This is a genomic window from Streptomyces parvulus (assembly GCF_014648855.1).
GTDB lineage: Bacteria > Actinomycetota > Actinomycetes > Streptomycetales > Streptomycetaceae > Streptomyces > Streptomyces parvulus.
This window is the reverse complement of sequence record NZ_BMRX01000011.1, coordinates 288,120-345,790: the sequence shown is the minus strand read 5'-3', so window position 1 is coordinate 345,790 and position 57,671 is coordinate 288,120. Positions and strand designations below refer to the sequence as shown.

Sequence of the window (57,671 nt, the reverse complement as noted above, 5' to 3'; positions counted from 1 at the left end):
CGGGGACGCGGGCGAAGCGCTGGCGCGCGGAGGGCAGGCCGGTGGAGGCGCGGACCTCCAGTTCCGTCTCGTCGTCGGTGGCCAGGAGCAGGAAGGCGGCGTCGGCGTCGAGCATGTCGCGGGCGCGTTCGACCGTGCGCTGGAGGAGTCCGTCGAGGTCGTCCGGGGCGGGGGAGCCGATGAAGACCTCGAACGGGTCGGTGCTCTGGCCCTCGGAGGACGAGGTGTCGGCGGCCGGTACCCGCATCGGGGTCTGGAGGACCGCGCGCTCGTGGTCCCGGACGAGGAGGCAGACCGTGGACGGTTCGCCCTCGGCGTCGCGGACGCGGAGGTGGGAGGCGTAGACCGGCGTGACGCGGCCGTTGGCGCCGCGCATGCCGTAGCTGCCCTCCCAGCGGGAGAGCTGGAGGGCCTCGGCGATGCCGGTGCTGGTGCCCGGCGTGTGCGGCCAGGCGGCGAGGTCGGTGAGCGGCTTGCCGACGACCTGCTCGGCGGCGTAGCCGAAGAGGTCCTCGGCGTCCTCGTTCCAGGACGTGACGGAGCCCGTGCGGTCGATCTGGACGACGGCGACGCGGACCCGGCCGTCGGCGAGCGGCAGCAGGTCGGCGGGGAGCGAGGGGCCGGCCGTGCGGGTGCCGACCGGGCGCTCGGGCAGGTGGAGGTGGAACCAGACGTTCTTGTGCGTGGGCGTGTACTCCACGCCCCAGCGGTCGGCGAGGGCCGCGCAGAGCTGGAGGCCGCGGCCGCCCTCCCGGTCGGGGCTGCCCATGCCGGCGGGGGAGCCCTGAAGCGGGACCTCGCGTTCCGGATAGTGGTCGGCGACCTCGATCCGTACGCCGTCGTCGCTGCGCATGCACTCGACGTCGGCGGTGGTGCCGGCGTGCACGACGGCGTTGGTCACGAGTTCGCTGGTCAGCACCACGGCGTCGTCGACGATGTCGGCATGGCCCCAGCCCTGGAGCGTGTCGCGGACGAAGGACCGGGCACTCGCCACGGACCGCCCGACGGGCTCGAAGCTGGCGGCCGCGCGCGCGGTGATCACAGAACTCCTCGACCCTCTCTCCCCTTGCACGGCCTCCTGGCCGACCGGGTCGTGCCGCTGCTGCGGCAGTCCGCCCGTCGGCCCGGGATCCGGGGGCTGCTCCCCCGGGATCAGTCCGGTGGTCATTCCGGCCGCCCCTCCGATGCCCGCTTCGTCTCCGTGCCACCGTCCAGACCGGACGCACCGGTGTGGCTGGACAGCCGCATGCAAGGTTACTTACCTTCGCCGTCCATGCGGATGCCGGTCTGCAGTGTTTCCGCCCAGAGGGTGTGCGGACGATGTGCGAAGCTGCCGAACTGTTATGGCCTGGTTCGGCCGGGGTGAAACACTGGGCAGGCTTCTTGTGAGGTCCGGGCAGGTGAATGCACGCCGAGTGGATTGGGCAGCAGCCCCTGGAGCGGTCCGGTGAGCCGGGCCGGCCCCCTCGGCATCACAGGCAGTACGCGGCAGTAACCGGTCCGCCGAGCGGTGGCAGCCGGGCACAGCAGTATCGGTCGACCCCTGCGGGAGGGACACAGTGGAGTCTGGCGCAGCGACGCGGGCCACGAAGACGCGCGCGAAAGGCGGACCGTCCCTGAGTAAGAAGGGCACATCGCGGGGCGGCAGTACGCCGGTGGACACGGCCGCGCTGAATCGCCTGCTCGCGGCGCTGGTCTCGATGCGGGAGGGCAACTTCCGCAAGCGGCTGACGGTGTCCGGCGACGGCGTGATGTCGGAGATCGCGGCCGTCTTCAACGAGGTGGCCGACCGCAATCTGCACCTCACGGGCGAGCTGGCGCGGGTGCGGCGCGTGGTCGGGCGTGAGGGGAAGCTCACCGAGCGGCTGGAGACGGGGGCCTGCGACGGCGCCTGGGCGACCGCGATCGACAACTCGAACGCGCTGGTCGACGACCTCGTACGGCCCGTCTCCGAGGTCAGCCGGGTGCTGTCGGCGGTGGCGGACGGTGATCTGTCGCCGCGCATGGAGCTGCGGACGCAGGTGGAGGAAGGGGCCGGGCAGCCGCTGCGCGGTGAGTTCCTGAAGGTCGGGCGGACCGTGAACAACCTGGTCGACCAGCTGTCGACCTTCACCGACGAGGTCACGCGGGTGGCCAGCGAGGTCGGGACCGAGGGCAAGCTGGGCGGCCAGGCCCGGGTGCGCGGGATGTCCGGTTCGTGGAAGGACCTGACGGACTCCGTCAACACCATGGCGTACCGGCTCACCGCGCAGGTGCGGGACATCGCGCTGGTGACGACGGCGGTGGCCAAGGGCGACCTGTCGCGCAAGGTGACGGTGCACGTGGCCGGCGAGATGCTGGAGCTGAAGAACACCGTCAACACGATGGTGGACCAGCTCTCGGCGTTCTCCTCCGAGGTGACGCGGGTGGCCCGCGAGGTGGGCACCGAGGGCGCCCTGGGCGGGCAGGCGCAGGTGCCGGGCGTGGCCGGGGTGTGGAAGGAGCTGACCGACTCCGTCAACACCATGGCCGGGAACCTGACGGCCCAGGTGCGCGAGATCTCCCACGTGACGACGGCGGTGGCCAACGGCGACCTGTCGAAGAAGGTGACGGTGCCGGCTAGGGGCGAGGTCGCGCAGCTCGCCGAGACGATCAACCAGATGACCGAGACGCTGCGGATCTTCGCGGACGAGGTCACGCGCGTGGCCAACGAGACCGGCGGCGAGGGCCAGCTGGGCGGTCAGGCGAACGTGCCGGGCGCGGCCGGGATCTGGAAGGACCTGACGGACTCCGTCAACACGGTCTTCCGGAACCTGACCACGCAGGTGCGGGACATCGCCGCGGTGACGACCGCCGTGGCCAGTGGTGACCTGTCGCAGAAGGTCACGGTGGACGTGGCCGGCGAGATGCTGGAGCTGAAGAACACCGTCAACACGATGGTGGACCAGCTCTCCAGCTTCGGTGCCGAGGTGACGCGGGTGGCCCGTGAGGTCGGGGTCGAGGGCGAGCTGGGCGGCCAGGCGCAGGTGCCGGGTGCGGCGGGGACGTGGAAGGACCTCACGGACTCGGTCAACACCGCGTTCCGCAACCTCACCGGCCAGGTGCGGAACATCGCCCAGGTGACGACGGCGGTGGCCAACGGCGACCTGTCGCAGAAGGTCACGGTGGACGTCTCCGGCGAGATGCTCCAGCTGAAGAACACCGTCAACACCATGGTCGACCAGCTCTCCAGCTTCGCCGACCAGGTGACCCGGATGGCCCGGGACGTGGGCACGGAGGGCCGCCTCGGCGGTCAGGCCCGGGTGGACGGCGTGTCGGGGACCTGGAAGGAGCTGACGGACTCCGTCAACTCGATGGCGGGGAACCTGACCTCCCAGGTGCGCAACATCGCGCAGGTGACGACGGCCGTGGCGCGCGGTGACCTGTCGCAGAAGATCACAGTGGACGCGCGCGGGGAGATCCTTGAGCTGAAGAACACCATCAACACGATGGTGGACCAGCTGTCGTCCTTCGCGGAGCAGGTCACGCGGGTGGCCCGCGAGGTGGGCACCGAGGGGCGTCTCGGCGGCCAGGCGCAGGTCCCCGGCGTGGCCGGTGTGTGGCGCGACCTCACCGACTCGGTGAACGGCATGGCTGGCAACCTCACCGCCCAGGTGCGCAACATCGCCCAGGTCGCGACGGCCGTGGCGCGCGGTGACCTGTCGCAGAAGATCACCGTGGACGCGCGCGGGGAGATCCTTGAGCTGAAGAACACGCTGAACACGATGGTGGACCAGCTGTCGTCGTTCGCCCAGGAGGTCACGCGCGTCGCGCGCGAGGTGGGCACCGAGGGCATCCTCGGCGGCCAGGCGGAGGTCCAGGGGGTCTCCGGCACCTGGAAGGACCTCACCCAGTCCGTGAACGGCATGGCCAACAACCTGACCATGCAGGTGCGCAACATCGCCGAGGTCACCACGGCCGTGGCCAAGGGCGACCTGTCGAAGAAGATCACCGTCGACGCGAAGGGCGAGATCCTCGAACTGGTCACCACCGTGAACACGATGGTCGACCAGCTGTCGTCGTTCGCGGAGCAGGTCACGCGGGTGGCCCGCGAGGTGGGCACGGAGGGCATCCTCGGCGGCCAGGCGCACGTGCCGGGTGTCGTGGGCATCTGGAAGGACCTGAGCGACAACGTCAACCTGATGGCGAAGAACCTCACCGTGCAGGTGCGGAACATCTCGCAGGTGGCGGCGGCGGTGGCCAACGGCGACCTCACCCGGACGGTGACGATCGAGGCGCGCGGTGAGGTCGCCCAGCTCGCCGAGACGTTCAACACCATGGTGAAGACGCTGAGTTCGTTCGCGGAGCAGGTGACCAAGGTGGCCCGCGAGGTGGGCACGGACGGCATCCTCGGTGGTCAGGCGCACGTGCCGGGCGTGTCGGGTACGTGGAAGGACCTCACCGAGTCGGTGAACCAGATGGCGTCCAACCTGACCGGTCAGGTGCGCAACATCGCCATGGTCACCACCGCCATCGCCAAGGGCGACCTCACCAAGAAGATCGACATCGACGCGCGCGGGGAGATCCTGGAGCTGAAGACGACCATCAACACGATGGTCGACCAGCTGTCGTCCTTCGCGGAGGAGGTCACCCGCGTGGCCCGCGAGGTGGGCACCGAGGGGCAGCTGGGCGGCCAGGCGCGGGTGCGGGACGTGGACGGCACCTGGCGGGACCTGACCGAGTCGGTGAACGAGATGGCCGGGAACCTCACCCGGCAGGTGCGTGCCATCGCGCGCGTGGCGACCGCGGTGACGCGCGGCGACCTGAACCTGAAGATCGACGTGGACGCCTCCGGCGAGATCTCCGAGCTTCAGGACTACATCAACAAGATGATCGCCAACCTCCGCGACACCACGATCGCCAACAAGGAGCAGGACTGGCTCAAGGGCAACCTGGCCCGGATCTCGGGCCTGATGCAGGGCCGCCGGGACCTCCAGGACGTGGCCTCGCTGATCATGAGCGAGCTGACCCCGGTGGTCTCCGCCCAGCACGGGGCGTTCTTCCTGGCGATGCCCCTGGTCGACGGCCAGGACCAGGCGGGCGCCCAGGAGGACCAGTACGAGCTGCGCATGCTGGGGTCGTACGGCTACTCGATGGGCTCGATGCCCACCTCGTTCCGGCCGGGGGAGGCGCTCGTCGGGACGGCCGCCGAGGAGAAGCGCACGATCCTCGTGGAGAACGCGCCGAGCGGCTATCTCAAGATCTCCTCCGGGCTGGGGGAGGCCCCGCCGGCCCAGGTGATCGTCCTGCCGGTGCTCTTCGAGGGGCAGGTGCTCGGCGTGATCGAGCTGGCCTCCTTCACGCCGTTCACGCAGATCCAGAAGGACTTCCTGAACCAGATCGCCGAGATGATCGCGACCAGCGTGAACACGATCTCCGTCAACACCAAGACGGAGGTCCTGCTGAGCCAGTCGCAGGAGCTGACCGAGCAACTGCGGGAGCGGTCCGAGGAGCTGGAGCAGCGGCAGAAGGCGCTCCAGTCGTCCAACGCCGAACTGGAGGAGAAGGCCGAGCTGCTGGCGCAGCAGAACCGCGACATCGAGGTGAAGAACACCGAGATCGAGGAGGCGCGGCAGGTCCTGGAGGAGCGTGCCGAGCAGCTCGCGGTGTCGATGCGCTACAAGAGCGAGTTCCTGGCCAACATGTCGCACGAGCTGCGTACGCCGCTCAACTCGCTGCTGATCCTCGCCAAGCTGCTCGCTGACAACGCGGACGCCAACCTGTCGCCCAAGCAGGTCGAGTTCGCCGAGACGATCCACGGCGCCGGGTCCGACCTGCTCCAGCTCATCAACGACATCCTGGACCTGTCGAAGGTCGAGGCGGGCAAGATGGACGTCTCCCCGACGCGCATCGCGCTCGTCCAGCTCGTCGACTACGTGGAGGCCACCTTCCGGCCGCTGACCGCGGAGAAGGGCCTGGACCTGTCGGTGCGGGTGTCGCCCGAGCTGCCCGCCACACTGCACACGGACGAGCAGCGGCTGTTGCAGGTGCTGCGCAACCTGCTGTCGAACGCGGTGAAGTTCACCGACTCGGGCGCGGTCGAGCTGGTCATCAGGCCGGCCCGGGACGACGTCCCGCAGGGCATCCGGGAGCAGTTGCTGGAGGCGGGTTCGATGACCGATCCGGATGCCGAGCTGATCGCGTTCTCCGTGAGCGACACCGGGATCGGCATCGCGGCCAGCAAGATGCGGGTGATCTTCGAGGCGTTCAAGCAGGCGGACGGCACCACCAGCCGCAAGTACGGCGGCACGGGGCTCGGGCTGTCCATCTCGCGGGAGATCGCCCAGCTGCTGGGCGGGGAGATCCACGCGCAGAGCGAGCCGGGGCGCGGTTCGACGTTCACGCTCTACCTCCCGCTGCGCCCGAGCGAGCTGCCCTCGCACGGCTACCCGCAGCCCCTGCCGCCCGCCGGCGGACGCGAGCTGCCGGCCGCCCCCGCGCCCGCGGACGAGCAGCCGGAGTCGGAGGTGGAGACGCCGGCCGAGGTGCGGTCGTACCAGGACTCGCAGAACGGCGCCGCGGCGCTGTTCCGGCGCCGCCGCCGTACGGCCGAGACGGACGAGCTGCCGGCGGTGCGGGAGCGGCAGCCGGACGCGGAGCGGGAGGCGACGGCGCAGGCCGCCCGGGGGATCCGGTTCGGCGGGCAGAAGGTGCTGATCGTCGACGACGACATCCGCAACGTCTTCGCGCTCACCAGCGTCCTGGAACAGCACGGGCTGTCCGTGCTGTACGCGGAGAACGGACGCGAGGGCATCGAGGTCCTGGAGCAGCACGAGGACGTGGCGGTGGTCCTGATGGACATCATGATGCCCGAGATGGACGGGTACGCGACGACCACGGCGATCCGGCGGATGCCGCAGTTCGCCGGGCTGCCGATCATCGCGCTGACCGCCAAGGCGATGAAGGGCGACCGGGAGAAGGCCATCGAGTCGGGCGCCTCCGACTACGTCACCAAGCCCGTCGACCCCGATCACCTGCTGACCGTGATGCAGCAGTGGATGCGCGAGGAGTGATCATCGCCAGGGTCTCGTGGCGTGCGTACGGCCCCCTTCGTGCGGGTCGTCCGGGCAGTGTGCGAACGTGGGGTGTGCGTGAACGGCATCAACCCCGGGGACGCGCACGCGGTCGCTGACTCAGCGTGCCCGGGGCCGTGTAGAAGTGCGGGATTCGGGGAACCTTCTGGTCCGCCACCGCGTTTCTGCTACGTGCACAGTGACATCACGGTGACAGGGTGTGGCGACAGGCGGGGTGCGGCTACGATGACCGGCACGAGGACGGGCGGCGCAAGGGAGTCGTCCCCCGGGGTGGCACCCGCCGGTGCCGCGCCAAGTCCTGCGGACAGGGGAGGCCCCACGCCGGGGCGAGGAGGGCGGGCCATGGTGCAGAAGGCCAAGATCCTCCTGGTCGATGACCGGCCGGAGAATCTGCTGGCGCTGGAGGCGATCCTCTCGGCGCTCGATCAGACGCTGGTGCGGGCATCGTCCGGGGAGGAAGCGCTCAAAGCACTGCTGACGGACGACTTCGCGGTCATTCTGCTGGACGTCCAGATGCCGGGCATGGACGGTTTCGAAACCGCCGCGCACATCAAGCGGCGGGAGCGGACCCGGGACATCCCGATCATCTTCCTCACCGCGATCAATCACGGCCCGCACCACACCTTCCGGGGGTACGCGGCGGGTGCGGTGGACTACATCTCCAAGCCGTTCGATCCGTGGGTGCTGCGCGCGAAGGTCTCGGTCTTCGTCGAGCTCTACATGAAGAACTGCCAGCTGCGCGAGCAGGCGGCGCTGCTGCGCCTCCAGTTGGAGGGCGGCGACAAGGCCGCGGCCGGCGAGGCGAAGGAGCCGGCGGGGCTGCTCGCCGAGCTGTCCGCCCGCCTGGCGGCCGTGGAGGAGCAGGCCGAGGCGCTGTCCAAGCAGTTGGGCGACGAGTCCACGGACGCGGCCGCGGTGGCCACCGCGGCGCATCTGGAGCGCAAGCTCACCGGCCTGCGCAGGGCGCTGGACGCCCTGGAGCCGGGTACGTCCGGCGGCCAGCCCGCCGTCAACTGACGTTCGACCGACGCCCGCCGCGGGCCCGCTGAGGGTCCGCAGCCGGCCGTCCCGGGGATCGCGGGGTCCGGTCTGTGAGGACTTGTCAGGACCAGTACCGGAGGCGTCAGTTCCGCTGCCTCGTCCGGACGACACGAACGGGTGAAGCGGTAGGCACACGTGTCGACCGCCGCCTCCCCCGGTAACCTCACACCCATGGCCTCACGTCCCTCCGCAGCCAAGAAGCAGCCCGCGAAGAAGGCGGCCGCTCCCGCGAAGGGTCCGGTCAAGAAGGCCGCTGCCAAAAAGGCACCCCCGAGGAAGGCCCCCGCCAAGAAGGTGGTGGCGAAGAAGCCCGCGCCCAAACCGGCGCCTAGCCCCACCGGCGGCGTCTACCGCCTGGTGCGCGCGTTCTGGCTGGGGCTGGCCCACGCGGTGGGTGCCGTCTTCCGCGGCATAGGGCAGGGCGCCAAGAACCTCGACCCGGCCCACCGCAAGGACGGCTCCGCGCTGCTGCTGCTCGCCGTCGCCCTGATCGTCGCCGCGGGCACCTGGGCCGACCTCAAGGGCCCCGTCGGCGACCTCGTCGAGATCCTCGTGACCGGCGCCTTCGGCCGGCTGGACCTGCTCGTGCCGATCCTGCTCGGCGCCATCGCCGTGCGCCTCATCCGCCACCCCGAGAAGCCCGAGGCCAACGGGCGGATCGTGATCGGCCTGTCCGCGCTCGTCGTCGGCGTGCTCGGCCAGGTGCACATCGCCTGCGGCTCACCGGCCCGCGGCGACGGCATGCAGGCCATAAGGGACGCCGGCGGCCTCATCGGCTGGGGCTCGGCGACCCCGCTGTCGTACACCATGACGGACGTCCTGGCCGTGCCGCTGCTCGCGCTGCTCACGGTCTTCGGGCTGCTCGTCGTCACCGCCACCCCGGTCAACGCCATCCCGCAGCGGCTGCGGCAGCTCGGGGTGCGGCTCGGCGTGATCGACGACCCCGGGGCGGACGCGTTCACCGACGACGACGAGCGGTACGACGAGCAGTGGCGCGAGGCCCTGCCCGAGCGCCCCCGCAGGCGCGGGGGCGTGCCCGCCGAGCCGTACGACCCGGACGGCGCCGAGGAGGAGGCGCTGACCCGGCGCCGCGGCCGGCCCCGGCGGTCCGCCGTGCCGCAGCCCGAGATGAACCGGCCCATGGACGCCGTGGACGTCGCGGCCGCGGCGGCCGCCGCGCTCGACGGCGCGGTCCTGCACGGCATGCCGCCCTCGCCGCTCGTCGCCGACCTCACCCAGGGCGTGAGCACCGGGGACCGGGAACCGACGACGCCGACCCCCACCCCCGTACCGGCCGCGCGCCCCCAGCCGGGCAAGCTCAGGAAGGACCCCGAGCCGGAGAAGCCGGGCGCCGTCCCCGACCTGACCAAGACGCCGGTGCCGCAGGAGCGCGACCTGCCGCCGCGCGCCGAGCAGCTCCAGCTCTCCGGCGACATCACGTACTCCCTGCCGTCCCTGGACTCCCTCACGCGCGGGGGCCCCGGCAAGGCCCGCAGCGCCGCCAACGACGCCATAGTGGACTCGCTGACCACCGTCTTCACCGAGTTCAAGGTCGACGCACGGGTCACCGGCTTCACCCGCGGCCCGACGGTGACCCGCTACGAGGTCGAGCTGGGACCCGCCGTCAAGGTGGAGCGGATCACCGCGCTGACCAAGAACATCGCGTACGCCGTCGCCAGCCCCGACGTGCGGATCATCAGCCCGATCCCCGGCAAGTCCGCGGTCGGCATCGAGATCCCCAACACCGACCGGGAGATGGTCAACCTCGGCGACGTCCTGCGCCTCGCCGAGTCCGCCGAGGACGACGACCCGATGCTGGTCGCCTTCGGCAAGGACGTCGAGGGCGGCTACGTCATGCACTCGCTGGCGAAGATGCCGCACATGCTCGTCGCGGGCGCCACCGGCTCCGGCAAGTCGTCCTGCATCAACTGCCTGATCACCTCGATCATGATGCGGGCGACCCCCGAGGACGTCCGCATGATCCTGGTCGACCCCAAGCGCGTCGAGCTGACCGCGTACGAGGGCATCCCGCACCTGATCACGCCGATCATCACCAACCCCAAGCGGGCCGCGGAGGCCCTCCAGTGGGTCGTGCGCGAGATGGACCTGCGCTACGACGACCTCGCCGCCTACGGCTACCGGCACATCGACGACTTCAACCGCGCGGTGCGCGAGGGCAGGGCCAAGCCGCCCGAGGGCAGCGAGCGCGAACTCCAGCCCTATCCGTACCTCCTGGTGATCGTGGACGAGCTGGCCGACCTGATGATGGTGGCGCCGCGGGACGTCGAGGACGCGATCGTCCGGATCACGCAGCTCGCCCGGGCCGCCGGCATCCACCTGGTGCTCGCCACCCAGCGGCCCTCCGTGGACGTCGTCACCGGCCTCATCAAGGCCAACGTGCCCTCGAGGCTCGCCTTCGCCACCTCCTCGCTCGCCGACTCGCGCGTCATCCTCGACCAGCCCGGCGCCGAGAAGCTGATCGGCAAGGGCGACGGCCTCTTCCTGCCGATGGGGGCGAACAAGCCGACCCGTATGCAGGGCGCCTTCGTGACCGAGGAGGAGGTCGCGGCCGTCGTCCAGCACTGCAAGGACCAGATGGCGCCCGTCTTCCGGGACGACGTCACCGTGGGGACCAAGCAGAAGAAGGAGATCGACGAGGACATCGGCGACGACCTCGACCTGCTGTGCCAGGCGGCCGAGCTGGTCGTCTCCACGCAGTTCGGGTCGACGTCCATGCTCCAGCGCAAGCTGCGCGTCGGCTTCGCCAAGGCCGGGCGGCTGATGGACCTGATGGAGTCGCGGAGCATCGTCGGACCGAGCGAAGGCTCAAAGGCTCGTGACGTTCTTGTGAAGCCTGACGAGCTGGACGGAGTGCTCGCCGTGATCCGGGGGGAGTCTGAAGGGTAGGGAATCGAGGGCCGAGGATTCCGCCGACGGAGGGCCGCGACGGCCGGGTGGCCGATCGTGACTCACCCGTTAGGGATCATTGAGCAACCGTTTCCCCATGGCGTACGTCAAGTTGAGGGAAGTGACAAGACGTAGTCCACCATCGGGATGCCGGGCCATCCGGATGGCGTAAAAGGTCGTACCGCCCGGTTGCCCGACCCGTTCGAACCCCCCCTAGACTGAACGTCCAGCACAGGCGGCTAAACGCTCGAAAGGCGCCCCCGTGTCCAACGGCAACTCCCCTGAAGACGAGCGTCCGATCGAAGACGTTTCCCAGGACGTGACCGAACACGCCCCCGAGGAAACCCGCCCCTCCGTCGGCCGTGCCCTCCAGCAGGCGCGGATCGCCGCCGGGTTGACCGTCGACGACATCACCACCGCCACCCGCGTCCGGATCGCCATCGTGCACGCCATCGAGGCGGACGACTTCGCGCCCTGCGGCGGCGACGTCTACGCGCGCGGCCACATCCGCACCCTGGCCAAGGCCGTCGGGCTCGACCCGGCCGAACTGCTCGCGCAGTTCGACGCCGCGCACGGCGGCCGCCCGGAGCCGACCCCCGCCGCCCCACTGTTCGAGGCGGAACGCATCCGTCCAGAGCGCCGCGGACCCAACTGGACCGCCGCCATGGTCGCCGCGATCGTCGCGGTGATCGGCTTCGTCGGGTTCACCTTCGTCAAGGGCGGCGACGACGGCGGCAACGAGGCGAGCGTCGCCGAGGGGGCCCAGCCCTCCACCGGCTCGTCCGCCTCGCAGAGCTCCAAGCCCAAGAAGCCGGCCGATCCCAAGCCGGAACCCTCCGACAGCGCCATCGCCGCCGCGCCCCGCGACAAGGTGACCGTCAAGGTCAGCGCCCCCGGGGGACGCAGCTGGATCTCCGCGAAGGATCACAACGGCAGGCTCCTCTTCGACGGACTCCTCGAAGAGGGCGACTCCAAGACCTTCCAGGACAACGAGAAGGTCAACCTCGTCCTCGGCGACGCCGGCGTCATCGAGCTGTACGTCAACGGCAAGAAGATCGAGGACGACTTCCGCCCCGGCTCGGTGGAGCGCCTGACCTACACCAAGGGCGACCCGCAGGTCGGCTAGGGCACCCGCAGGGCACGCGACGACGGGGTTGGCCGGCATCGGCCAACCCCGTCGACATGGGCTGTCGGCGGGACGAAGTAGTCTTGAGCCCATGCCTGAAAGCCGTACCGTCGCACTCGTCACCCTTGGCTGCGCCCGTAACGAGGTGGACTCGGAGGAGCTCGCAGGCCGTCTGGAGGCGGACGGCTGGAAGCTCGTCGACGACGCCGAGGAAGCGGACGTCGCCGTCGTGAACACCTGCGGCTTCGTGGAGGCCGCGAAGAAGGACTCCGTGGACGCCCTCCTGGAGGCCAACGACCTCAAGGGGCACGGAAGAACGCAGGCCGTCGTGGCGGTGGGCTGCATGGCCGAGCGGTACGGCAAGGACCTCGCCGAGGCCCTCCCCGAGGCCGACGGCGTGCTCGGCTTCGACGACTACGCCGACATCTCCGACCGGCTCCAGACCATCCTCAGCGGCGGCATCCACGCCGCGCACACCCCCCGCGACCGGCGCAAGCTGCTGCCCATCAGCCCCGCCGAGCGCCAGGAGGCCGGTGCCGCCGTCGCCCTGCCGGGACACGGGCCGACCGACCTCCCCGAGGGTGTCGCCCCGGCCTCCGGTCCTCGCGCGCCCCTGCGCCGGCGCCTGGACGGCTCCCCGGTCGCCTCGGTGAAGCTCGCCTCCGGCTGCGACCGCCGCTGCTCCTTCTGCGCCATCCCCTCCTTCCGCGGCTCCTTCATCTCGCGCCGCCCGAGCGACGTGCTCAACGAGACGCGGTGGCTGGCCGAGCAGGGCGTCAAGGAGATCATGCTGGTCTCCGAGAACAACACCTCCTACGGCAAGGACCTCGGCGACATCCGCCTCCTGGAGTCGCTGCTGCCCAACCTCGCCGACGTCGACGGCATCGAGCGCGTGCGGGTCAGCTACCTCCAGCCCGCCGAGATGCGCCCGGGCCTCATCGACGTCCTCACCTCCACCGAGAAGGTCGTGCCCTACTTCGACCTCTCCTTCCAGCACTCCGCGCCGAACGTGCTGCGCGCGATGCGCCGCTTCGGCGACACCGACCGCTTCCTGGAGCTGCTGGACACCATCCGGAGCAAGGCCCCCGAGGCGGGCGTGCGCTCCAACTTCATCGTGGGGTTCCCCGGCGAGACCGCCGACGACCTCGCCGAGCTGGAGCGGTTCCTGAACCACGCCCGGCTCGACGCCATCGGCGTCTTCGGCTACTCCGACGAGGAGGGCACCGAGGCGGCGACCTACGAGGACAAGCTGGACGAGGACGTCGTCGCCGAGCGGCTGGCGCGTGTCTCCCGCCTCGCCGAGGAACTCGTCTCCCAGCGTGCAGAGGAGCGCGTCGGCGCGACCGTGCGGGTACTCGTCGAGTCGGTGGAGCCGGGAGCGGACGGTGACGGGGTCCGCGGCCGGGCCGAGCACCAGGCGCCCGAGACGGACGGCCAGGTGCTGCTCACGAGCGGCGAAGGTCTCGCTGTCGGTCGTATGGTCGACGCGAAGGTGGTCGGCACGGAGGGCGTCGACCTGGTGGCCGAACCGCTGCCGGGCTCGCCCGAATGTAGTGAGGAGGCCGGCAGATGACCGGAGTCCCGGCGTCCGCGGCGGGCGGCTCCTCCGGCGCGCGCAGGACCGGCCCGCGCCCCCCGGCGGGAACCACGGAGGAACCGGCCGGGCGCACGGCCCCGGCAGGGACTCCGGAGCGGGGCGCGACCGAGGGCGGCGCCGCGCTGAGGGGCGGCAAGATCGCCGCCGCCGCCGTCAACCAGGCGAGCGTCTGGAACGTCGCCAATCTCCTGACGATGCTCCGGCTGCTCCTCGTCCCGGCCTTCGTCGCCCTGATGCTCGGCAACGGCGGGTACGACCCGGCCTGGCGCTCCTTCGCCTGGGCGGCCTTCGCCATCGCCATGATCACCGACCTGTTCGACGGCCATCTGGCCCGGACGTACAACCTCGTCACCGACTTCGGGAAGATCGCCGACCCCATCGCCGACAAGGCGATCATGGGAGCGGCGCTCATCTGCCTGTCGGCGCTCGGTGATCTGCCCTGGTGGGTCACGGCCGTGATCCTCGGCCGGGAGCTCGGGATCACCGTGCTGCGCTTCGTCGTCATCCGGTACGGCGTCATCCCCGCCAGCCGCGGCGGCAAGCTCAAGACGCTCACCCAGGGCATCGCCGTGGGGATGTACGTCCTGGCACTGACGGGGCCCCTGGCCACCCTGAGGTTCTGGGTGATGGCCGCGGCGGTCGTCCTGACCGTCGTGACCGGTCTGGACTATGTGAAGCAGGCCATTGTGCTGCGCCGCCGGGGAATCGCCGAGCGCCGGGCGGCGTTGAAGGGGTCGGAAGCTTGAGTTCCACAGCCGCCGACGTGGTGCGACTACTGACCGTGAGGGGCGAGACCCTCGCGGTCGCCGAGTCCCTGACCGGCGGAATGGTGGCGTCCGCGATCACGGCGGTGCCCGGCGCGTCCAAGGCGTTCCGGGGGTCCGTCACCGCGTACGCGACGGAGCTGAAGCGGGAGATCCTCGGCGTCGACGGAAGCCTGCTCGCGGCCCGTGGAGCGGTGGATCCGCAGGTGGCGGCCCAGATGGCGGCAGGAGCCCGGAAAATTCTGGGCGCCGACTGGGGCATCGCGACGACCGGCGTGGCAGGCCCGGACGCCCAGGACGGGCAGCCCGTGGGGACGGTCTTCGTGGCCGTCGACGGGCCCCTCGGGACCCTTGAGGGTTCCGCCTGTGGCGGAAAAGTGGAGGCGCTGCGGTTGAACGGCGACCGTGCGGAAATTCGTATGGAGAGTGTACGGAGCGTACTCGCACTCCTTCTGGGGGAGCTTGCGGGCGAACAGACTGGGAATGAGCGGGCACAGGATACGGAACGGAACGGGGGGTTTTGATGTTTGCAGCCCTGAGTGAACACGACATCGCTCCCCGCACGGCCGCGGCGCGAGGCGGTACGGTGGGGCGTGAAGGATGCGGTTACACGGTCCGAGGAGGGAGCCACCGATGATTCTGCTCCGTCGCCTGCTGGGTGACGTGCTGCGTCGGCAGCGCCAGCGCCAGGGCCGTACTCTGCGCGAAGTCTCCTCGTCCGCCCGAGTCTCACTCGGCTATCTCTCCGAGGTGGAGCGGGGGCAGAAGGAGGCTTCTTCCGAGCTGCTCTCCGCCATCTGCGACGCGCTGGACGTACGGATGTCCGAGCTCATGCGGGAAGTGAGCGACGAGCTCGCCCTCGCCGAGCTGGCCCAGTCCGCTGCGGCGACGCCCAGCGAGACCGTGCCGGCACCGGTGCGCCCGATGCTGGGTTCCGTCTCGGTGACCGGCGTGCCACCGGAGCGGGTGACCATCAAGGCGCCCGCCGAGGCAGTGGACGTCGTCGCCGCCTGACGCTACCCGCAGGCACATGTGCATGTGAGACCCCGGCCGGGGCCTCTCCGGGAGACCGGGGAGGACCGGCCGGGGTCTTCGCTTGTCCGGGACGGGCCGGGGCGGGGCAGCCGTGCCTCGGCCCTCGCGGGCTTGTGACGCGTCCGGTCGTGGGACGCGGTCGGGCGGGTCGCCGCCGGTTGCCGGTGCACGGTGGTGCGGTCATCGTGGAGGGAGATGGCCGGGGGGCGAACCGCCGGAGGTGTGGATGTACGTTGTGAAGAGTCCGTTGACCGACGCGGACCTGAAGACCGTGTCCGAGGCGCTGCAGGGCGCCCTCGTGGACCTCGTCGACCTGGCCCTGGTGGCGAAGCAGATCCACTGGAACGTGGTCGGCCCCCGGTTCCGCTCCGTCCACCTGCAGCTCGACGAACTCGTCGGCACCGCGCGCACGCACTCGGACACCGTGGCCGAGCGGGCCTCCGCGCTCGGGGTCTCGCCCGACGGACGGGCCGCGACGGTCGCCGTGGGCAGCGGCATCGACGTGACGCCGGAGGGCTGGGTCGACGACACCACCGCCGTGCAGACGATCGTGGACGCGCTCGGCGCGGTGATCGGGCGGATGCGCGAGCGGATCACCGCGACCGGCGATCCGGACCCCGTGAGCCAGGACATCTTCATCCAGATCACGGCGGATCTCGAGAAGCAGCACTGGATGTTCCAGGCCGAAAACGGATGACGCGGGATGGCGTCGGCGCGGACGGCTCGCAGGGCGGCCGCGCTGGGGCTCGGCGGGCTCTGGTGGTGGGCCGTGCTGAGGCTGGCGCTGGATCCCGGTGCTGGTGTGCTCGAAGGGGCGGTCGCGGCCGGAGGCTGGGGGCTGAGCGTGCTGCCGGTGCACTGCGCGCCGCGGCGGCTGTCCGCGGGCGCACTGGAGGCGGGACGGTGGCGGCGGGCGCTGCGTGTGGCGGTGCGCGGGCCCGAAAGCCCGGGGGCGGGTGGGGCGCGCGGGGTTGCGGAGCCACCGCACGGTCCCGGCTCCAACTGACGGAAGGACCGATCCGATGAGCGTCACCAGCCTGGACAAGGACACCGACAACCTGACCCTCACCCTGGTGGCCGACCTCGCGGCCCCGGCGCCACGGGTGTGGCAGCTGTGGTCCGACCCGCGGCAGCTGGAGCGCTGGTGGGGCCCGCCGGCCTTCCCGGCCACGGTCGAGGAGCACGATCTGACGCCGGGCGGGGACGTCACCTACTTCATGACCGGCCCGGAGGGCGACACGTACCGGGGCTGGTGGAGGGTGGCCACGGTCGACGCACCCCGTTCGCTGGAGTTCACCGACGGGTTCGCGGACGCCGACGGTGTGCCGAACGCCGCCATGCCGACGACGACCAACCGGGTCACGCTCACCGAGCGCGACGGCGGCACCCGCATGGAGATGCGCGCGGTCTTCGACACCCGTGAGCAGATGGACCAGCTCACGGCCATGGGGATGGAGGAGGGTCTGCGGGAGGCGGCGGGCCAGATGGACGCCCTCCTCGCCGGCTGAAGCCCCGCGGGGCCGGCCCGCTCTGGCAGGCCGGACACCAGTACGTCGGGCGTTCCCGGGAGCCGTCGCCCTGTTCGGCCACCCGTACCGAGGTGCCGCAGCGAAGACAGGGGCGGGGCGCGCGGCCGTACACGAACAGGTCGTGGCCCGGCAGGCCCGTCGTGCGGCGGACCGGGCGGTCGCGGTTGGCCTCCAGGAGCTTCTTGGCCAGCGCGGGCAGGTGGGCAGCACGGTCGGGGGGCACCTCGCCGACGGGGAGCCAGGGCGTGACGCCCAGCAGGAAGCAGATCTCGCTCTTGTAGACATTGCCGACGCCCGCGAGATTGCGCTGGTCGAGCAGGGCCTCGCCGAGCTGTCGGGAGGGGTCGGCGCTCAAATTGGCCCAGGCCCGGTCCGGGTCCCAGTCGGGCCCCAGCAGGTCGGGGCCGAGATGGCCCACGGCACGCTCGTCGTCGGCGGTGCGCAGGATGTCCAGTACCGGCAGGCGGTAGCCCACGGCGGTGCGGTCGGCGTTGCCGAGGACCACGCGGATCTGGTGGGCGGGGCCGCCCTTCCAGCGCTGACCGGCCGCGAAGATCTTCCAGGCGCCGTCCATCCGCAGGTGCGAGTGGACCGTCAGGCCGCCCTCGACGTGGGTGAGCAGGTGCTTGCCGCGGGGGGTGACGTCCAGGACGGTGCGGCCGGTGAGGTCGACCAGCGCGTAGCGGGGGACGCGGAAGTCGCTGAGGGTCAGCACCTTGCCCGCGAGGGCATCGTGCAGCCGCCGCGCCGCCTGCCAGACCGTGTCACCTTCGGGCATGGGACCAGGGTGGCAGGCTCATGCCCTGATCCGCAGACCGCGCGGGGTGGCGATGAACCCCGCCTCCTCCAGAAGGGGGCCGAAGGGGGACGTCAGCGCCGCGGCGCCGTTGATCCGCTCCACCGTGACCGTGCCGAGGGAGCCGGCGCGGGCGGCGCCGGCCAGTGCCTCGGCCGCGGCCCGCAGCCGAGCGTCGTCGGCGGGCGCCTCGTCGGGCTCGGCGGGCCACAGGAGGAGCGTCCTGCCGCCGCGCTCCATGTAGAGGGCCGGTTCGCCCTCGACGAGCACCACCAGGGAGCCCGCCTTGCGGCCTGGCTTGTGCGTGGCGCCGGCCGGCGGCTCGGGCCAGGTGAGGGCGGCGCCGTACGCGTTCGCCGGGTCGGCGGCCGCGAGGACGACCGCCTGCGGTCCGGGGGCGGGGCGGCCGCGGCGACCGGTTTCGTACGGACTGTTGCCGTACGAGCCGTTGCCGAAGGGGGCGCTGTCGAAGGGGCCGTTGCTTCCGTATGCGCCGCGTGGGCCGCCGAAGCCTCCCTGCGGGCCGCCGCCGCGTGGGCCTCCTGCGCCGGGCTCGGCGTAGTCGCGTGGGGAGATGTAGTCGCCCCGGGAGGGTGAGCGGCCCAGCCGGTCGGGGTCCGCGTAGACGTCGTCGTCGGGGCCGAGGGCGCCGTCGGCCAGGGCTGGGCCGGCGGACGCCTCCGTGTCGTCGGAATCGGCGGAGCCTTCGGAGGCCCCGGAGGTCGGTTCGCCGGGGTGGGCGAAGTCCGGGAAGTCGGCGAAGGGCGGGGTGGGGGTCCGGGCGGACGCCGGGTCGCCGGGCGTGCCGGTGCGGCCGGGCGAGCCTCGGTCGGGGACCGGTGAACCGTCGCCGCGCTCGCGGGCGTTCGCGACCGCGCGCAGCCGGTCCACGGCGCCCTCCATGGCGAACTGCGCCGCCCCGAGCCCTTCCACGACGTAACCCCGCCGGGCCTGGCCGCTCTCCTCGAAGGCGGCCAGGATCCGGTACACCGCCGCGAAGCCGCCTTCGACGCCCTCCGCCGCGACGGCGCCGCGGGTCACCACGCCGTGGCGGTCGAGGAGGGTGCGTGCCAGGGCGTGGGCGCGCACCGTGCCGTCGGCCTCGCGGGCCGGCAGCAGTGACCAGCGGCCCGCCACGGTCGGCGGTCCGGTGCGCGAGGCGGTGCGGGCGGCGGCGGTCAGCGAGCCGTACCGGCCGCGGGGCACGGCGCGTTTGGCGCGGTGGGCGGTGGAGCCCGCGGTGCGGCCGGAGCCGAGCAGCGAGCGCAGGGGCGCGAGGGTGTCGTTGGTCAGCCGTCCGGACCACGTCAGGTCCCACAGCGCGTCCGCCAGCTGGGGATCGGTGACCTCCGGGTGGGTGGTCGCGCGCACCTGGTCGCCGATCTGCCGGAAGAACAGGCCGTACCCGCCCGACAGGGCGCTCAGGACCGACTCGTGCAGGGCGGTCGTCTCCAGCGGATGGGGCGGCGGCAGCAAGAGCGGGGCCGCGTCCGCGAGGTACAACGAGACCCACCCGTCCTTGCCGGGGAGCGAACCCGCTCCCGCCCACACCACCTCCCCGGCGGCGGTCAGCTCGTCCAGCATGGCCGGTTGGTAGCCCGCCACCCGGGAGGGCAGGACCAGCTTCTCCAGGGCGGACGCCGGCACGGAGGCGCCCTGCAACTGCTCGATCGCCCGCACCAGCCCGTCGATGCCGCGCAGCGTGTGCCCCTTGCCGATGTGCTGCCACTGGGGCAGGAACTGTCCGAGGGCGGCCGGCGGCACCGGCTCCAGCTCGTGCCGCAGGGCCGCCAGGGAGCGACGGCGCAGTCTGCGCAGCACGGTCGCGTCGCACCACTCCTGGCCGATGCCCGCCGGGTGGAACTCGCCCTGCACGACCCGTCCGCCCGCGGCGAGCCGTTGCAGGGCGCCCTCGGTGACGGCCACGCCCAGTCCGAAGCGGGCCGCCGCCGTGACCGACGTGAAGGGGCCGTGGGTGCGCGCGTACCGGGCGAGGAGGTCGCCGAGGGGGTCCTTGACCGGCTCGGTGAAGGCCTCGGGCACGCCCACGGGCAGCGCCGTGCCCAGCGCGTCGCGCAGCCGGCCGGCGTCCTCGATCGCCGCCCAGTGGTCGGCGCCCGCGATCCGCACGCTGATGGCCCGGCGCGCCCGGGCCAGCTCGGGTGCCCACTGCGGCTCGGCGCCCCGCTCGGCCAGCTCGGCGTCGGTGAGCGGACCGAGCAGCCTGAGCAGGTCGGCGACGCCCTCCGGGTCCTTGATGCGCCGGTCCTCGGTCAGCCACTGCAGCTCGCGCTCCAGCTCGGTGAGGACCTCCGCGTCGAGCAGCTCCCGCAGTTCCGCCTGTCCGAGCAGCTCGGCCAGCAGCCGCGAGTCCAGGGACAGCGCGGCAGCCCTGCGCTCGGCGAGCGGCGAGTCGCCCTCGTAGAGGAACTGGGCGACGTAACCGAAGAGCAGGGAGCGGGCGAACGGTGACGGCTCCGGGGTCGTGACCTCGACCAGGCGTACCTTGCGAGCCTCCAGGTCGCCCATCAGCTCGACGAGGCCGGGCACGTCGAAGACGTCCTGGAGGCACTCGCGGATCGCCTCCAGGACGATGGGGAACGAGCCGTACTCGCTGGCCACCTCGAGCAGCTGTGCCGCGCGCTGGCGCTGCTGCCACAGCGGGGTCCGCCTGCCGGGGCTGCGGCGCGGCAGCAGCAGCGCGCGGGCGGCGCACTCGCGGAAGCGGGAGGCGAACAGGGCCGAGCCGCCCACCTGCTCGGTGACGACCCGGTCGACCTCGCCCTTGTCGAAGACGACGTCCGCCGCGCCGACGGGTGCCTGCTCCGCGTCGTACTCCAGGCCCGGCTTCGAAGGCTCCTGGTCGAGGAGGTCCAGACCCATCAGGTCGGCGTCCGGCAGGCGCAGCACGATGCCGTCGTCGGCGTGCATCACCTGGGCGTCCATGCCGTACCGCTCGGAGAGGCGGGCGCCGAGGGCGAGGGCCCAGGGGGCGTGCACCTGGGCGCCGAAGGGGGAGTGCACCACGACCCGCCAGTCGCCCAGCTCGTCGCGGAAGCGCTCCACGACGATGGTGCGGTCGTCGGGGACGTGGCCGCAGGCCTCGCGCTGTTCGTCGAGGTAGGCGAGGACGTTGTCCGCGGCCCAGGCGTCCAGGCCGGCGGTGACCAGGCGCAGCCGCGCGTCCTCCTTGGAGAGGGAGCCGACCTCGCGCAGGAAGGCGCCCAGGGCGCGTCCCAGCTCCAGCGGGCGGCCCAACTGGTCGCCCTTCCAGAACGGCAGCCTGCCCGGGACGCCGGGGGCGGGTGAGACCAGGACCCGGTCGCGGGTGATGTCCTCGATCCGCCAGGAGCTGGTGCCGAGCGTGAAGACGTCGCCCACGCGCGACTCGTAGACCATCTCCTCGTCCAGCTCGCCGACCCGGCCGCCGCCCTTCTTCGGGTCGGCGCCCGCCAGGAAGACGCCGAAGAGCCCCCGGTCGGGGATCGTGCCCCCGGAGGTGACGGCGAGTCGCTGGGCGCCCGGGCGGCCGGTGACGGTGCCGGTCACCCGGTCCCACACCACGCGCGGGCGCAGCTCGGCGAAGGCGTCGGACGGATAGCGGCCCGCGAGCATGTCCAGGACGGCCGTGAACGCCGACTCCGGGAGCGAGGCGAAGGGGGCGGCGCGCCGGACGGTGGTGAGGAGGTCGTCGACCTGCCAGGTGTCCAGCGCGGTCATCGCCACGATCTGCTGGGCGAGGACGTCCAGCGGGTTGGCCGGGATCCGGAGCGCCTCGATGGCACCGCTGCGCATCCGCTCGGTGACCACGGCGGACTGCACGAGGTCGCCGCGGTACTTGGGGAAGACCACGCCCGTGGAGACCGCGCCGACCTGGTGGCCCGCGCGGCCGACGCGCTGGAGGCCGGAGGCGACGGAGGGCGGCGACTCGACCTGGACGACCAGGTCGACCGCGCCCATGTCGATGCCCAGCTCCAGGCTGGAGGTGGCGACCACCGCGGGCAGCCGGCCCGCCTTGAGGTCCTCCTCCACGAGAGCGCGCTGCTCCTTGGAGACCGAGCCGTGGTGCGCGCGGGCGATCACGGAGGGGGCGCCCTGGGCGGCTCCCGAGCCGCCCATCAGCTCGGCGGGGGAGTGGTGCTCGTCCAGCGGCTCGCCGGTGGCGCGCTCGTACGCGATCTCGTTGAGCCTGTTGCACAGGCGCTCGGCGAGGCGCCGGGAGTTCGCGAAGACGATGGTCGAGCGGTGGGACTGGACCAGATCGGTGATCCGCTCCTCCACGTGCGGCCAGATCGACGGCCGCTCGGCGCCCTCCTCCTTGTCCGCGACGGGGGAGCCGCCCAGCTCGCCCAGGTCCTCGACGGGGACGACGACCGACAGGTCGAACTCCTTGCCCGAGTCCGGCTGGACGATCTCCACCCTGCCGCGCGGGGCGAGGAAGCGGGCGACCTCGTCCACCGGGCGGACCGTCGCCGACAGGCCGATGCGGCGGGCCGGCTTCGGCAGCAGCTCGTCCAGCCGCTCCAGGGTGAGCGCCAGGTGCGCGCCGCGCTTGGTCCCGGCGACCGCGTGCACCTCGTCGAGGATCACTGTCTCGATGCCGGTCAGCGCCTCGCGCGTGGCCGACGTCAGCATCAGGAACAGGGACTCCGGGGTGGTGATCAGGATGTCCGGCGGCCGGGTGGACAGGGCGCGGCGCTCCGCGGCCGGTGTGTCGCCCGAGCGGATGCCGACCTTGACCTCCGGCTCCGGCAGGCCGAGGCGGACCGACTCCTGCCGGATGCCGGTCAGCGGGCTGCGGAGATTGCGCTCGACGTCGACGGCCAGCGCCTTCAGAGGGGAGACGTACAGGACGCGGCAGCGCTTCCTGGGGTCGGCGGGCGGGGGCGTCGAGGTCAGCTGGTCCAGGGCGGCGAGGAAGGCGGCCAGCGTCTTGCCGGACCCGGTCGGCGCGACCACCAGGACGTCCGAGCCCGCGGAGATCGCCTGCCAGGCCCCCGCCTGCGCGGCGGTGGGCGCGGAGAAGGCACCCGTGAACCAGCCGCGGGTCGCGGGGGAGAAGCCGTCCAGGGCTCGGTGAGCGGAGCTGACCATGGATCCATCGTGCACCCCGGCACTGACAATCGGCCCGAGCCGGGCGCGCGACCGGTGGACGGCCGCGGCCGGAGGGGCCTCCCGACGTCCAGGGGCGAGGGGGCAGTGCGACGGGCCGGGGTGGCGGCCCGAGCGACGGACCGAGGCGACTGGGCAGGGGCAGAGACAGAGGCAGGGGCAGGGGCGGGCCGGCGGCCGGTGGAGCCTCCGTCCCGGTGACGGAGAATGGTGGCATGGCGGGAACGGGCGAGCGGGCACGGCACTGGCAGTACGCGGAGCTGCCCGACGTCGACCTGCTGCGGGCCCGGTACGTGCGCAAGACCTTCGTACGCCACACGCACGAGCACTTCGTGATCGCCGCCATAGCCGACGGCGTGGAGGTCTTCCACCACGGCGGCGGCGACCAGTACGCGGGGGCGGGATCACTCGCCCTGGTCAACCCGGACACCCCGCACACGGGACGCGCGGGCGTGCCGGAGGGATGGCGGTACGGAGCGGTCTACCCGGCGCCCGACCTGGTGGCCGGGATCGCGGCCGAGACGACGACGCTGCGCGGGACCCCCGGCTTCGTCCGGCCGGTCCTCGACGACCCCTACGCCGTCGAGCTGGTGCACCGCGTGCTGCGCGCCGCCGACGAGGGGAACGCGCTCGCCGCCGACACCCTGCTGCGGGTGGCGGTGACCCGTCTGCTGCGGCTCAACGGCGGGCCGCTGCCCCGCCGGGAGGTGCCGACGGCCGGGGCCGGGGTCGCGGCACGCGCGCGTGCCGTGCTCGAGGAGCGGATGGCGGACCCGCCGAGCCTGGAGCGACTCGCCGGAGAGCTGGGCAGCAGCCCCTTCGCGCTGCTCAGGGCCTTCCGGGACGCCTACGGCATGCCGCCCCACACCTGGCTGACCGACGCCCGGGTGCGGCGCGCGCGACGGCTCCTCGACGCCGGGACGTCACCCGCCGAGGCGGCCGTCGCCGTGGGTTTCACCGACCAGCCGCATCTGAACCGGCACTTCGCACGGATCGTGGGCGTGCCGCCCGGCGCCTACCAGCGTGAGCGCAAGAACGTACAAGACGCGCGGCGCCGCCTCCTCCTACCGTCCGAGGCGTGACAGAACAGACAGCCCTTCCCGAGACCGGAGCCGTCGTGGGCAAGCCCGACGCCGCCGTCGTCCGGGACGCCCTCGGAGTCGGCGTCGCCGTCGGACTGTCCGGGTTCGCCTTCGGGGTGACCTCGGCCGGCAGCGGACTGACCCTCGCCCAGACCTGCGCGCTCAGCCTCCTGGTGTTCACCGGCGCGTCCCAGTTCGCGCTCGTGGGGGCGCTCGCGGTCGGCGGCAACCCGCTCACGGCGGCGGCGGGCGCCTTCTTCCTCGGCGTGCGCAACGCCTTCTACGGGCTGCGCCTCTCGCAGTTGCTGGCCCTCCCGCGCGCGGTGCGGCCGTTCGCGGCGCAGTGGGTCATCGACGAGACGACCGCCGTGGCCCTCGCCCAGCCCACGCGGCGCGGCGTGCGGATCGGGTTCACCGTCACCGGACTCACCTTGTACGTGCTGTGGAACCTCACCACCCTGCTGGGGGCGCTGGGCGCGGAGGCCATCGGGGACACCGCCGCCTGGGGTCTCGACGCGGCCGGACCCGCCGTCTTCCTGGCGCTGCTCGCGCCGATGCTGAAGAGCACCACCGAGCGCACCGTCGCGGGCGTGGCGGTGCTCCTCGGGCTCGGCCTGCTGCCGGTGCTGCCCGCGGGCGTGCCGGTCCTGGTGGCCGCTCTGGCGGCGCCGCTCGTCCTGTGGGCGGGCGGACGCCGCGCGGGAGGCGCCGCACCCGACGGCCCAGCGCCCGCCGACGGCGCGGAGGGAGAACGGTGAACGTCTGGATCGCCATCATCGCGACGGCGGTGGGTTGCTACGCCGTCAAGCTCGCCGGGCTGCTCGTCCCCGCGGGCGCCCTGGAACGGCCACTGGTCCGCCGGCTGGCCGCGCTGCTGCCCGTCGCCCTCCTCGCGGCGCTCACCGCCCAGCAGACCTTCGCGGACGGCCAGGCGCTCGTCGTGGACGCGCGGGCCGCGGGGGTCGCCGCGGCGGCCGTGGCCCTCGTACTGCGGGCGCCGTTCCTGGTCGTCGTCGCGGCCGCCGTGCTGGTCACCGCCGGCGTGCGGGCCCTGGGCGGCTGAACGGGGCCCGCACCGACCCGGAGGGACCGCGAGGATCAGCCGAGAGCGCGGCCGTACGCGCGGAGCGTGCGCAGGGCCTCCAGCGTCACCGCGGGCCGGGCCTCCAGGGCCGGGGCGGGCGCCCGGCGGGCCCGGCGGAGGGGCCAGCCGCCGTCGTCCTCCTGCGCCGCCGCGAGGAAGTCGAGGGAGCGGCTCATCTCGGCGTCCGTGAACCACGCGCGCGCGAGGGAGTGCGGGTGCCGCGCGTAGTCGTGCGGGAAGTGGTGCTCGCGCGGGGCGTAGCCCGGGGGGACGGGCTGTGTGCCGAGGTCGTCCGGATCCAGCACGGCGAGCCGCTGCTCGCGCACCAGGCGGCCCAGCCGGTCCGCCGCTGCCTCCGCGCGCGGGCGGTCGGGTGCGCTGTCCAGGAAGGCCACGGCGGCCTCGACCTCGTACGGATGCGAGTGCTCCAGCGCCCCGATCGCCCGCCAGCAGAAGTCCGTGGCGCGGAACAGCCACGCGTGCCAGACCTCGTTGCGGTGCAGCAGGCCGACCACCGGCCCGGTGGCGAGGAGCTCGCCCGCGGGGGCGCCCCCGGCCGGACCGGCGGGCGCGCCCGCGTCCCCGGACCCCGCGGACCGGGCCGCGGGCAGGGCACCGTCCGGCGTGGACGCGGAGGTCAGGAAGCGGCACATCCGCTCCACGCGCTGTCCGCCGCAGCGTCCGACCGCGTCCAGGACCCGCAGCGCACGCGCGGTGTGCGCCGGCCCGCTGGCCGGACCGCGCAGGTCCGGCTCCAGCGCGTGCCCGTACCCGCCGTCCTCGTTCCGATAGGCGTCGAGCGCGGTCTCCACGTGGGCGGCGTCGCCGCCCCGGAAGTGGTACGCGAAGAGCCGCTGCTCCAGCACGCGCGCCGTGCGCCAGACGAACTGCTCCGCGCGGGCGAGCGACGGGTGCGAGACGGGGGCACGCGGGGTCGGGGTGAGGGCGGAAACTCCGGATTCGGCCATGGCACAGACCGTAGGCCGGAAAGCGCGACCCGTACCCGGTCCCGGCTCGGGACCCACTCTCAGGGGCGGGATACTGGTGTCATGCGGTTGACGGTCTTCTGGGAGCGGATGGCGGACCACTTCGGTCCGGGGTACGCCGACACCTTCGCGCGTGATCACGTGATGGCGGAGCTGGGCGGGCGGACGGTACACGGGGCGCTCGACGCGGGCTGGGACGCCAAGGAGGTGTGGCGGGTGGTCTGCACCGTCATGGACGTGCCGCGGGAACGCCGGTGACCGCAGGCGTGGACCGGCGGGCGGTCATCCGCCGTCCGCCGCGTGGGCGAGACTTGCTCCGTGGCATCCACTGACGAGACCGGGCAGGCGCCCCGGCACGCTCCCCCGCCCGGCCCCACGCCGCCCACCGGCCCGCCGGCCGACGGCGGCGCCGTGCCCAGGGGTCCGGGCGCCCGCATGCCGCGCTGGCTGCCGCGCGCCATGGTGCTGGCCCTCGCGCTCATCGCCGCCTTCCAGCTGGGCAGCTGGGCCTTCCATCAGCTCACCGGCCTGCTGATCAACATCCTCATCGCGTTCTTCCTGGCGCTCGCCATCGAACCCGCGGTGAGCTGGATGGCGGGACGCGGTATGCGCCGCGGGTTCGCCACCTTCCTCGTCTTCCTCGCCGTGCTGATCGCCACCGCCGGGTTCGTCACGCTGCTCGGCTCCATGCTCGCCGGGCAGATCGTCAAGATGGTCGAGGACTTCCCGGACTACCTGGACTCGGTGATCAGCTGGGTCAACGGCCACTTCCACACCGATCTGCGGCGCGTCGACATCCAGGAGGGCCTGCTGCGCTCCGACTGGCTGCGCAACTACGTGCAGAACAGCGCCACGGGTGTCCTGGACGTGTCGACGCAGGTCCTGGGCGGGCTCTTCCAGCTGCTGACCATCCTGCTCTTCTCGTTCTACTTCGCCGCCGACGGCCCCCGGCTGCGCCGCGCGCTCTGCTCCGTCCTGCCGCCCGCCCGGCAGGCCGAGGTCCTGCGCGCGTGGGAGATCGCCGTGGACAAGACCGGCGGGTACCTGTACTCGCGCGGCCTGATGGCGCTGATCTCCGGCGTGGCGCACTACGTCCTGCTGGAGATCCTGGAGGTGCCCTACGCCCCCGCGCTCGCCGTGTGGGTGGGCCTGGTCTCGCAGTTCATCCCCACCATCGGCACCTACCTCGCGGGTGCGCTGCCGATGCTGATCGCCTTCACGGTCAATCCCTGGTACGCGCTGTGGGTCCTGGTCTTCGTGGTGATCTACCAGCAGTTCGAGAACTACGTGCTCCAGCCGAAGCTGACCTCCAAGACGGTGGACATCCACCCGGCGGTCGCCTTCGGCTCGGTCGTCGCCGGCACCGCGCTGCTGGGCGCCGTCGGCGCCCTGATCGCCATCCCGGCGGTCGCCACCCTCCAGGCGTTCCTCGGGGCGTACGTGAAGCGTTACGACGTCACCGACGACCCCCGCGTCCACGGCCGCCGGAACCGCCCGTCCGGGCCCGGCGGCTCCACCCGCATGCGCAAGCTGTGGACCCGCAGGCAGGAGCTGGGACGCCCCGGCCCGGAGGGGACCGGGAGCGGGCCCCCGGCCTGAACGTCACGCGCGCGTGCGAGTCCCCGGAGCGCCCGGACTAGGCTCGTCGCCGACGGACGGCGTCAGCGTTACCGACGAGGGGGTCCTGCGCATGAGCGGACGAGTGACGGCGGTCAGCAGCAACGGGGAGTACTCGTTCACCAAGCCGAACCGGGACAGCGTCAGGCTGCTCGCCGGCCTCGGTGTGGAGGGGGACGTGCACGCGGGCGTGACGGTCAGGCACCGCTCGCGCGTCGCGCAGGACCCCACGCAGCCGAATCTGCGCCAGGTCCACCTCATGCACGAAGAGCTCTTCGACGAGGTCGGCGACGCGGGGTTCGAGGTGGCGCCCGGCGAACTCGGCGAGAACATCACCACCCGCGGCATCGATCTGCTGGGGCTGCCGGTCGGCACCCTGCTGCGCATCGGCGACGACGCGGTCCTGGAAGTCACCGGCCTCCGCAACCCCTGCCTGCAGATCGACCACTTCCGGGACGGACTGCTGAAGCGGGTCGTCGGCCGCGACGAGGCGGGGAACGTCGTGCGCAAGGCCGGAATCATGAGCGTCGTGAGGGAGGGCGGTGTGGTGCGCCCCGGCGACCACGTCGAGGTGCGGCTGCCCAGCGGTCCGCACCGTCCCCTCGACCGCGTCTGAGGGGACGCTGCCCTTCAGGGGCCGTGGTGTGAGCCGTCGAAGCCGGCCGCGGCCCCGGCGGGGAGACCCGCGGACGTACGCTCGGAAGTGCCGCGTGGTGCGCTTGACACGAAAATCGAACATCCATTCTTATGGAGGCTCCGGCGAGGCTCGTGACGGGCGATTCGACAGGGTTTGGACGGATGGGCGCCCGAGTTATCCACAGGCCGGACCCGCGTCGCGGGGCATTGTCAGTGGCAGGCATTAGCGTCTTCGACGTGAAGCGATCGAATCAAGCAAACCGGGTGGAACCCATGGCAGGAACCGACCGCGAGAAGGCCCTCGACGCCGCGCTCGCACAGATTGAACGGCAGTTCGGCAAGGGCGCGGTCATGCGCATGGGCGAGCGGCCGAACGAGCCCATCGAGGTCATCCCCACCGGATCGACCGCGCTCGACGTGGCCCTCGGCGTCGGCGGCCTCCCGCGCGGCCGGGTCGTGGAGGTCTACGGCCCCGAGTCCTCCGGCAAGACGACCCTGACCCTGCACGCGGTGGCGAACGCGCAGAAGGCCGGCGGCCAGGTCGCGTTCGTGGACGCGGAGCACGCCCTCGACCCCGAGTACGCGAAGAAGCTCGGCGTCGACATCGACAACCTCATCCTCTCCCAGCCGGACAACGGCGAGCAGGCCCTCGAGATCGTGGACATGCTGGTCCGCTCCGGCGCCCTCGACCTCATCGTCATCGACTCCGTCGCCGCGCTGGTCCCGCGTGCGGAGATCGAGGGCGAGATGGGCGACAGCCACGTCGGCCTCCAGGCCCGGCTGATGAGCCAGGCCCTGCGGAAGATCACCAGCGCGCTCAACCAGTCCAAGACCACCGCGATCTTCATCAACCAGCTCCGCGAGAAGATCGGCGTCATGTTCGGCTCCCCGGAGACGACGACCGGTGGCCGGGCGCTGAAGTTCTACGCCTCCGTGCGCATCGACATCCGCCGCATCGAGACGCTCAAGGACGGCACCGACGCCGTCGGCAACCGCACCCGCTGCAAGGTCGTCAAGAACAAGGTCGCGCCGCCCTTCAAGCAGGCCGAGTTCGACATCCTCTACGGCCAGGGCATCAGCCGCGAGGGCGGTCTGATCGACATGGGCGTGGAGCACGGCTTCGTCCGCAAGGCCGGCGCCTGGTACACGTACGAGGGCGACCAGCTCGGCCAGGGCAAGGAGAACGCGCGCAACTTCCTCAAGGACAACCCCGACCTGGCCAACGAGATCGAGAAGAAGATCAAGGAGAAGCTGGGCGTCGGTGTGCGCCCCGAGCAGCCGGCCACCGAGCCGGGCACGGACGCCGCCCCGGCCGACGCCGCACCCGCGGTGCCCGCTCCCGCGACCGCCAAGGCCACCAAGTCCAAGGCCGCGGCAGCCAAGAGCTGACCCGTGACACGACGAACCGACTGGGCCGAGTACACGGACGGCTCCGCCGGGACGAGCGACGGCGCGTACGGGGCGGCCGCGGCCCCGTACGAGACGGAACCGTCCGCCGTCGGCAGTCCCGACGCCGGCGAGGCGCGCCGCGACGACGGCGAGGCGCGCCGGGAAGGCGGACGGGCACGGGGCAGGAGCGGCGGCCGTCGGCGGCGCGGGCGGCCGGAGCCGCTCGCCGAGGAGGACGGAGGTGCCGCTTCCTCGTCGAGGGCCGAGCAGGCGGAGCCTCCGCGGGACCCGGTCGAGCAGGCACGGGCGATCTGCCTGCGCCTGCTCACCGGGACCCCGCGCACCCGCAGCCAGCTCGCCGACGCCCTGCGCAAGCGGGAGATCCCCGACGAGGCCGCCGAGGAGGTGCTGTCCAGGTTCGAGGAGGTCGGCCTGATCGACGACAGCGCCTTCGCACAGGCGTGGGTGGAGTCCCGGCACCACGGCCGGGGCCTGGCCCGGCGCGCCCTCGCCCGGGAGCTGCGGACCAAGGGCGTCGACAACACGCTCATCGACGCCGCGGTCTCCCGGCTGGACTCCGAGCAGGAGGAGGAGACGGCACGCGAGCTGGTCGCCCGGAAGCTGCGCGCCACCAGAGGGCTCGACCGCGACAAGAGGCTGCGCCGCCTCGCGGGCATGCTCGCCCGCAAGGGCTACCCCGAGGGCATGGCCCTGCGGGTGGTCCGCCAGGCGCTGGAGGACGAGGGCGAGGACACGGAGTTCCTCGGCGAGGACGGTTTCTGACCCGGAGTCAGAGGACGTCCGCACGCCACGCGGCCCCCGCCGCAGGTCCGGCTACTGCTCCCCGCCGGTGACCGGCAGCCCCGCCGCCCGCCAGGCCTGGAAGCCGCCGACCAGGTCGGTGGCCCGGTGCAGCCCGAGGCGGTGCAGGGACTCCGCCGCCAGACTGGAGGCGTAGCCCTCGTTGCACACCACCACGACCTGGACGTCATGGCCCGTGGCCTCGGGGAGCCGGTGGCTGCCCCGGGGGTCCAGCCGCCACTCCAGCTCGTTCCGCTCGACCAGCAGCGCCCCGGGAATCACGCCGTCCCGCTCGCGCAGAGCCGCGTACCGGATGTCCACCAGCAGCGCCGCGCCCGCCTCGGCGGCGTCGTAGGCCTCCCGCGGCTCGATCCGCGGATATCCGGCGCGCACCCGCTCCAGCAGTTCGTCTATCCCGGTCGGCTCGCTCACTGCCAGTCCTCCGGACGCTCGACCTGCTCCAGGCGCAGGGTCTGCCCCGCCCGGCTGTAGCGGCGGATCCGCGGCAGCGGCGGGTAGTAGGCGTGGACGGAGACCGCGTGCCGGTCGGGCGACTCGTTGAGCACCTCGTGGACGTGGTGCCGGCCGAAGGAGCGGCCCCGGCCGGCGGGCAGCCGGCGCTCCCGGTCCACGCCGTCGGAGAGTTCCAGGGTCTTCCAGCCGTCGGTGGGCAGCCGGGCGGCGAGCGCGTGCTCCTTGAGCTCGCCCGCGGCGGTGACGAAGGCGCCCACGGACTCGGCGTGGTCGTGCCAGCCGGTGCCGGTGCCGGGCGGCCAGCCGATCAGCCACGCCTCACTGCCTCCGGGCCCCTCCAGCCGCACCCAGGTGCGGCCCTCGGGGTCGAGCGGCAGGGAGGCGATCAGTTCGGCGTCGGCCGCCGTGCGCCGGGCGAAGTCGAGGAGTTCGGCCTGGGTGGGAGCGGCCGGGCCCGCGGCGGAGGGAGCCGGGGCGGGAGAGGAGACAGACACGGGTACCGTCCTGGGAGTTCGCGAGAGAGCGCGCTGCGGTCACCGTCGGAGGACGACGGACGGACGCGGCTGCGCGCGAAAAAGGGGGAGGCGAATTCAGCAGGACGGACGACACACGCAGCCCGGATAGCGGACGAGGTCCATATGGACCCTCCGCCACAGGCGCACACAGGTGTCGGTCACGATCCGGAGTAGACCATGACGGTGCGGGCCGGTCAACTCTCCGTCAACATGCGGACAGCGACCGCTCCCGGCGGTCGCCGGCGGCCCGCGACCGCCGGCGTGCCGAGGAGCGACCGGCTCAGCGGGACCCGGCCGAAGCCCCCGCGCCCCGCTCCTCGGCCGGTGTGTCCGCCGGCGGCGTCGGCCCGCCCAGAGTGGCCTCCGCAGCCGCGTACAGGTCGGCCGGGCGCACCCCGTTCAACGCCGTGACCAGGTGGCCGTCGGGCCGTACCAGCAGCACACTGTGGGCGGCGGCGCCGGGATAGCTCTCGGCGACCAGCAGCTCGGCGCGGTGGGGCAGTGCCGTCACCGCCGCCGCCAGCCGCGGCATGACCCCGGCCGTCACCCAGTGCTTGCGTTCCCACACCCCCGTGCCCGGCGCGATCAGCACCACCAGCAGCGCCCCGCGCCCGAGCCGGTCGCGCAGCCGCACGAAGGTGCCGTCCTCCGCCGTCACCCGCACATCGGTGACCGGCGCCCCCGGCGGCGTGCCGACCTCCGCCGCCTCGGCGAGGTCCCGGGGTGCGAGGGGCGAGTCGGCGTACGTGCCCGGCGCCCCCAGCGCACCGCGCCCCAGGTGCCCGTCGGCGAGCAGGGTGTCGTGGCCGCGGGACGAGCCGGGGACGTAGGCGCGCAGGCCGCCGCCCCCGCGCAGCAGCGGGAGTACCTGGTCGGCGGCGCGCAGCCGTGCGGCGATCGCGGCCCGGCGCTCGGCCTGGTAGCTGTCGAGGAGCGCCTCGTGGGGCCCGTGGTGCCAGGCCACGGCCAGCTTCCAGGCGAGGTTGTCGGCGTCCAGCAGCCCCTCCTCCAGGCCCTGCGTGCCCAGGGCGCCGAGGAGGTGGGCGGCGTCCCCGGCGAGGAGCACCCGGCCCACGCGCCAGCGGCGGGCCAGCCGGTGGTGGACGGTGTGGACGCCGGTGTCGAGCAGCTCGTACGCCGGGGGCGCGCCCTCGGACCAGCCGGCCAGGGTCTCGCGGACGCGGTTGACCAGCAGCTCGGGCGTGACCAGGTCCTTGCCGGGCGGGAGCAGCCAGTCCAGGCGCCAGACACCGTCCGGCAGGGGGCGGGCCACGACCTCGCCGGCCGACGGACCGGACGTCCGCCAGGGCGGCATCCGGTGCAGCAACGCCTGGTTCTCCCAGGGGAGTTCGGTGCGCAGGGCGGCGACGGCGTATCGTTCCACCGCCGTCCGGCCGGGGAAGCGGATGTCCTGGAGCTTGCGGACGGTGGAGCGGGGGCCGTCGCAGCCGACCAGGTAGCTGCCCCGCCACCAGGTGCCGGCCGGGCCGCGGGTGTGCGCGGTGACGCCCGACTTCTCCTGCTCGACGGAGTCCAGGCGGCTGTCCACCGCGATCCTGACCAGCGATTCGCGGGCGAGTGCCGTGCGCAGGACCTCGGTCAGCTCGTGCTGGGCGAGGTGCAGCGGCGGGGGCTCGGCCTCGCCGAACTCGACCTCGCGGATCACCTGCTTGCGCCGCACGGACCGCCATCCGGCCCAACGCGATCCCAGCCCGGTCAGCGGTGTGCCGGTCAGCCGCTCGACGAGCGCGACGGCTTCCGGGCGCAGCACGACGGTGCGGGCGGGGCGGGGTTCGTCCTTGCCGGGGCCCTCGTCGAGGACGACGCAGGGCACCTCCTGCCGCGCCAGCGCCAGGGCGAGCGTGAGCCCGACGGGCCCCGCTCCGGTGATGATCACCGGGTCCACGGTGCGGCGCCCCCTGCCCGTGGCGGTGTCCCGGGGGACGTGGGTGAACAGGACGTTGGAGCAGGGTGCACGGTCACAGAACGTATGCAACCTATTGCCGCTGCTTGCGTCAAGTGACGGAGACCGTGGCGATCATGCCACGGCCTCCGTCGGGGTCCTGCGAAGCGATCAACCGCCTGACCGGTCAGGGCGCGCGCCCGGCCCCGGTTCCCGCAGCCTCCGTGTCGTCGGCCTTGAGCACGGCGCCGGTCGACTTCTTGGCCCGCCGCAGCCGGCGCTCCAGCCAGCTCGCGAAGCTCGTGAGGAGGAAGTTGAGCGCGATGTAGATCACCGCGACCACGGTGAAGCTGGCGATCACGTTGGCGCCGTAGTAGCCGCTCATCGTGTTGGCCGAGGCCAGCAGCTCGGGGAAGGTGAGGACCGCGCCGCCGAGCGCGGTGTCCTTCAGGATGACGACCAGCTGGCTGACGATCGCCGGCAGCATCGTGGTGACCGCCTGCGGCAGCAGGATGGTCCGCATCAGCTGGCCCTTGCGCAGGCCGATCGCCATGGCGGCCTCGGACTGCCCCTTGGGCAGGGCCAGGATGCCCGCCCGGACGATCTCCGCGAGGACGGAGGCGTTGTACAGCACCAGACCGGTGACCACGGCGTACAGCGGACGGTCGTCCGAACTGACGTTGGTGTACTCGGCGAACAGCGCGAGGCCGAAGATCATCAGGACCAGCACGGGGATGGACCGGAAGAACTCCACCACGACCGTCGCCGGGACCCGCACCCACACGTGGTCCGAGAGCCGGGCGATGCCGAGGACCGCGCCGAGCGGCAGGGCGATGATCACCGCGAGCGCGGCGGCCTTGAGGGTGTTCTCCAGACCCGGCCAGATGTACGTGGTCCACGCCTCGGAGCCGGAGAAGAACGGCTTCCACAGGGCCCACTCCAGCTGGCCCTTGTCGTTCAGGGTGCCGATCACCCACCACAGGACGGCCGCGAGGGCGACTATGAAGACCGCCGTGAAGACGATGTTGCGCCGCTTGGCACGAGGGCCCTGGGCGTCGTAGAGGACCGAACTCATCGCTTCACCGCCACCTTCTTGCCGAGCCAGCCGAGGATCAGGCCGGTCGGCAGCGTCAGGACCACGAAACCGAAGGCGATCACCGCGGAGATCAGCAGCAGCTGGGCCTCGTTCTCGATCATCTCCTTCATCAGGAGTGCCGCCTCGGCGACACCGATGGCGGCGGCCACCGTGGTGTTCTTGATGAGGGCGATCAGCACGTTCGCCATGGGGACGACGGAGGAGCGGAAGGCCTGGGGCAGCACCACGTGGCGCAGTACCTGCCCGAAGCTGAGCCCGATCGCCCGCGCCGCCTCCGCCTGGCCGACCGGCACCGTGTTGATGCCGGAGCGCAGGGCCTCGCACACGAAGGACGAGGTGTAGAGGATCAGGCCGAGGACGGCGAGCCGGAAGTTGATCGTCTCGACGTCGTTCGCGCCGAGGGAGATTCCCAGCGTCTGGTTCAGGCCCAGCGACGTGAACAGGATGATGACGGTCAGCGGGATGTTCCGCACGGTGTTCACGTACGCGGTCCCGAAGCCGCGCATCAGCGGTACCGGCCCGACGCGCATGGCGGCGAGTGCGGTGCCCCAGATCAGGGAGCCGACGGCCGAGAGCACAGCGAGCTGCACCGTCGTCCAGAAGGCTCCCAGTAGGTCGTAATCCTTAACAAAGTCGAACACGATCTCCCGCGCTTCCGCGTGTAGGGATGCCCGCCCCCGGTGCGCCGCCCCTCGCCGGGGCGGCGCACCCCGTCAGGCTCTGGCCTCAGCTCTTGATGTCGCCGATCTTGGGCGCCGGCTCGTTCTTGTAGTTCGCCGGGCCGAAGTTGTCCTCGACGGCCTTGTCCCAGGACTTGTCGGAGACCATCTCTTCGAGGGCCTTGTTGATCTTGTCCTTGAGGTCGCTGCCCTTCTTGACGCCGATGCCGTAGTTCTCGTTCGTCAGCTTGAAGCCGCCGAGCTTGAACTTGCCCTTGAACTGCGACTGGGCGGCGTAACCGGCGAGGATCGAGTCGTCGGTGGTCAGCGCGTCGATGGCGCCGTTCTGCAGGCCGGGCAGGCAGGCCGAGTACGTCGGGTACGGCTGGAGCTGGGCCTTGGGCGCCAGCTTGTCCTTGACGTTCTGCGCCGAGGTCGACCCCGTGACCGAGCAGAGCTTCGCGGCGTTCAGGTCCTCCGGCGACTTGATCTTGTCGTCGTCGGCGCGGATCAGGACGTCCTGGTGGGCGAGCAGGTACGGGCCGGCGAAGTCGACCTTCTCCTGACGCTCCGGGGTGATCGAGTAGGTGGCGGCGATGAAGTCGACGTCGCCGCGCTGGAGCATGGTCTCGCGGTCGGCGCTCTTCGACTCCTTCCACTCGATCTGGTCCTCGGTGTAGCCGAGCTTCTTGGCGACGTACGTGGCGACGTCCACGTCGAAGCCGGCGTAGCCGTCCGGGGTCTTCTGGCCGAGGCCGGGCTGGTCGAACTTGATGCCGATGGTGATCTTCTTGCCGTCGCCGGAGGAGCCGCTGTCCTTGTCGTCGCCGCCGCACGCGGTGGCGGTCAGGGCGAGGGCGAGCACGGCGGCCGAGGCGGCGGAGACCTTGCGAAGCTTCATGGTGAAAACATCCTTTGGCTGTGATCAGACGATCAGACGATCAGGCGCGGGAGACGGACCGGCCGGTGCGCGGGAGCCGCGGACGCCGGCCCGCCCCGGAGTCTCAGTGGTGCAGGATCTTCGACAGGAAGTCCTTGGCACGGTCGCTGCGCGGGTTGCTGAAGAACTGGTCCGGCGTGGCCTCTTCGACGATGCGGCCGTCGGCCATGAACACCACGCGGTTGGCCGCCGAGCGGGCGAAGCCCATCTCGTGCGTGACGACGACCATGGTCATGCCGTCACGGGCCAGCTGCTTCATGACCTCCAGGACCTCGTTGATCATCTCGGGGTCCAGGGCCGACGTCGGCTCGTCGAAGAGCATGACCTTGGGGTCCATGGCCAGCGCCCGCGCGATGGCGACGCGCTGCTGCTGGCCGCCGGAGAGCTGGGCGGGGTACTTGTCCGCCTGGGCGCCCACGCCGACCCGGTCGAGCAGCGCGCGGGCCTTCTCCTCGGCCTTCTTGCCGTCGGCCTTGCGGACCTTGACCTGGCCCAGGGTCACGTTCTCGAGCACCGTCTTGTGCGCGAAGAGGTTGAAGGACTGGAAGACCATGCCGACGTCGGCACGCAGCCTGGCCAGTTCCTTGCCCTCCGCGGGGAGCGGCTTGCCGTCGATCGCGATCGACCCGGAGTCGACGGTCTCCAGACGGTTGATGGTGCGGCACAGGGTGGACTTGCCGGACCCGGAGGGTCCGATGACCACGACGACTTCGCCGCGGGTGATCGTCAGGTCGATGTCCTGGAGCACGTGCAACGCGCCGAAGTGCTTGTTGACACTCTTCAGGACGACCAGTTCGTCGGTCGCGGCCTTGTCTTCCTTGGCCACCGATACTTCGGTCATCGCTCTCGGGCTCCGTCCTCCTCGGTTTCGGAGGACAGTAGTGACCGGGGCCACTGCGCGTCTCTACATCTGAGGGAGATCTGAGCATCACGATCCGATAGCAATCGGACACTGGTCGTAGCACTTGTGAGCAGGGCGCATATCGGCCGGATAACTTCGAGCGGCCGCAACCCGAAGCCCCTTGACGCGGTCCCTCTGCATCGGCGTCACTGCACAGGGCGCGCACGCGCGTGCACGCGTCTTTCGCACTTTCTACGCGACCTGGGCGTACGGACGATGAACCGAAGGGAGCCCGGATGAGACTGCTGCTCGTCGAGGACGACAACCACGTGGCCGCCGCACTGTCCGCGATCCTGGCACGGCACGGCTTCGACGTCACCCACGCGCGCAGCGGCGAGGAGGCGCTCCAGGCGCTCGTCCCCGAGGTCGACGGATTCGGCGTCGTCCTCCTCGACCTCGGTCTCCCGGACCAGGACGGCTACGAGGTCTGCGGCAAGATCCGCAAGCGCACCAGCACCCCGGTCATCATGGTCACCGCCCGCTCCGACGTCCGCTCCCGCATCCACGGCCTCAACCTGGGCGCCGACGACTACGTGGTCAAGCCGTACGACACCGGGGAACTGCTCGCCCGGATCCACGCCGTCAGCCGGCGCACCGCCCAGGAGGACGCCACCGGCAGCACCGAGACCGTGGTGCGCCTCGGCGCGCTGCGCATCGAGCTGCCGACCCGGCAGGTGAGCGTCGACGGAACGGCCGTACCGCTCACCCGCAAGGAGTTCGACCTCCTCGCCCTGCTCGCCCAGCGCCCCGGCGTGGTGTTCCGCCGCGAGCAGATCATCAGCGAGGTCTGGCAGACCAGCTGGGAGGGGACCGGGCGCACCCTGGAGGTGCACGTCGCCTCCCTGCGCGGCAAGCTGCGCATGCCCGCGCTCATCGAGACCGTCCGCGGCGTCGGCTACCGCCTCGTCGCGCCCACCGGATAGCGGGTCCGGGTGAGCACACGCCTTCTCCCCCTGCTCATCGTCCTGATGGCGGCCGTACTGCTCGCGCTGGGCGTCCCGCTCGGCGTGAGCGTCGCCCGCGCGGAGCAGCAGAAGGTCGTCATCGACCGCATAGACGACACGGCACGCTTCGCCGCGCTCGCCCAGTTCGTCACCGAGGACGCGCCCGGCGGCTCCCGACCGACCAGCACCGACGAACGCCTGGAGACCCTCCAGGCCGAGCTGACCAGCTACTACGAGGTCTACGGCATCAGGGCGGGCGTCTTCTACCGCAACCACATCCCGATGGCCAACGCCCCGACGACCTGGTTCCTGCCCCAGACCGGCGAGGTCCGCGACTCCTTCGACGAGGCGCTGCTGAGCCGCCGCAGCCACGACCCGCGGCAGGTCTGGCCCTGGCAGGACGGCCACCTGGTGGTGGCCTCGCCCGTCATCCGGGACGGCGACGTGGTCGCCGTCGTGGTCACCGAGTCGCCGACCGACTCGATGCGGGCGAGCACCCTGCGCGGCTGGCTGGTCATCGGCGCCGGCGAGGCCGCCGCGATGCTGCTCGCCGTCGGCGCCGCGCTCCGGCTGACCGGCTGGGTGCTCCGGCCGGTGCGGGTCCTCGACGCCACCACCCACGACATCGCCACCGGGCGCCTGAAGTCCCGGGTCGCGCCGGCCGGGGGGCCGCCGGAGCTCAGACGCCTCGCCGGGTCGTTCAACGAGATGGCCGACCACGTGGAGGACGTGCTGGAGCAGCAGCGCGCCTTCGTCGCCGACGCCTCGCACCAGCTGCGCAACCCGCTCGCCGCCCTGCTGCTGCGCATCGAACTGCTCGCCCTGGAACTCCCGGAGGGCAACCAGGAGATCGCCTCCGTGCAGGCCGAGGGCAAGCGCCTGGCCCGGGTCCTGGACGACCTGCTCGACCTGGCGCTGGCGGAGCACAGCCAGGCCGACCTCAAGGTCACCGACGTGGGCGCGCTCGCCGCCGAGCGGATGGCGGCCTGGGGCCCGACGGCCGAGGCCAAGGGAGTGCGGCTCGTGGGGGAGTGCCCGCCGACCACCGGCTGGGCCGACCCCGTGACCCTCTCCAGCGCCCTGGACGCGGTCATCGACAACGCGGTGAAGTTCACGCCGCCCGAGGAGAGCGTGCGGATCGAGGTCGCCTCCACCGGCGACGCCGCCACCGTCGTCGTCACCGACAACGGTCCCGGGCTCACCGACGAGGAGCTCGCGCGCGTGGGGGACCGTTTCTGGCGCAGCGGGCGGCACCAGAACATCAAGGGGTCGGGGCTCGGCCTGTCGATCTGCCGGGCGCTCCTGGCGGCGGGCGACGGCTCGATCTCCTTCGGCCACCACGAGCCGCACGGCCTGGAGGTCACCGTCACGGTGCCGAGGACGGGCGCGGCGCCGCACTCGGCGGACCGGTAGCGGGCGCGGCGCACGCGGCGCGACGGCAGCGGCCACGGCGCATCACTCGGCGAACCGCCGGGGGAGACCGCCTAGGGCTTCACCGACCGGTAATAGCGCCGGGCACCCTCGTGCAGCTCCAGCGGGTCGGTGTATATCGCCGTGCGCAGATCCACCAGCTGCGCGGAGTGGACGTGTGCCCCGATGCCGTCGCGGCTGTCCAGTACGGTCCGGGTCAGCCACTCGGTGAGCCGGGGGTCGGCGTCCGCGCGGGTCACCAGCAGGTTGGAGACCGCCATGGTGGGCACCACGGCGCCGTTCTGGACGGTGGGATAGGCCGACTCCGGCATGTTGGTGGTGCGGTAGTAGCGGGTCGCGCCGCCCGCCTCGTGCAGCTCGGTGACGAGCTTCTCGTCTATCGGCACGAACCTGAAGGCCGACTTCTCCGCTATCTGCCGGAGCCCGTCCGTCGGCACGCCGCCCGACCAGAAGAACGCGTCCAGCTCGCCGCCGAGCCGGCCCGGACCGGTGTCGATGCCGTCCGCGCGGGGCGTGATGTCCGTCTCCGGGTCGATGCCGACGGCCTTGAGCAGCCGGGTGGCGATCAGCCGTACGCCCGAGTTGGGCAGCCCTATCGCGACCCGCTTGCCGCGCAGGTCCGCGACGGACTGGATGTCCGAGCCGGTCGGCACGACGAGCTGCACGTAGTCGTCGTACAGACGGGTGACCCCGCGCAGCTTCTCCGCCCCGGGGCGCCCGGCCAGCTTGTACGTCTCCACGGCGTCGGCCGCCGCGATGGTGAAGTCGGCCTCGCCGGACGCGACCCGCTCCACGTTCTCCTGCGAGCCGGCGCTGGTCGTCAGCCGCACGTCCAGGCCCGGCATGTCCTTGCGCAGCTCGGAACGGAGCAGCTCACCGTACTTCTGGTAGACCCCCGCGCGGGTGCCCGTGCTGAACGTGATGCTGCCGCCCGGCGGCTTCTCGCCCAGGGGCAGCAGCCACCACAGCAGCAGCCCGATCACGACGGCGCCGGCGACCGCGCCCTGGGCGGCCCGGCGCCCGCCGATACGGGAGAGCAGCGTGGACATGGAGCCGATCCTGCCAGCCCGCACCGGCGCTGACCAGGGCCGGGATCACATGGTGGCCGGGGGCGGGCCGGGGCCGTTGTCGGTGGCGGCCGTTAGAGTCCCCGGCATGAGCGACACCGTGCCCGCCGGGAGCAGGACCTCACCGGCCCACCTGGTCCACGCCTTCCACCGCGCCTTCGGACTGGACGCCCGCGGCGTCCCGGCCGAGGTCCCGCCCGGCCTGGCGGCCCACCGGGGTGAGCTGCTCGCCGAGGAGGCCGCGGAGGTCGCCGAGGTTTCGGTGTCGGGACCTCTCGACCGGCTGGCGCACGAGCTGGCGGACGTCGTCTACGTCGCCTACGGCACGGCTCTCGTGCACGGCATCGACCTGGACGCGGTGATCGCCGAGATCCACCGCTCCAACATGACCAAGCTCGGGCCCGACGGCAGTGTCAGCCGCCGGGCCGACGGCAAGGTCCTCAAGGGCGACCACTACGAGGCACCGGACGTGGCCGGCGTGCTGCGCCGCCAGGGGTGGACACCGCGGACACCGGACGGGGCGGGGGCGCCGCGCGGCTGACGGACGCCGGCCCGGCACAGGCGCACGCCCCCGCCGGACGCCGGCCCGGCACAGGCGCACGCCCCCGCCGGACGCCGGCCCGGCACAGGCGCACGCCCCCGCCGGACGCGGCCCTCAGTCCCTCACCGACGCCTCCGCGCCCGTCGTGGCCCGCGGCGCGCCCCCGGGCAGCGCGCCCGGCCCCCCGCCGGACCGCTCGCGGCGACGGGCCAGGCGCGTCGCCAGCGGTTCGGTGAAGCGGGCGGTGAGCGGGCCGAGGACGACCAGGATGAGGACGTAGGCCGTGGCCAGCGGGCCCAGGGACGGCTCGATGCCGGCCGACACGGCGAGGCCCGCGATGACGATCGAGAACTCGCCGCGCGCCACCAGCGCCCCGCCCGCGCGCCAGCGGCCCTTGACGGAGATCCCGGCGCGCCGTGCCGCCCAGTACCCCGTGGCGATCTTCGTCGCCGCCGTGAGCAGCGCCAGCGCGAGGGCCGGCAGCAGGACCGGCGGAATGCTGGCCGGATCCGTGTGCAGGCCGAAGAAGACGAAGAAGACCGCCGCGAACAGGTCCCGCAGCGGGCTCAGCAGCGTGTGCGCGCCCTCCGCCACCTCGCCCGAGAGCGCGATGCCCACCAGGAAGGCGCCCACCGCCGCCGACACCTGGAGCTGCTGCGCCACACCCGCGACCAGGATCGTCAGGCCCAGCACCACCAGCAGCAGCTTCTCCGGGTCGTCGCTGGAGACGAACCGGGAGATCAGGCGGCCGTAGCGCACCGCCACGAACAGCACCAGCCCCGCCGCGGCCAGCGCGACCGCCAGCGTGATGCTGCCGGTCATCAGCCCGGCACCGGCGACCAGCGCGGTGACGATCGGCAGGTATACCGCCATCGCCAGGTCCTCCAGGACCAGCACGCTCAGGATCACCGGCGTCTCGCGGTTGCCGACCCGGCCCAGGTCGCCCAGCACCTTGGCGATGACACCGGACGACGAGATCCAGGTGACGCCGGCCAGGACGACGGCCGCCACCGGACCCCAGCCCAGCAGCAGCGCGGCCACCGCGCCCGGCACCGCGTTCAGCGCGCAGTCGACCAGGCCGGCCGGGTAGTGGGACTTGAGGTTGGTGACCAGGTCGCTGGCCGTGTACTCCAGGCCCAGCATCAGCAGCAGGAGGATGACGCCGATCTCGGCGCCGATCGCGACGAACTCCTCGCTCGCGCCGAGCGGGAGCAGCCCGCCCTCGCCGAAGGCCAGGCCGGCCAGCAGGTACAGCGGGATGGGGGAGAGCCGGTAGCGACCGGCGAATCGGCCGAGCAGCCCCAGCCCCAGGATGATGGAACCGAACTCGATCAGGAGGACCGCGGAGTGCACCGGCTCACTCCTGCCCGAGTATCGCCGCGGCCGCGTCGACGCCCTCACGGGTGCCGATGACGATCAAGGTGTCACCACCCACGAGCCGGAAGTCCGGCGCAGGCGAGGGAATGGCCTCGGCCCGCCGCAGCACGGCCACGATCGACGCGCCGGTCTCGGTCCGCATGCACGTCTCGCCCAGCAGGCGCCCGTTCCAGCGGGAGGTGGCGGACACCTCGATCCGCTCGGCGACCAGACCCAGATCCGTGGTGTAGAGCAGACTGGCGCTGTGGTGCGAGGGCTTCAGCGCGTCGATCAGCGCGCCCGCCTCGGCGCCGGACAGCCGCAGCGAGTGGGCGCACGAGTCGGGGTCGTCGGCCCGGTAGACGTTCACCGTGCGGGCGCCGTCGCGGTGTGCCACCACCGACAGATGGCCGTGTTCGCGAGTCACCAGGTCGTACTGGACCCCGATACCCGGCAGCGGTGTCGCCCTCAGGCGTGGTGCTGACACGAGTCTTCCCCTCATTCGACGTGCTTCCCTCGCCGCGGTTCCCGCACGGACATGACGTGCTCACGGCCCCGCCATGCTGTCATCCGCACGTACGGTGGCGATATGGGTGTCGTGACGGATATACGCGGCCGGGCGCGGGCGCGCAGGCTGGATCCGGCGGTGTCGTGCGCGGAGTCCGGGAGGAGCGGAAAGAGGACCGTGTCGCTCTTCTGGCGGATCTTCTCGCTCAACGCCGCCGGCCTGTTCGTCGCCACCGCCCTGCTCCTGGGCCCGCTCACCGTCTCGACGCCGGTGCTGCCCGGCGAGGCCCTGATCCTGCTCGCGGGCCTCGCGGCCCTGCTCGCCGGGAACGCGGCCGTGCTGCGCATCGGCCTCCGCCCGCTGCGCCGGCTCGGCAGCGCCATGGCCACCGCCGACCTGCTGGTGCCCGGCGCCCGTCCCGCGGTCGCCGGGCCGGCCGAGGCGGCCCAGCTGATCGCCACGTACAACACGATGCTCGACCGGCTCCGGGCGGAACGCGCGGCCGGCGCCGGCCGCGCGCTCCAGGCCCAGGAACGCGAACGCCACCGCATCGCCCGCGAACTCCACGACGAGGTCGGCCAGACCCTCACCGCGGTCCTCCTCCAGCTCAAGCGGGTCGCCGACCGGGTCCCCGGCGAACTGCGCGAGGAGGTGACCCTGGCCCAGGAGGCCACCCGGGCCGGCCTCGACGAGATCCGCCGCATCGCCCGCCGCCTGCGCCCCGGCGTACTGGAGGAACTCGGCCTCCCCAGCGCACTGCGCTCCCTGGCCGCCGAGTTCACGCACCACGGGCTGTCCGTCGAGCACCACGTCCCCGGCGACCTGCCGCCGCTGGCCCCGGAGGCGGAACTGGTGCTCTACCGGGTCGCCCAGGAGGGCCTGACCAACACCGCCCGCCACTCCGGCGCCGACCACGCCGCCCTCACCCTGCGCCCCCTGGCCGGCGGGGTCGAACTCCTCGTCCGCGACAACGGCACCGGACTCGGCACAGCCGCCGAGGGCGCCGGCATCCGGGGCATGCGGGAGCGGGCCCTGCTGATCGGCGCCGAGATCCACTTCGAACCCGCCCCCTCCGGAGGCACAGACGTGCGCCTGCGCGTCCCCGCCCCGCCGGGCCAGCCTTCCGCAGACCGAACCGGAGACAGCCCCTGATGTCCGTACGGCCACCGATCCGCGTCCTGCTCGCCGACGACCACACCCTCGTACGCCGCGGGGTGCGCCTCATCCTCGACGGCGAACCGGACCTGACGGTGGTCGCCGAGGCCGGGGACGGGGCGGAGGCCGTCGCAGCGGCCCGGGCCACCGAGGTCGACCTGGCCGTCCTGGACGTCGCCATGCCCCGGATGACCGGCCTCCAGGCGGCCCGGGAGCTGTCCCGCAGGCTGCCCGGACTGCGCATCCTGATCCTGACGATGTACGACAACGAGCAGTACTTCTTCGAGGCCCTCAAGGCCGGGGCCTGCGGATACGTCCTCAAGTCCGTCGCCGACCGGGACCTGGTGGAGGCCTGCCGGGCCGCCGTACGCGACGAGCCGTTCATCTACCCCGGCGCCGAACGGGCGCTCGTCCGGTCCTACCTGGACCGCATGGACCGGGGCGGCGGACTGCCCGAGCGGCCCATCACGGAACGCGAGGAGGAGATCCTCAAGCTCGTCGCCGAGGGCCACACTTCCAAGGAGATCGGCGAGCTGCTCTTCATCAGCGCCAAGACGGTCGAGCGGCACCGCGCCAACCTGCTCCAGAAGCTGGGCGTCCGCGACCGCCTGGAGCTGACCCGGTACGCGATCCGCGCGGGCCTGATCGAGCCCTGACCGGCCGCGATCCGGGTTGTCCACAGGCGGCCCGGGCCATCGCCGCCGACCGCCTACCCTTATTGCCATGAGCAGCATCGACCGGAGCCAGTCAGTGGGCGGCACGCGCACCTACGAAGTACGCACCTACGGGTGCCAGATGAACGTCCACGACTCCGAGCGATTGTCCGGCCTGCTGGAGGACGCGGGTTACGTCCGCGCGGCCGAGGGCGCCGACGGCGACGCGGACGTCGTCGTCTTCAACACCTGCGCGGTCCGGGAGAACGCCGACAACAAGCTCTACGGCAACCTCGGCCACCTCGCCCCCAAGAAGGCGAGCCGTCCCGGGATGCAGATCGCGGTCGGCGGCTGCCTGGCCCAGAAAGACCGCGACACCATTGTGAAGCGCGCCCCCTGGGTGGACGTCGTCTTCGGCACCCACAACATCGGCAAGCTCCCGGTGCTGCTGGAGCGCGCCCGCGTGCAGGAGGAGGCGCAGGTCGAGATCGCCGAGTCCCTGGAGGCGTTCCCGTCCACGCTGCCGACCCGGCGCGAGAGCGCCTACGCGGCCTGGGTCTCCATCTCCGTCGGCTGCAACAACACCTGTACCTTCTGCATCGTCCCGGCGCTGCGCGGCAAGGAGAAGGACCGCCGCCCCGGCGACATCCTCGCCGAGATCGAGGCCCTGGTCGCCGAGGGCGTCTCGGAGATCACCCTCCTCGGGCAGAACGTCAACGCCTACGGCTCCGACATCGGCGACCGCGAGGCCTTCAGCAAGCTGCTGCGCGCCTGCGGGGGCATCGAGGGCCTGGAGCGCGTCCGCTTCACCTCCCCGCACCCGCGCGACTTCACCGACGACGTCATCGCCGCCATGGCCGAGACGCCGAACGCGATGCCGCAGCTGCACATGCCGCTCCAGTCCGGCTCCGACCCGGTGCTGAAGGCGATGCGCCGCTCGTACCGCCAGGACCGGTACCTGGGGATCATCGAGAAGGTGCGGGCCGCCATCCCGCACGCGGCGATCACCACCGACATCATCGTGGGCTTCCCCGGCGAGACCGAGGAGGACTTCGAGCAGACCCTGCACGTGGTGCGCGAGGCCCGGTTCGCGCAGGCCTACACCTTCCAGTACTCCAAGCGGCCCGGCACCCCGGCCGCCGAGATGGACGGCCAGATCCCGAAGGCCGTGGTCCAGGAGCGCTACGAGCGCCTCGTCGCCCTCCAGGAGGAGATCTCCTGGGAGGAGAACAAGAAGCAGGTCGGCCGCACCCTGGAGCTGATGGTCGCGGAGGGCGAGGGCCGCAAGGACGGCACCACCCACCGCCTCTCCGGCCGCGCCCCCGACAACCGCCTGGTCCACTTCACCAAGCCCGACCAGGAGGTCCGGCCCGGCGACGTCGTCACGGTCGAGATCACCTACGCCGCCCCGCACCACCTCCTCGCCGAGGGCCCCGCCCTCGCCGTGCGCCGCACCCGCGCGGGCGACGCCTGGGAGAAGCGCAACGCGGCCGAGCAGGCCAAGCCGGCGGGCGTGATGCTCGGACTGCCGAAGATCGGCGTGCCCGAGCCCCAGCCGGCCGTGGCGAGCGGCTGCGGCTGCGACTGACCGCGGGGGAGCGCGACCCCGGGTGAGACTCGGGGTTACGCTGCCGATCATGCTTGTCGCCGCCGCCGTCTGCCCCTGCCCGCCCCTCCTCGTGCCGGAGGTCGCCGCGGGCGCCGCACCCGAGCTGGACGCCGCCCGCGCGGCGTGCGCGGACGCGCTGGGCGTGCTCGCCGCCGCCCGGGCCGACCGCCTCGTGGTCGTCGGCCCGGCGGACTCCGCCGGCCCGGAGGTCTTCCCGCAGGGCACGCCGGGCTCGTTCCGCGGCTTCGGCGTCGAGGTGGACGTGACGCTCGGACCGGACACCGGTGCGGCCGCGCGGCCCGCCGGGAGCGAGCTGCCGTACGGATTCGCCGTCGGAGCCTGGCTCCTCGCGCGCGCCGGCTGGTCCCACACACCCGTCGAGGGCGTCGGGGTGGGGGAGGGGCTCCCCGCCGAGCGGTGCGCCGCGGTCGGCCGCGATCTCGCCGGCCGGGCCGGGCGGATGGCGCTGCTGGTGCTGGGCGACGCGAGCGCCTGCCGCACGCTCAAGGCGCCGGGCTACCTCGACGAGCGCGCGGCCCCCTTCGACGCGGAGGCCGGGCGCGCGCTGGGCGCGGCGGACCTCACCGCCCTCGCCGGGCTCGACGTCGTCCTCGCCCGTGAGCTGAAGGTGTCCGGCCGGGCGCCCTGGCAGGTCCTCGCGGGCGCGGCCGAGGGCGCGGGTCTGTCGGGTTCGCCGCTGTACGAGGACGCGCCCTACGGGGTGGGGTACGTCGCGGCCGCGTGGTCGTAGCCGCGCGAACGCCTCGGCGGACGGCCATGGAGCCGGCCGGCTGACGCGCCGGTCCGCTCCACGACCGTCCGCCGAGGCGCGGTCGACCCGGTCGGATGCCGGGTCAGGAAGCCGGAGGGGGCCCGGCCGGTGGAGTACCGCCCGGGGTGGCGCCGGGCGTCGTGCCGCCCGGGCCGGTGCCCTCGTCGTCCTTGTGGGCGAGACGGTCCACGGCACCCTTGGCCTTGCCCGTGCCGGTCTGGATCCGGTCGCTGTACTTGCCCTTGGTCTTCTCGTCGACGGTCCGCGCCACCTTGTCGAGGCTGCGGTCGATCTTGTCCCCGTGCTGCTGCGCGAGGTCGGAGACCTTGCCCTTCGCCGGGCCGAGCTTGGCCTTCAAGTTGTCCAGGAGACCCATGGTTCGCCTTCCCTCACGGGGCGGTCAGGTGCGGGCGCCCTTGTCGGCCTCGTTGTCGACGGCCTCCCCGGCGGACTGCTGCTTGGGGATGCCGACGCCGTCGGAGTCGGCGGCCTCGGGGGCCGTGTCGGCCTCGTCGGTCTCCGCCGTGTTCCGGGGACCGGCCTCGGCAGTCTCCGCGGCCTGTGCCGTGCTCTCCTCCGCGGCCCGCCCGGTCTCCGTGTCGCCGCCCGCCGTCTCGGCGGCCGACGCCTCCTCGGTGTTCCTCGACTTCCGAAGAAGCCGTGCAAAAACGCCCATATCAACTCCATACGTTACTCGTGCGGGCGAAATCCCGCGGCATCCGGTGCGTCCGTTCGCGTGGCCGTGGCCATCGCCCCGCCCGCCCGGGGAGCGGGAACCTCGCAACGGGCAACGACGCCGGTCCCGGACCGTCACGTAGCTCGTTCGGGGGCGAGGTGCGGGGTTTGCGAGACTGGTCCGGTGAGCAGCGCACCCTCCGCCCCCCGTGTCATCGCCGTAGTCGGACCCACCGCGGCCGGAAAGTCCGATCTGGGCGTCTTCCTGGCCCAGCGGCTCGGCGGCGAGGTCGTCAACGCCGACTCCATGCAGCTCTACCGTGGGATGGACATCGGCACCGCCAAACTGACGCCCGCGGAGCGCGGCGGCGTCACCCACCACCTCCTGGACATCTGGGACGTGACGGTCGCGGCCTCCGTCGCCGAGTACCAGCGGCTGGCCCGGGAGCGCATCGACGCCCTGCTCGCCGAGGGACGCTGGCCGGTCCTCGTCGGCGGCTCCGGCCTCTACGTCCGCGGTGCCGTCGACAACCTGGAGTTCCCCGGCACCGACCCCGCGGTCCGGGCCCGGCTGGAGGAGGAGCTCGCCGAGCTGGGCCCGGGGGCGCTGCACGCCCGCCTCGCCGCCGCCGACCCGGCTGCCGGGCGGGCCATCCTCCCCGGCAACGGCCGCCGCATCGTGCGCGCCCTCGAGGTGATCGAGATCACCGGCCGGCCCTTCACCGCCAACCTCCCCGGCCACGACTCCGTCTACGACACCGTGCAGATCGGCGTCGACGTGGCCCGCCCCGAGCTGGACGAGCGCATCGCCCTGCGGGTGGACCGGATGTGGGAGGCGGGACTGGTCGAGGAAGTGCGCGCACTGGAGGCGCAGGGGTTGCGCGAGGGGCGTACGGCGTCGCGCGCGCTCGGCTACCAGCAGGTGCTCGCCGCCCTCGCCGGTGACTGCACGCTCGACGAGGCGCGCGCGGAGACCGTCCGTGCCACCAAGCGCTTCGCGCGCCGTCAGGATTCGTGGTTCAGGCGCGACCCGCGGGTGCACTGGTTGAGTGGGGGTGTGGCGGATCGCACGGAACTTCCGCGGCTCGCCCTGTCGTTGGTCGAACGACCGGTTACAGCCTGATCACGTGATGGCATCGGGACGCCCCGGCCGTCATCCCGGCCTCCGGCGGCGTGCCATCATCGAGCTTCGATCGACCGAGTGAGTCCTAGTTGGGAGGGCGCGTGGCGATGGAGGCCGGCCCTCGCGACACCGCACCGAGCACCGAGCACGGCACCGCCGGACGCGGCGGCCCGGAGCCGGACGCGGCGGCCCTGAGCCCCGACGGCCCCGACTCCGCTCCGGAGGGCGTGGCGGCCGACGGACCCGAGCCGGACGAGATGTACGGGGACGAGGTCGAGGTCGAACTGCGGCCCCAGCGCCGGCTGCGGATCTGGCAGCTGGCGCCCATCGTCTGCCTCGCCGCCCTCGGCTCCCTGATGTTCGCCTTCCCGCTCGCCTTCGACTTCGGCGACAGCGGCGCCGTGATCGCGATGCTGGGGCTGCTGATCTGCTCGTGCGCGGCCGGCTGGGGCATGATGGCCGCCCGCCGGGTCGGCCACACCTGGCCCGGCCTGCCGCAGCGCGGCTCGGGACGCCGCGCCGACTGGCGGATGATCACCGTCTACGCCCTCACGGTCGCCGCGATCGTCGTCCTGGCCGTGTGGCGGGTGGCCCGCCTGCGGGGCTGAGACCCTCGCACACCCTCCGCCGAAGCTCCCGTCCCCGGCTCGTCGTACCCAACCCGTACGATCGAAGAATGAGCACGCGGATCGCCTTCCTCAAGGGTCACGGCACCGAGAACGACTTCGTGATCGTCCCGGACCCGGAGAACACCGTCGACCTGCCCCCGGCCGCCGTCGCCGCCCTGTGCGACCGCCGAGCGGGCCTCGGCGGCGACGGACTGCTGCACGTGGTGCGGTCCGCGGCGCACCCCGACGCCCGGCACCTGGCGGCCGAGGCGGAGTGGTTCATGGACTACCGCAACGGCGACGGCTCCGTCGCGGAGATGTGCGGCAACGGCGTGCGGGTCTTCGCCCGCTATCTCCAGCGTGCCGGGCACGCGGCCGAGGGCGACCTGGTCATCGCCACGCGCGGCGGCGTGAAGACCGTCCACCTCGCCAAGAACGGCGACGTGACGGTCGGTATGGGCCGCGCACTGCTCCCCGAGGGCGACGTCGTGGTGAGCGTCGGCGAGCGCAGCTGGCCCGCCCGGAACGTCAACATGGGCAACCCCCACGCGGTCGCCCACGTCGCCGACCTCGACCACGCCGGCGACCTGTACACCGCGCCGCCCGTCGGACCGGCCGGCGCCTACCCGGACGGCGTCAACGTCGAGTTCGTCGTCGACCGGGGCCCCCGCCATGTCGCGATGCGCGTGCACGAGCGCGGCTCCGGGGAGACCCGCTCCTGCGGCACCGGCGCCTGCGCGGTCGCCGTCGCCACCGCCCGCAGGGACGGCGCCGACCCGGCGGTCACCGGCACCCCCGCGACCTACACCGTGGACCTGCCCGGCGGCACCCTGGTCATCACCGAGCGCCCCGACGGCGAGGTCGAGATGACCGGACCCGCGGTGATCGTCGCGGAGGGGGAATTCGACTCGGCATGGCTGGAGGGGGTACTCGCCACCACCACGACCGGGTGAACCACAGCCCGGTCCATGACACTCAGTACGAAAACGTAAACCCTCGGCTCATCGCTCGAATGGGTGATCCGTTTCACGCTCGGCGAGAGGCGGTCGGCCGCACGTGGTGGGCTCGATAGCATCAAGCACCGGCCCGGACGGGGGACCGACACCATCCCCTGAGCCGTGTCCGCCCTGGGATACCCCGTCCGCCGGTTTACGCAGCCGGAGGTGCCCATGAACGCGGAGGCCGTGAATCCAGCGAGCCCCGGCCCCGTGACGCCCGCGAGCGCGGGCGCGGTCCCGTCCGCGGGGGCCCGCAGGAAGTCCCGCCCCCGGATCGACCTGCGCCGGCTCGGCCGCGCCGCGCTGCTCGGCTCCGCCTCCCGCGGCCGGCTGCCCGACGCCATCGGCCACGTCGTCGAGGCGCACCGCGCCCACCATCCCGACGCCGACCTCGATCCGCTGCGCCGCGCCTACGTCCTGGCCGAGTCCTCGCACCGCGGCCAGATGCGCAAGAGCGGCGAGCCGTACATCACCCATCCCCTCGCCGTCACCCTGATCCTCGCCGAACTCGGCGCGGAGACGACCACTTTGACCGCCTCGCTCCTGCACGACACCGTCGAGGACACCGACGTGACGCTCGATCAGGTGGGCGAGCAGTTCGGCGCCGAGGTCCGCTACCTCGTCGACGGCGTCACCAAGCTGGAGAAGGTCGACTACGGCGCCGCCGCCGAGCCCGAGACCTTCCGCAAGATGCTCCTCGCCACCGGCAACGACGTCCGCGTCATGTCGATCAAACTCGCCGACCGGCTGCACAACATGCGCACCCTCGGCGTGATGCGCCGCGAGAAACAGGAGCGCATCGCCAAGGTGACGCGCGACGTGCTCATCCCGCTCGCCGAACGGCTCGGCGTCCAGGCGCTCAAGTCCGAGCTGGAGGACCTCGTCTTCGCGGTCATGCACCCCGAGGAGTACGAGCACACCCGGGAGCTGATCGACCAGAACGCCGCCCGCGCCGACGATCCGCTGGCCGAGGTCGCCGAGGACGTGCGCAAGGTGCTGCGCGAGGCCGACATCAACGCCGAAGTCCTCATCCGGCCCCGCCACTTCGTGTCCCTGCACCGCGTCTCCCGCAAACGCGACCCGCTCCGCGGCGCCGACTTCGGCCGCCTGCTGGTCCTCGTGCAGGAGGACGCCGACTGCTACGCCGTCCTCGGCGAACTGCACACCTGCATGACGCCCGTCGTCTCGGAGTTCAAGGACTTCATCGCCGTCCCCAAGTTCAACCTGTACCAGTCGCTGCACACGGCCGTGGCCCGCCCGTCGGACGGCCAGGTCGTCGAAGTCCTCATCCGCACCCACCAGATGCACAAGGTCGCCGAGGCGGGCGTCGTCGCGCTCGGCAACCCCTACGCCGCGCCCGCCGAGGAGCAGACCGCGGGCGACGGCGAACGCGTCGACCCGACCCGGCCCGGCTGGCTCTCCCGGCTGCTCGACTGGCAGCGCGGCGCGCCCGACCCCGACACCTTCTGGTCCACCCTGCGCGAGGACCTCGCCCAGGACCGCGAGATCACCGTCTTCCGCCCCGACGGCGGCACCCTCGGCCTCCCCGAGGGCGCCACCTGCGTCGACGCCGCCTACGCCCAGTACGGCGAGGACGCGCACGCCTGCATGGGCGCCCGGGTCAACGGCCGCCTGGCCACCATGAGCACGGTGCTGCGCGACGGCGACGGCGTACAGCTCCTGATGGGCCAGGACCCCGCCTCCGAGCCGTCCAGCGACTGGCTGGAGCACGCCCACACGCCCGCCGCGCGCATCGCCATCCAGCGCAGGCTCGCCGCGCGCCCGGCGCCCGCCGACACCGAGGCCCCGGCGGCGGACACCGGGGACCGGACCCACCCCGGCGGCCCCGCCGACGAGGCTCCCGCCCACGCCCCGCGCCCCGCCGCCCGCGAGTCCGCCGACGTGCTGGTCGACCCGCCGGGCGCCACCGTCCGCCTGGCGGGCTGCTGCACCCCCGTGCCGCCGGACCCGATCACCGGCTTCGCCGTGCGCGGGGGAGTGGTGACCGTGCACCGCGCGGAGTGCGGCGCGGTGGACCGCATGAAGGGCGCCGGCCGGCCCGAGGTCGGGGTGCGCTGGGGCGACGGCACCGAATGCCGGGTCACCCTGCTCGCCGAATCGTTCGGCCGCCCGCACCTCCTGGCCGACCTCACCGAGGCCATGGCCCTCGAAGGCGCCGAGATCGTCTCCGCGACCGTCGAACCCCCGGACCGCCAGCGGGTCCGCCACACCTACACCGTGCTGCTCCCGGACGCGGCCCGGCTGCCCGCCCTGATGCGCGCGATGCGCGACGTGGCCGGCGTGTACGACGTGAGCCGGTCCCAGCCGCAGCCCACCGGGGCCTGAGCCGGACGTACCCGTTCGAGTGCCCCGGGCGCGCGCCGTCGCCGCGGGGCACGCGCGCGCTGATAGCCGTGAGGGATGCCGCACACCCCTCACACCCCGCCCTCCCGTGACGCGGGGCCCCGCGCACGCTCCCGCCGCCGGCTCAGGGCGGTGGCCCTGCTCGCCTCGGCCGTCTCCGTCTGCCTGGTCGCCGCGAGCGCCCCGCCCGCCCCGCTCGGCGTCGGCGACCGGCTCTACCCGCACCTGGGCAACCCCGGCTACGACGTGGCTGCGTACGACCTCTCCTTCACCTACTCGGGCAGCAACAGCAAGCCGCTGAAGGCCGTCACCACGATCGACGCCCGGACGACGGCCGACCTGGACCGGGTCAACCTCGACTTCGCCCACGGCAAGGTCGACTCCGTCGAGGTCGACGGCGAGCCCGCCGCCTTCGCCACGGCCGGCGAGGACCTGGTCGTCACCCCGGACGACGCCCTGGACGAGGGCGAGTGGACGCGGATCACCGTGCGGCACAGCAGCGACCCCGTGTATCCGGAGGACCGCCAGGGCGGCTGGGTGCGCACCGCCGACGGCCTCGCCATGGCCAACCAGGCCGACGTCGCCCACCTGGTCTTCCCCTGCAACGACCACCCCTCCGACAAGGCGCGCTTCACCTTCCGCGTCACCGCGCCCGACGGGCTCACGGCCGTCGCCAACGGACTGCCGGCCGACGTCGACCGCACCGGCGGGTCGACCACCTGGACCTACCGGACCCGGCACCCCATGGCGACGGAACTCGCCCAGGTCTCCATCGGCCGCTCCACGGTGCTGCACCGCACCGGCCCGCACGGACTGCCCGTCCGGGACGTCGTCCCGACCGCCCACCGCGCGGCGCTCGAACCGTGGCTGCGCAAGACGCCGGACCAGATCGCCTGGATGGAGAAGAAGGTCGGGCGCTACCCCTTCGAGACGTACGGCCTGCTCATGGCCGACGCCACCACCGGCTTCGAGCTCGAGACCCAGACGCTCTCCCTCTTCGAGCGCGAACTGTTCACCGAGCCCGGCTACCCCGAGTGGTACGTCGACTCGATCATGGTGCACGAGCTGGCCCACCAGTGGTTCGGCAACAGCGTCAGCCCCGGCACCTGGTCCGACCTGTGGCTCAACGAGGGGCACGCCACCTGGTACGAGGCCCTGTACGCGGAGGAGACCGCCGGCAAGACCGTGGCGGCGCGGATGAAGGCCGCCTACGGCGCCTCCGACGGCTGGCGGGCCAAGGGAGGGCCCCCGGCCGCCCCCAAGCCGCCCACGTCCGGCAGCAAGACCGGGATCTTCCGCGCCAACGTCTACGACGGGGCCGCGCTGGTGCTCTACGCCCTGCGCCAGGAGATCGGCCGGGAGGCCTTCGAGCGCCTGGAGGCCGGCTGGGTCGACCGCCACCGGGACGCCAACGCCACCACCGCCGACTTCGTCCGGCTCGCCTCCGAGATCGCGGGACGCGACCTGGGCGGCTTCCTCCAGGGCTGGCTGTACGGGCAGAAGACCCCGCCGATGCCCGGCCACCCGGACTGGAAGCCCACGGCCGCCGCCAAGGCGCCCGCGCCCTCCGGGGCGCACGGGCGATAAGCCGGTGACGAGACGGCTCGTGCCGTGCGACCATCTTCGGGACGGCGCGGTACGGGCCGCGGGAATCTACCCGGCCGCTCACGCGTTGTGCACAGTGTCGCGGCCGAAGTGCGGCCCGACGCGTCTCCCACCTACGTAAGGATCCAATGACCTCCTCTTCTTCCCACTCCCAGGACACCAAGCGTCTCGCGCAGACCTATCCCGAGGGCCTTCGGGCCGATGCCCTGATGGAAGAGGACGTCGCCCGGAGCCACGAGATCGACTCGACGTGGGACGGTGAGCAGTTCGACCGCTCCGACCGCGCGGCCCTGCGCCGTGTGGCGGGCCTCTCCACCGAGCTCGAGGACGTCACCGAGGTCGAGTACCGCCAGCTCCGCCTGGAGCGGGTCGTCCTCGTCGGCGTGTGGACCTCGGGCACCGTGCAGGACGCGGAGAACTCGCTGGCCGAGCTGGCCGCCCTCGCCGAGACGGCCGGCGCCCTCGTCCTCGACGGCGTCATCCAGCGCCGCGACAAGCCGGACGCCGCGACCTACATCGGCTCCGGCAAGGCCGAGGAGCTGCGCGACGTCGTCCTCCACACGGGCGCCGACACCGTCATCTGCGACGGTGAGCTGAGCCCCGGACAGCTGATCCACCTCGAGGACGTCGTCAAGGTCAAGGTCATCGACCGCACCGCCCTGATCCTGGACATCTTCGCCCAGCACGCCAAGTCCCGTGAGGGCAAGGCGCAGGTCGCGCTCGCGCAGATGCAGTACATGCTGCCCAGGCTGCGCGGCTGGGGCCAGTCGCTGTCCCGTCAGATGGGCGGCGGCAAGGGCGGCGGTCTCGCCACCCGCGGTCCCGGTGAGACCAAGATCGAGACGGACCGGCGCCGGATCCGCGAGAAGATGGCGAAGATGCGCCGGGAGATCGCGGAGATGAAGACCGGCCGCGAGATCAAGCGCCAGGAGCGCAAGCGCCACAAGGTGCCCTCCGTCGCCATCGCGGGGTACACCAACGCCGGCAAGTCCTCGCTGCTCAACCGCCTGACGGGCGCGGGCGTCCTGGTGGAGAACGCGCTGTTCGCCACCCTGGACCCGACCGTCCGCCGCGCGGAGACGCCGAGCGGCCGCCTGTACACGCTGGCCGACACCGTCGGCTTCGTCCGGCACCTGCCGCACCACCTGGTCGAGGCGTTCCGCTCCACGATGGAGGAGGTCGGCGAATCCGACCTGATCCTGCACGTGGTCGACGGTTCGCACCCGGTCCCGGAGGAGCAGCTGGCCGCAGTGCGCGAGGTGATCAGGGACGTCGGCGCCACCGACGTACCCGAGATCGTCGTCGTCAACAAGGCGGACATGGCCGACCCGCTGGTCCTGCAGCGGCTGCTGCGGGTCGAGAAGCGCGCCATCGCCGTCTCGGCACGCACCGGTCGCAACATCGACCAGCTGCTCGCCCTGATCGACAACGAGCTGCCGCGTCCCTCGGTGGAGATCGAGGCGCTCGTGCCGTACACCCACGGCAAGCTGGTCGCGCGCGCCCACGACGAGGGCGAGGTGATCTCCGAGGAGCACACCGCGGAGGGCACCCTGCTCAAGGTGCGGGTGCACGAGGAGCTGGCGGCGGAGCTGACGCCGTACGCCCCGACGCCCGCGCTCTGACCCGGGCATCGCGAACGCCGGAAGGCCCGCCCCCGCACGCAGCGGGGGCGGGCCTTCCGGCGTCCGGTCACTGACCGCCGTACGTCCTGCTCATGTTCTGGTACATCTCCTGCGCCTCCGGGCCGAGGCGCGGACCCGCCAGCCAGGTGTTCTCCAGCGGGCCGATCGAGGTGTTCGAGACCAGCCTGGTCTCACCGTCCACCACCCGGAACCAGCCGCCGCCGGACGAACCTCCGGTCATGGTGCAGCCGATGCGGTACATCGTGGGCAGCGACGGGCTCAGCGACAGCCGGCCGGGCCGGTCGACGCACTTGAACATCTGCAGCCCGTTGTACGGCGCCGCGGCCGGGTAGCCCCACGCGCCCATGCTGGGCACCTCGGTCGCGGACGGCGCGGAGAAGTCCACCTCCAGGGCGGCACCGACGGTCTCCTCCAGGGACTTGCTGCCCTGTTCGGGCTTCACGTGCAGCACCGAGTAGTCGTAGGCGGCGCCGTCGCCGCCCTCCTCCGAACCGCCCTGGATCCACTGGTTGGACGTCGACGCCCAGTCGGCCCACCAGGTGCCGTACGGCGCCATCTCGGCGGTCGTCGCGTCGGCCAGCTGCGCCTCCGACTTGGCGAGGTCGTTGTACGACGGCACGAAGGCGATGTTGCGGTACCAGCCGCCGCTGCCGCCGGCGTGCACGCAGTGCCCGGCCGTCCACACCAGGTTGGACTTGCCCGGGTGGTTCACGTCCTTGATGACGGTGCCCGAGCAGACCATCGATCCCTCGGGCGAGTCGAAGAAGACCTTGCCCACCGGGGCGGCGTTGTCGTGGTAGGGCGTCTTCTCGGCGACGGCCTCCACCGGGGCGGGCTCCGGGTCGGTGGCACCCTGGTCGGCGGAGGCGTCCTGGGTGGTGACGGTCTTGTCGGCCTCCTGGGCGGACTTCATCCGGTCGGGCTTCCACAGGCCCTCGATCATCGGGTTGACGAAGTCCTTGGCCTCGGTGAGCCACTTGTCCCGGTCCCAGTTCTTCCAGCCGCCTTCCTTCCACTGGTCGACGTCGATGCCCTGCTCCTTGAGCCGGTCGGCGATCCCGGCGGGCAGACCGCCCTCGCCGTCACCGGAGGCACCGGCGTCGGCGGCCTGCGAGGCGCCGTCGGCCGGCTTGGCGTCGGCCTCCTCCTGGTCCGATCCGCAAGCGGTCAGCGTCAGGGCGGTGACGAGACCGGCCGCGACGAAAGCGGTGCGCCGGACGCGCCGTGGCGCGGCGGACATGGGTGTGGAACGCATCCTGGTACGACCCCCGTTGGAACGTGTGTGAGTGAAGGAACGCCCGGTGGGGCGCCGGACCGCGGCCCGACCCGCCCCACCGTCCTGCTGGTTCAGCGCGGCCTGCGGGCCGCGCTCACTGACCGGCGAACTTGCCGCTGACCGCGTCGAGCACGCCCTTGGCGCGCTTGTCCAGCCGCGGACCGGCCAGCCAGCCCGCCGTCACCGGGCCGATCGAGGTGTTGGACACCAGCGCCGGCTTGCCGTCGGAGCCGGTCGCGACCCAGCCGCCGCCGGACGAACCGCCGGTCATGGTGCAGCCGATGCGGTACATCGTCGGGTC

At 72.5% G+C, this 57,671-nt stretch carries 51 protein-coding genes (2 of these 51 cut by a window edge); 32 read left to right on the top strand and 19 right to left on the bottom strand.

The window, feature by feature from the left end; all coding sequences use genetic code 11:
• Positions 1-1,168, bottom strand: the beginning of a protein-coding gene (locus tag IE108_RS23725) for a SpoIIE family protein phosphatase (RefSeq protein WP_064730134.1). 1,583 nt of this gene lie to the left of the window's left edge; only the first 1,168 of its 2,751 coding nucleotides appear in the window; the start codon lies at positions 1,166-1,168; its stop codon lies beyond the left edge, outside the window.
• Positions 1,169-1,559: 391 nt separating this feature from the next.
• Between IE108_RS23725 and IE108_RS23720 the strand changes: the two genes are divergently transcribed.
• From IE108_RS23720 to IE108_RS23670, 11 genes are all read left to right on the top strand, one after another.
• Positions 1,560-7,031, top strand: a complete 5,472-nt coding sequence (locus IE108_RS23720; protein WP_189397753.1) for a HAMP domain-containing protein — start codon at positions 1,560-1,562, stop codon at positions 7,029-7,031.
• A 363-nt stretch (positions 7,032-7,394) separates the two neighbouring features.
• Positions 7,395-8,069, top strand: coding sequence for a response regulator (locus IE108_RS23715; RefSeq protein WP_114529589.1), 675 nt, complete (start codon positions 7,395-7,397; stop codon positions 8,067-8,069).
• 195 nt (positions 8,070-8,264) lie between these two features.
• Positions 8,265-11,000, top strand: a complete 2,736-nt coding sequence (locus IE108_RS23710; RefSeq protein ID WP_189397752.1) for a DNA translocase FtsK — start codon at positions 8,265-8,267, stop codon at positions 10,998-11,000.
• Positions 11,001-11,262: 262 nt separating this feature from the next.
• A complete protein-coding gene (locus IE108_RS23705; protein ID WP_064730138.1) occupies positions 11,263-12,126 on the top strand; it encodes a helix-turn-helix domain-containing protein in 864 nt (287 codons plus the stop codon).
• 91 nt (positions 12,127-12,217) lie between these two features.
• Positions 12,218-13,699: a 30S ribosomal protein S12 methylthiotransferase RimO gene (rimO, locus tag IE108_RS23700; protein WP_064730139.1), complete on the top strand. Its 1,482-nt coding sequence runs from the start codon at positions 12,218-12,220 to the stop codon at positions 13,697-13,699.
• Entirely contained in the window at positions 13,696-14,469 is a 774-nt protein-coding gene (gene pgsA / locus IE108_RS23695; RefSeq protein WP_064730140.1) for a CDP-diacylglycerol--glycerol-3-phosphate 3-phosphatidyltransferase, read from the top strand. The genes rimO and pgsA overlap by 4 nt, the downstream gene beginning before the upstream one ends.
• The gene (locus IE108_RS23690) at positions 14,466-15,011 is read left to right on the top strand and encodes a CinA family protein (protein ID WP_064730141.1); all 546 of its coding nucleotides are present in this window, start codon (positions 14,466-14,468) and stop codon (positions 15,009-15,011) included. The genes pgsA and IE108_RS23690 overlap by 4 nt, the downstream gene beginning before the upstream one ends.
• Before the next feature lie 109 nt (positions 15,012-15,120).
• Positions 15,121-15,501: a helix-turn-helix domain-containing protein gene (locus IE108_RS23685; RefSeq protein WP_007387871.1), complete on the top strand. Its 381-nt coding sequence runs from the start codon at positions 15,121-15,123 to the stop codon at positions 15,499-15,501.
• Between the two features lie 247 nt (positions 15,502-15,748).
• Positions 15,749-16,219: a Dps family protein gene (locus IE108_RS23680; protein ID WP_064730142.1), complete on the top strand. Its 471-nt coding sequence runs from the start codon at positions 15,749-15,751 to the stop codon at positions 16,217-16,219.
• A 6-nt stretch (positions 16,220-16,225) separates the two neighbouring features.
• The gene (locus tag IE108_RS23675) at positions 16,226-16,528 is read left to right on the top strand and encodes a hypothetical protein (RefSeq protein ID WP_079163687.1); all 303 of its coding nucleotides are present in this window, start codon (positions 16,226-16,228) and stop codon (positions 16,526-16,528) included.
• A gap of 16 nt (positions 16,529-16,544) precedes the next feature.
• Positions 16,545-17,030, top strand: coding sequence for an SRPBCC family protein (locus tag IE108_RS23670; protein WP_064730143.1), 486 nt, complete (start codon positions 16,545-16,547; stop codon positions 17,028-17,030).
• On the opposite strand, the gene IE108_RS23665 is transcribed toward IE108_RS23670, so the two are convergent.
• Positions 16,960-17,829: an Fpg/Nei family DNA glycosylase gene (locus IE108_RS23665; RefSeq protein ID WP_064730144.1), complete on the bottom strand. Its 870-nt coding sequence runs from the start codon at positions 17,827-17,829 to the stop codon at positions 16,960-16,962. The two genes, IE108_RS23670 and IE108_RS23665, sit on opposite strands and share 71 nt — an antisense overlap.
• 18 nt (positions 17,830-17,847) lie before the next feature.
• Positions 17,848-22,941, bottom strand: coding sequence for an ATP-dependent helicase (locus tag IE108_RS23660; protein WP_064730145.1), 5,094 nt, complete (start codon positions 22,939-22,941; stop codon positions 17,848-17,850).
• Between the two features lie 233 nt (positions 22,942-23,174).
• Between IE108_RS23660 and IE108_RS23655 the strand changes: the two genes are divergently transcribed.
• From IE108_RS23655 to IE108_RS23645, 3 genes are read left to right on the top strand one after another with little or no spacing between them, the layout of a single operon-like run.
• Complete coding sequence (locus tag IE108_RS23655; RefSeq protein ID WP_064730146.1) at positions 23,175-24,041, top strand: AraC family transcriptional regulator; 867 nt, start codon at positions 23,175-23,177, stop codon at positions 24,039-24,041.
• Complete coding sequence (locus IE108_RS23650) at positions 24,038-24,799, top strand: AzlC family ABC transporter permease (protein WP_064730147.1); 762 nt, start codon at positions 24,038-24,040, stop codon at positions 24,797-24,799. Before IE108_RS23655 ends, IE108_RS23650 begins: the two co-directional genes overlap by 4 nt.
• Positions 24,796-25,104: an AzlD domain-containing protein gene (locus IE108_RS23645; RefSeq protein WP_064730148.1), complete on the top strand. Its 309-nt coding sequence runs from the start codon at positions 24,796-24,798 to the stop codon at positions 25,102-25,104. The genes IE108_RS23650 and IE108_RS23645 overlap by 4 nt, the downstream gene beginning before the upstream one ends.
• A 35-nt stretch (positions 25,105-25,139) precedes the next feature.
• Here the strand turns inward: IE108_RS23645 and IE108_RS23640 are convergent, their stop codons facing one another.
• Entirely contained in the window at positions 25,140-26,093 is a 954-nt protein-coding gene (locus IE108_RS23640) for a hypothetical protein (protein WP_064730149.1), read from the bottom strand.
• 81 nt (positions 26,094-26,174) lie between these two features.
• Here IE108_RS23640 and IE108_RS23635 point away from each other — a divergent pair, with 81 nt between their 5' ends.
• The 5 genes from IE108_RS23635 (at position 26,175) to recX (ending at position 30,536) form a co-directional block, all read left to right on the top strand.
• Positions 26,175-26,369: a DUF3046 domain-containing protein gene (locus tag IE108_RS23635; protein WP_064730150.1), complete on the top strand. Its 195-nt coding sequence runs from the start codon at positions 26,175-26,177 to the stop codon at positions 26,367-26,369.
• Positions 26,370-26,429: 60 nt separating this feature from the next.
• Positions 26,430-27,710 carry an AI-2E family transporter gene (locus IE108_RS23630; protein WP_189397750.1) on the top strand — a complete coding sequence of 427 codons (1,281 nt, stop codon included), beginning with the start codon at positions 26,430-26,432 and terminating at the stop codon, positions 27,708-27,710.
• A gap of 91 nt (positions 27,711-27,801) precedes the next feature.
• Entirely contained in the window at positions 27,802-28,344 is a 543-nt protein-coding gene (locus IE108_RS23625) for an MOSC domain-containing protein (protein ID WP_161342892.1), read from the top strand.
• A gap of 293 nt (positions 28,345-28,637) precedes the next feature.
• A complete protein-coding gene (gene recA, locus IE108_RS23620) occupies positions 28,638-29,753 on the top strand; it encodes a recombinase RecA (protein ID WP_064730153.1) in 1,116 nt (371 codons plus the stop codon).
• Between the two features lie 3 nt (positions 29,754-29,756).
• Positions 29,757-30,536, top strand: a complete 780-nt coding sequence (gene recX / locus IE108_RS23615; protein WP_064730154.1) for a recombination regulator RecX — start codon at positions 29,757-29,759, stop codon at positions 30,534-30,536.
• A gap of 51 nt (positions 30,537-30,587) precedes the next feature.
• On the opposite strand, the gene IE108_RS23610 is transcribed toward recX, so the two are convergent.
• From IE108_RS23610 to IE108_RS23580, 8 genes are all read right to left on the bottom strand, one after another.
• Positions 30,588-30,986 carry a rhodanese-like domain-containing protein gene (locus IE108_RS23610; protein ID WP_064730155.1) on the bottom strand — a complete coding sequence of 133 codons (399 nt, stop codon included), beginning with the start codon at positions 30,984-30,986 and terminating at the stop codon, positions 30,588-30,590.
• A complete protein-coding gene (locus IE108_RS23605; RefSeq protein WP_064730156.1) occupies positions 30,983-31,522 on the bottom strand; it encodes a cupin domain-containing protein in 540 nt (179 codons plus the stop codon). Before IE108_RS23605 ends, IE108_RS23610 begins: the two co-directional genes overlap by 4 nt.
• 96 nt (positions 31,523-31,618) lie before the next feature.
• Positions 31,619-31,690, bottom strand: a complete 72-nt coding sequence (locus tag IE108_RS35355) for a putative leader peptide (protein WP_309475037.1) — start codon at positions 31,688-31,690, stop codon at positions 31,619-31,621.
• 133 nt (positions 31,691-31,823) lie between these two features.
• Positions 31,824-33,449 (bottom strand): FAD-dependent monooxygenase, encoded by a 1,626-nt coding sequence (locus tag IE108_RS23600; RefSeq protein WP_064730157.1) that lies wholly within the window; start codon positions 33,447-33,449, stop codon positions 31,824-31,826.
• Positions 33,450-33,633: 184 nt separating this feature from the next.
• Positions 33,634-34,521: an amino acid ABC transporter permease gene (locus IE108_RS23595; RefSeq protein WP_064730158.1), complete on the bottom strand. Its 888-nt coding sequence runs from the start codon at positions 34,519-34,521 to the stop codon at positions 33,634-33,636.
• Positions 34,518-35,183, bottom strand: coding sequence for an amino acid ABC transporter permease (locus tag IE108_RS23590; protein WP_064730159.1), 666 nt, complete (start codon positions 35,181-35,183; stop codon positions 34,518-34,520). The genes IE108_RS23595 and IE108_RS23590 overlap by 4 nt, the downstream gene beginning before the upstream one ends.
• Before the next feature lie 85 nt (positions 35,184-35,268).
• Positions 35,269-36,102 carry a glutamate ABC transporter substrate-binding protein gene (locus IE108_RS23585; protein WP_064730160.1) on the bottom strand — a complete coding sequence of 278 codons (834 nt, stop codon included), beginning with the start codon at positions 36,100-36,102 and terminating at the stop codon, positions 35,269-35,271.
• 103 nt (positions 36,103-36,205) lie between these two features.
• Positions 36,206-36,982 carry an amino acid ABC transporter ATP-binding protein gene (locus tag IE108_RS23580; protein ID WP_064730161.1) on the bottom strand — a complete coding sequence of 259 codons (777 nt, stop codon included), beginning with the start codon at positions 36,980-36,982 and terminating at the stop codon, positions 36,206-36,208.
• 296 nt (positions 36,983-37,278) lie between these two features.
• Here IE108_RS23580 and IE108_RS23575 point away from each other — a divergent pair, with 296 nt between their 5' ends.
• Entirely contained in the window at positions 37,279-37,965 is a 687-nt protein-coding gene (locus tag IE108_RS23575; protein ID WP_064730162.1) for a response regulator transcription factor, read from the top strand.
• Between the two features lie 9 nt (positions 37,966-37,974).
• Positions 37,975-39,399 carry a HAMP domain-containing sensor histidine kinase gene (locus IE108_RS23570; RefSeq protein WP_064730163.1) on the top strand — a complete coding sequence of 475 codons (1,425 nt, stop codon included), beginning with the start codon at positions 37,975-37,977 and terminating at the stop codon, positions 39,397-39,399.
• Positions 39,400-39,470: 71 nt separating this feature from the next.
• Here the strand turns inward: IE108_RS23570 and IE108_RS23565 are convergent, their stop codons facing one another.
• Entirely contained in the window at positions 39,471-40,466 is a 996-nt protein-coding gene (locus tag IE108_RS23565) for a TAXI family TRAP transporter solute-binding subunit (protein ID WP_064730164.1), read from the bottom strand.
• Between the two features lie 106 nt (positions 40,467-40,572).
• Here IE108_RS23565 and IE108_RS23560 point away from each other — a divergent pair, with 106 nt between their 5' ends.
• Positions 40,573-41,025: a pyrophosphohydrolase domain-containing protein gene (locus tag IE108_RS23560; RefSeq protein WP_064730165.1), complete on the top strand. Its 453-nt coding sequence runs from the start codon at positions 40,573-40,575 to the stop codon at positions 41,023-41,025.
• 114 nt (positions 41,026-41,139) lie between these two features.
• Here the strand turns inward: IE108_RS23560 and IE108_RS23555 are convergent, their stop codons facing one another.
• Positions 41,140-42,378, bottom strand: coding sequence for a cation:proton antiporter (locus IE108_RS23555; protein ID WP_064730166.1), 1,239 nt, complete (start codon positions 42,376-42,378; stop codon positions 41,140-41,142).
• 4 nt (positions 42,379-42,382) lie between these two features.
• Positions 42,383-42,868, bottom strand: a complete 486-nt coding sequence (locus IE108_RS23550; RefSeq protein ID WP_064730167.1) for a cation:proton antiporter regulatory subunit — start codon at positions 42,866-42,868, stop codon at positions 42,383-42,385.
• Positions 42,869-42,970: 102 nt separating this feature from the next.
• Here IE108_RS23550 and IE108_RS23545 point away from each other — a divergent pair, with 102 nt between their 5' ends.
• From IE108_RS23545 to IE108_RS23530, 4 genes are all read left to right on the top strand, one after another.
• On the top strand, positions 42,971-44,041 hold the full coding sequence (locus IE108_RS23545; RefSeq protein ID WP_064730168.1) for a sensor histidine kinase: 1,071 nt from the start codon (positions 42,971-42,973) through the stop codon (positions 44,039-44,041).
• Positions 44,041-44,700, top strand: coding sequence for a response regulator (locus IE108_RS23540; protein WP_064730169.1), 660 nt, complete (start codon positions 44,041-44,043; stop codon positions 44,698-44,700). The genes IE108_RS23545 and IE108_RS23540 overlap by 1 nt, the downstream gene beginning before the upstream one ends.
• 67 nt (positions 44,701-44,767) lie before the next feature.
• On the top strand, positions 44,768-46,285 hold the full coding sequence (gene miaB / locus IE108_RS23535) for a tRNA (N6-isopentenyl adenosine(37)-C2)-methylthiotransferase MiaB (RefSeq protein ID WP_064730170.1): 1,518 nt from the start codon (positions 44,768-44,770) through the stop codon (positions 46,283-46,285).
• Positions 46,286-46,334: 49 nt separating this feature from the next.
• Positions 46,335-47,057 carry a class III extradiol dioxygenase subunit B-like domain-containing protein gene (locus tag IE108_RS23530; protein WP_064730171.1) on the top strand — a complete coding sequence of 241 codons (723 nt, stop codon included), beginning with the start codon at positions 46,335-46,337 and terminating at the stop codon, positions 47,055-47,057.
• 103 nt (positions 47,058-47,160) lie between these two features.
• On the opposite strand, the gene IE108_RS23525 is transcribed toward IE108_RS23530, so the two are convergent.
• A complete protein-coding gene (locus IE108_RS23525; protein WP_064730172.1) occupies positions 47,161-47,454 on the bottom strand; it encodes an antitoxin in 294 nt (97 codons plus the stop codon).
• A 24-nt stretch (positions 47,455-47,478) separates the two neighbouring features.
• A complete protein-coding gene (locus tag IE108_RS23520; protein WP_064730173.1) occupies positions 47,479-47,754 on the bottom strand; it encodes a hypothetical protein in 276 nt (91 codons plus the stop codon).
• Between the two features lie 183 nt (positions 47,755-47,937).
• Here IE108_RS23520 and miaA point away from each other — a divergent pair, with 183 nt between their 5' ends.
• The 6 genes from miaA to hflX all read left to right on the top strand — a co-directional run bounded on the left by miaA (position 47,938) and on the right by hflX (position 56,073).
• On the top strand, positions 47,938-48,876 hold the full coding sequence (gene miaA / locus IE108_RS23515) for a tRNA (adenosine(37)-N6)-dimethylallyltransferase MiaA (RefSeq protein WP_064730174.1): 939 nt from the start codon (positions 47,938-47,940) through the stop codon (positions 48,874-48,876).
• 107 nt (positions 48,877-48,983) lie between these two features.
• Positions 48,984-49,484 (top strand): hypothetical protein, encoded by a 501-nt coding sequence (locus tag IE108_RS23510; RefSeq protein ID WP_064730175.1) that lies wholly within the window; start codon positions 48,984-48,986, stop codon positions 49,482-49,484.
• A gap of 68 nt (positions 49,485-49,552) precedes the next feature.
• Positions 49,553-50,437, top strand: a complete 885-nt coding sequence (gene dapF, locus IE108_RS23505) for a diaminopimelate epimerase (protein ID WP_064730176.1) — start codon at positions 49,553-49,555, stop codon at positions 50,435-50,437.
• A gap of 216 nt (positions 50,438-50,653) precedes the next feature.
• Positions 50,654-52,828, top strand: coding sequence for a RelA/SpoT family protein (locus tag IE108_RS23500; protein WP_064730177.1), 2,175 nt, complete (start codon positions 50,654-50,656; stop codon positions 52,826-52,828).
• A gap of 75 nt (positions 52,829-52,903) precedes the next feature.
• Positions 52,904-54,433 (top strand): M1 family metallopeptidase, encoded by a 1,530-nt coding sequence (locus IE108_RS23495; RefSeq protein ID WP_064730178.1) that lies wholly within the window; start codon positions 52,904-52,906, stop codon positions 54,431-54,433.
• Between the two features lie 146 nt (positions 54,434-54,579).
• Entirely contained in the window at positions 54,580-56,073 is a 1,494-nt protein-coding gene (hflX, locus tag IE108_RS23490) for a GTPase HflX (protein WP_064730179.1), read from the top strand.
• A gap of 67 nt (positions 56,074-56,140) precedes the next feature.
• Here hflX and IE108_RS23485 read toward each other — a convergent pair whose 3' ends face one another.
• Positions 56,141-57,349 carry a trypsin-like serine peptidase gene (locus IE108_RS23485; RefSeq protein WP_064730180.1) on the bottom strand — a complete coding sequence of 403 codons (1,209 nt, stop codon included), beginning with the start codon at positions 57,347-57,349 and terminating at the stop codon, positions 56,141-56,143.
• Positions 57,350-57,464: 115 nt separating this feature from the next.
• Positions 57,465-57,671 carry the final stretch of a trypsin-like serine peptidase gene (locus IE108_RS23480; RefSeq protein WP_064730181.1) on the bottom strand. The gene runs 1,020 nt beyond the window's last position, so the window shows 207 of its 1,227 coding nt (coding positions 1,021-1,227); the start codon falls outside the window, past its right edge; the stop codon is at positions 57,465-57,467.

Bases quoted from the DNA above. Each gene is read 5' to 3' on its own strand.
- miaB (WP_064730170.1), top strand. From the start codon at position 44,768: ATGAGCAGCATCGACCGGAGCCAGTCAGTGGGCGGCACGCGCACCTAC.
- IE108_RS23560 (WP_064730165.1), top strand. From the start codon at position 40,573: ATGAGCGACACCGTGCCCGCCGGGAGCAGGACCTCACCGGCCCACCTG.
- IE108_RS23680 (WP_064730142.1), top strand. From the start codon at position 15,749: ATGTACGTTGTGAAGAGTCCGTTGACCGACGCGGACCTGAAGACCGTG.
- IE108_RS23495 (WP_064730178.1), top strand. From the start codon at position 52,904: ATGCCGCACACCCCTCACACCCCGCCCTCCCGTGACGCGGGGCCCCGC.
- rimO (WP_064730139.1), top strand. From the start codon at position 12,218: ATGCCTGAAAGCCGTACCGTCGCACTCGTCACCCTTGGCTGCGCCCGT.
- IE108_RS23565 (WP_064730164.1), bottom strand. From the start codon at position 40,466: ATGTCCACGCTGCTCTCCCGTATCGGCGGGCGCCGGGCCGCCCAGGGC.
- IE108_RS23660 (WP_064730145.1), bottom strand. From the start codon at position 22,941: ATGGTCAGCTCCGCTCACCGAGCCCTGGACGGCTTCTCCCCCGCGACC.
- IE108_RS23575 (WP_064730162.1), top strand. From the start codon at position 37,279: ATGAGACTGCTGCTCGTCGAGGACGACAACCACGTGGCCGCCGCACTG.
- IE108_RS23510 (WP_064730175.1), top strand. From the start codon at position 48,984: ATGGAGGCCGGCCCTCGCGACACCGCACCGAGCACCGAGCACGGCACC.
- IE108_RS23710 (WP_189397752.1), top strand. From the start codon at position 8,265: ATGGCCTCACGTCCCTCCGCAGCCAAGAAGCAGCCCGCGAAGAAGGCG.
- IE108_RS23675 (WP_079163687.1), top strand. From the start codon at position 16,226: ATGGCGTCGGCGCGGACGGCTCGCAGGGCGGCCGCGCTGGGGCTCGGC.
- hflX (WP_064730179.1), top strand. From the start codon at position 54,580: ATGACCTCCTCTTCTTCCCACTCCCAGGACACCAAGCGTCTCGCGCAG.
- IE108_RS23595 (WP_064730158.1), bottom strand. From the start codon at position 34,521: ATGAGTTCGGTCCTCTACGACGCCCAGGGCCCTCGTGCCAAGCGGCGC.
- IE108_RS23640 (WP_064730149.1), bottom strand. From the start codon at position 26,093: ATGGCCGAATCCGGAGTTTCCGCCCTCACCCCGACCCCGCGTGCCCCC.
- IE108_RS23715 (WP_114529589.1), top strand. From the start codon at position 7,395: ATGGTGCAGAAGGCCAAGATCCTCCTGGTCGATGACCGGCCGGAGAAT.
- IE108_RS23665 (WP_064730144.1), bottom strand. From the start codon at position 17,829: ATGCCCGAAGGTGACACGGTCTGGCAGGCGGCGCGGCGGCTGCACGAT.
- IE108_RS23540 (WP_064730169.1), top strand. From the start codon at position 44,041: ATGTCCGTACGGCCACCGATCCGCGTCCTGCTCGCCGACGACCACACC.
- pgsA (WP_064730140.1), top strand. From the start codon at position 13,696: ATGACCGGAGTCCCGGCGTCCGCGGCGGGCGGCTCCTCCGGCGCGCGC.
- IE108_RS23580 (WP_064730161.1), bottom strand. From the start codon at position 36,982: ATGACCGAAGTATCGGTGGCCAAGGAAGACAAGGCCGCGACCGACGAA.
- IE108_RS23585 (WP_064730160.1), bottom strand. From the start codon at position 36,102: ATGAAGCTTCGCAAGGTCTCCGCCGCCTCGGCCGCCGTGCTCGCCCTC.
- IE108_RS23530 (WP_064730171.1), top strand. From the start codon at position 46,335: ATGCTTGTCGCCGCCGCCGTCTGCCCCTGCCCGCCCCTCCTCGTGCCG.
- IE108_RS23500 (WP_064730177.1), top strand. From the start codon at position 50,654: ATGAACGCGGAGGCCGTGAATCCAGCGAGCCCCGGCCCCGTGACGCCC.
- dapF (WP_064730176.1), top strand. From the start codon at position 49,553: ATGAGCACGCGGATCGCCTTCCTCAAGGGTCACGGCACCGAGAACGAC.
- IE108_RS23625 (WP_161342892.1), top strand. From the start codon at position 27,802: ATGAGCGGACGAGTGACGGCGGTCAGCAGCAACGGGGAGTACTCGTTC.
- IE108_RS23520 (WP_064730173.1), bottom strand. From the start codon at position 47,754: ATGGGCGTTTTTGCACGGCTTCTTCGGAAGTCGAGGAACACCGAGGAG.
- IE108_RS23670 (WP_064730143.1), top strand. From the start codon at position 16,545: ATGAGCGTCACCAGCCTGGACAAGGACACCGACAACCTGACCCTCACC.
- IE108_RS23635 (WP_064730150.1), top strand. From the start codon at position 26,175: ATGCGGTTGACGGTCTTCTGGGAGCGGATGGCGGACCACTTCGGTCCG.
- IE108_RS23685 (WP_007387871.1), top strand. From the start codon at position 15,121: ATGATTCTGCTCCGTCGCCTGCTGGGTGACGTGCTGCGTCGGCAGCGC.
- IE108_RS23485 (WP_064730180.1), bottom strand. From the start codon at position 57,349: ATGCGTTCCACACCCATGTCCGCCGCGCCACGGCGCGTCCGGCGCACC.
- IE108_RS23655 (WP_064730146.1), top strand. From the start codon at position 23,175: ATGGCGGGAACGGGCGAGCGGGCACGGCACTGGCAGTACGCGGAGCTG.
- IE108_RS23545 (WP_064730168.1), top strand. From the start codon at position 42,971: ATGGGTGTCGTGACGGATATACGCGGCCGGGCGCGGGCGCGCAGGCTG.
- IE108_RS23525 (WP_064730172.1), bottom strand. From the start codon at position 47,454: ATGGGTCTCCTGGACAACTTGAAGGCCAAGCTCGGCCCGGCGAAGGGC.
- recA (WP_064730153.1), top strand. From the start codon at position 28,638: ATGGCAGGAACCGACCGCGAGAAGGCCCTCGACGCCGCGCTCGCACAG.